This window comes from Lapillicoccus sp. (assembly GCF_046595215.1).
In the GTDB taxonomy this organism is placed as follows: Bacteria; Actinomycetota; Actinomycetes; order Actinomycetales; family Dermatophilaceae; genus Lapillicoccus.
Map to the genome: position 1 here is coordinate 1 of NZ_JBKJPP010000035.1, position 56,421 is coordinate 56,421.

The 56,421-nt window shown below is 71.5% G+C and carries 56 protein-coding genes and 3 pseudogenes (1 of these 59 only partly in view); 45 read left to right on the plus strand and 14 right to left on the minus strand.

Annotation, left to right across the window (positions count from 1 at the left end; genetic code table 11):
- Positions 1-211 precede the first annotated feature (211 nt).
- Entirely contained in the window at positions 212-451 is a 240-nt protein-coding gene (locus ACLL9L_RS03190) for a hypothetical protein (protein WP_411283204.1), read from the minus strand.
- 314 nt (positions 452-765) lie between these two features.
- On the opposite strand from ACLL9L_RS03190, the gene ACLL9L_RS03195 reads away from it, so the two are divergent.
- Positions 766-1,014, plus strand: coding sequence for a hypothetical protein (locus ACLL9L_RS03195; RefSeq protein WP_411283205.1), 249 nt, complete (start codon positions 766-768; stop codon positions 1,012-1,014).
- 257 nt (positions 1,015-1,271) lie between these two features.
- Entirely contained in the window at positions 1,272-2,252 is a 981-nt protein-coding gene (locus ACLL9L_RS03200; protein WP_411283206.1) for a DUF429 domain-containing protein, read from the plus strand.
- Between the two features lie 66 nt (positions 2,253-2,318).
- Here ACLL9L_RS03200 and ACLL9L_RS03205 read toward each other — a convergent pair whose 3' ends face one another.
- Positions 2,319-2,819 (minus strand): DUF3515 family protein, encoded by a 501-nt coding sequence (locus tag ACLL9L_RS03205; RefSeq protein WP_411283207.1) that lies wholly within the window; start codon positions 2,817-2,819, stop codon positions 2,319-2,321.
- A gap of 20 nt (positions 2,820-2,839) precedes the next feature.
- The gene (locus ACLL9L_RS03210; protein ID WP_411283258.1) at positions 2,840-3,073 is read right to left on the minus strand and encodes an Lrp/AsnC family transcriptional regulator; all 234 of its coding nucleotides are present in this window, start codon (positions 3,071-3,073) and stop codon (positions 2,840-2,842) included.
- A 156-nt stretch (positions 3,074-3,229) separates the two neighbouring features.
- Here ACLL9L_RS03210 and thiL point away from each other — a divergent pair, with 156 nt between their 5' ends.
- On the plus strand, positions 3,230-4,252 hold the full coding sequence (gene thiL / locus ACLL9L_RS03215) for a thiamine-phosphate kinase (protein ID WP_411283208.1): 1,023 nt from the start codon (positions 3,230-3,232) through the stop codon (positions 4,250-4,252).
- 101 nt (positions 4,253-4,353) lie between these two features.
- On the opposite strand, the gene rpmB is transcribed toward thiL, so the two are convergent.
- Complete coding sequence (gene rpmB, locus ACLL9L_RS03220; RefSeq protein ID WP_411283209.1) at positions 4,354-4,542, minus strand: 50S ribosomal protein L28; 189 nt, start codon at positions 4,540-4,542, stop codon at positions 4,354-4,356.
- 221 nt (positions 4,543-4,763) lie between these two features.
- Here rpmB and ACLL9L_RS03225 point away from each other — a divergent pair, with 221 nt between their 5' ends.
- From ACLL9L_RS03225 to coaD, 4 genes are read left to right on the plus strand one after another with little or no spacing between them, the layout of a single operon-like run.
- Entirely contained in the window at positions 4,764-6,449 is a 1,686-nt protein-coding gene (locus tag ACLL9L_RS03225; protein WP_411283210.1) for a DAK2 domain-containing protein, read from the plus strand.
- A gap of 2 nt (positions 6,450-6,451) precedes the next feature.
- Entirely contained in the window at positions 6,452-8,704 is a 2,253-nt protein-coding gene (locus ACLL9L_RS03230; protein WP_411283211.1) for an ATP-dependent DNA helicase RecG, read from the plus strand.
- Position 8,705: 1 nt separating this feature from the next.
- Positions 8,706-9,281, plus strand: coding sequence for a 16S rRNA (guanine(966)-N(2))-methyltransferase RsmD (gene rsmD / locus ACLL9L_RS03235; RefSeq protein WP_411283212.1), 576 nt, complete (start codon positions 8,706-8,708; stop codon positions 9,279-9,281).
- Between the two features lie 4 nt (positions 9,282-9,285).
- A complete protein-coding gene (coaD, locus tag ACLL9L_RS03240; RefSeq protein WP_411283213.1) occupies positions 9,286-9,780 on the plus strand; it encodes a pantetheine-phosphate adenylyltransferase in 495 nt (164 codons plus the stop codon).
- Here the strand turns inward: coaD and ACLL9L_RS03245 are convergent.
- The 3 genes from ACLL9L_RS03245 to ACLL9L_RS03255 are packed head-to-tail and all read right to left on the minus strand — an operon-like array spanning position 9,734 to position 11,578.
- Positions 9,734-10,261, minus strand: coding sequence for a hypothetical protein (locus ACLL9L_RS03245; protein ID WP_411283214.1), 528 nt, complete (start codon positions 10,259-10,261; stop codon positions 9,734-9,736). The two genes, coaD and ACLL9L_RS03245, sit on opposite strands and share 47 nt — an antisense overlap.
- A gap of 7 nt (positions 10,262-10,268) precedes the next feature.
- Positions 10,269-11,153, minus strand: a complete 885-nt coding sequence (locus tag ACLL9L_RS03250) for an SDR family oxidoreductase (RefSeq protein ID WP_411283215.1) — start codon at positions 11,151-11,153, stop codon at positions 10,269-10,271.
- Entirely contained in the window at positions 11,150-11,578 is a 429-nt protein-coding gene (locus ACLL9L_RS03255) for a nuclear transport factor 2 family protein (protein ID WP_411283259.1), read from the minus strand. The genes ACLL9L_RS03250 and ACLL9L_RS03255 overlap by 4 nt, the downstream gene beginning before the upstream one ends.
- Before the next feature lie 58 nt (positions 11,579-11,636).
- Between ACLL9L_RS03255 and ACLL9L_RS03260 the strand changes: the two genes are divergently transcribed.
- A complete protein-coding gene (locus ACLL9L_RS03260) occupies positions 11,637-12,281 on the plus strand; it encodes a TetR/AcrR family transcriptional regulator (RefSeq protein ID WP_411283216.1) in 645 nt (214 codons plus the stop codon).
- 52 nt (positions 12,282-12,333) lie between these two features.
- Here the strand turns inward: ACLL9L_RS03260 and ACLL9L_RS03265 are convergent, their stop codons facing one another.
- Positions 12,334-12,498 (minus strand): hypothetical protein, encoded by a 165-nt coding sequence (locus tag ACLL9L_RS03265; protein ID WP_411283261.1) that lies wholly within the window; start codon positions 12,496-12,498, stop codon positions 12,334-12,336.
- Between the two features lie 61 nt (positions 12,499-12,559).
- Positions 12,560-12,754, minus strand: a pseudogene (locus tag ACLL9L_RS03270) (hypothetical protein); the annotation flags it as partial.
- Positions 12,755-13,133: 379 nt separating this feature from the next.
- Here ACLL9L_RS03270 and ACLL9L_RS03275 point away from each other — a divergent pair.
- The 6 genes from ACLL9L_RS03275 to ACLL9L_RS03300 all read left to right on the plus strand — a co-directional run bounded on the left by ACLL9L_RS03275 (position 13,134) and on the right by ACLL9L_RS03300 (position 18,416).
- A complete protein-coding gene (locus ACLL9L_RS03275; protein ID WP_411283217.1) occupies positions 13,134-13,670 on the plus strand; it encodes a hypothetical protein in 537 nt (178 codons plus the stop codon).
- Between the two features lie 298 nt (positions 13,671-13,968).
- Positions 13,969-14,580, plus strand: a complete 612-nt coding sequence (locus ACLL9L_RS03280) for a YceD family protein (RefSeq protein WP_411283218.1) — start codon at positions 13,969-13,971, stop codon at positions 14,578-14,580.
- 1 nt (position 14,581) lies between these two features.
- Complete coding sequence (gene rpmF, locus ACLL9L_RS03285) at positions 14,582-14,776, plus strand: 50S ribosomal protein L32 (RefSeq protein WP_411283219.1); 195 nt, start codon at positions 14,582-14,584, stop codon at positions 14,774-14,776.
- 13 nt (positions 14,777-14,789) lie between these two features.
- A complete protein-coding gene (rnc, locus tag ACLL9L_RS03290; RefSeq protein ID WP_411283220.1) occupies positions 14,790-15,539 on the plus strand; it encodes a ribonuclease III in 750 nt (249 codons plus the stop codon).
- 40 nt (positions 15,540-15,579) lie between these two features.
- Positions 15,580-16,464: a bifunctional DNA-formamidopyrimidine glycosylase/DNA-(apurinic or apyrimidinic site) lyase gene (gene mutM / locus ACLL9L_RS03295; RefSeq protein ID WP_411283221.1), complete on the plus strand. Its 885-nt coding sequence runs from the start codon at positions 15,580-15,582 to the stop codon at positions 16,462-16,464.
- Positions 16,461-18,416: a M3 family metallopeptidase gene (locus tag ACLL9L_RS03300; protein ID WP_411283222.1), complete on the plus strand. Its 1,956-nt coding sequence runs from the start codon at positions 16,461-16,463 to the stop codon at positions 18,414-18,416. Before mutM ends, ACLL9L_RS03300 begins: the two co-directional genes overlap by 4 nt.
- Before the next feature lie 20 nt (positions 18,417-18,436).
- Here ACLL9L_RS03300 and ACLL9L_RS03305 read toward each other — a convergent pair whose 3' ends face one another.
- On the minus strand, positions 18,437-20,464 hold the full coding sequence (locus ACLL9L_RS03305; RefSeq protein ID WP_411283223.1) for an acyltransferase family protein: 2,028 nt from the start codon (positions 20,462-20,464) through the stop codon (positions 18,437-18,439).
- 171 nt (positions 20,465-20,635) lie between these two features.
- Here ACLL9L_RS03305 and ACLL9L_RS03310 point away from each other — a divergent pair, with 171 nt between their 5' ends.
- The 5 genes from ACLL9L_RS03310 (at position 20,636) to ftsY (ending at position 26,789) form a co-directional block, all read left to right on the plus strand.
- Positions 20,636-20,917, plus strand: coding sequence for an acylphosphatase (locus tag ACLL9L_RS03310; RefSeq protein WP_411283224.1), 282 nt, complete (start codon positions 20,636-20,638; stop codon positions 20,915-20,917).
- A gap of 127 nt (positions 20,918-21,044) precedes the next feature.
- A complete protein-coding gene (locus ACLL9L_RS03315; protein WP_411283225.1) occupies positions 21,045-21,341 on the plus strand; it encodes a chorismate mutase in 297 nt (98 codons plus the stop codon).
- A gap of 179 nt (positions 21,342-21,520) precedes the next feature.
- A complete protein-coding gene (gene smc / locus ACLL9L_RS03320; protein WP_411283226.1) occupies positions 21,521-25,123 on the plus strand; it encodes a chromosome segregation protein SMC in 3,603 nt (1,200 codons plus the stop codon).
- A gap of 87 nt (positions 25,124-25,210) precedes the next feature.
- Positions 25,211-25,483, plus strand: a complete 273-nt coding sequence (locus tag ACLL9L_RS03325; protein ID WP_411283227.1) for a hypothetical protein — start codon at positions 25,211-25,213, stop codon at positions 25,481-25,483.
- A 79-nt stretch (positions 25,484-25,562) separates the two neighbouring features.
- Positions 25,563-26,789, plus strand: coding sequence for a signal recognition particle-docking protein FtsY (gene ftsY, locus ACLL9L_RS03330; protein WP_411283228.1), 1,227 nt, complete (start codon positions 25,563-25,565; stop codon positions 26,787-26,789).
- Between the two features lie 51 nt (positions 26,790-26,840).
- Here ftsY and ACLL9L_RS03335 read toward each other — a convergent pair whose 3' ends face one another.
- Complete coding sequence (locus ACLL9L_RS03335; protein ID WP_411283229.1) at positions 26,841-27,740, minus strand: oxygenase MpaB family protein; 900 nt, start codon at positions 27,738-27,740, stop codon at positions 26,841-26,843.
- Positions 27,741-27,912: 172 nt separating this feature from the next.
- Between ACLL9L_RS03335 and ACLL9L_RS03340 the strand changes: the two genes are divergently transcribed.
- From ACLL9L_RS03340 to ACLL9L_RS03350, 3 genes are read left to right on the plus strand one after another with little or no spacing between them, the layout of a single operon-like run.
- On the plus strand, positions 27,913-29,427 hold the full coding sequence (locus tag ACLL9L_RS03340) for an ammonium transporter (protein WP_411283230.1): 1,515 nt from the start codon (positions 27,913-27,915) through the stop codon (positions 29,425-29,427).
- Positions 29,424-29,762 (plus strand): P-II family nitrogen regulator, encoded by a 339-nt coding sequence (locus tag ACLL9L_RS03345; RefSeq protein ID WP_411283231.1) that lies wholly within the window; start codon positions 29,424-29,426, stop codon positions 29,760-29,762. The genes ACLL9L_RS03340 and ACLL9L_RS03345 overlap by 4 nt, the downstream gene beginning before the upstream one ends.
- A 56-nt stretch (positions 29,763-29,818) precedes the next feature.
- Positions 29,819-32,179: a [protein-PII] uridylyltransferase gene (locus ACLL9L_RS03350; RefSeq protein ID WP_411283232.1), complete on the plus strand. Its 2,361-nt coding sequence runs from the start codon at positions 29,819-29,821 to the stop codon at positions 32,177-32,179.
- Between the two features lie 102 nt (positions 32,180-32,281).
- On the opposite strand, the gene ACLL9L_RS03355 is transcribed toward ACLL9L_RS03350, so the two are convergent.
- A complete protein-coding gene (locus tag ACLL9L_RS03355; RefSeq protein WP_411283233.1) occupies positions 32,282-32,470 on the minus strand; it encodes a hypothetical protein in 189 nt (62 codons plus the stop codon).
- A gap of 529 nt (positions 32,471-32,999) precedes the next feature.
- On the opposite strand from ACLL9L_RS03355, the gene ffh reads away from it, so the two are divergent.
- The 23 genes and pseudogenes from ffh (at position 33,000) to ACLL9L_RS03470 (ending at position 54,894) form a co-directional block, all read left to right on the plus strand.
- Complete coding sequence (gene ffh, locus ACLL9L_RS03360; protein ID WP_411283234.1) at positions 33,000-34,607, plus strand: signal recognition particle protein; 1,608 nt, start codon at positions 33,000-33,002, stop codon at positions 34,605-34,607.
- Positions 34,608-34,702: 95 nt separating this feature from the next.
- On the plus strand, positions 34,703-36,100 hold the full coding sequence (locus ACLL9L_RS03365) for a wax ester/triacylglycerol synthase domain-containing protein (RefSeq protein WP_411283235.1): 1,398 nt from the start codon (positions 34,703-34,705) through the stop codon (positions 36,098-36,100).
- A gap of 142 nt (positions 36,101-36,242) precedes the next feature.
- Positions 36,243-36,683, plus strand: a complete 441-nt coding sequence (locus tag ACLL9L_RS03370; RefSeq protein ID WP_411283236.1) for a hypothetical protein — start codon at positions 36,243-36,245, stop codon at positions 36,681-36,683.
- Positions 36,684-36,769: 86 nt separating this feature from the next.
- Entirely contained in the window at positions 36,770-37,858 is a 1,089-nt protein-coding gene (locus ACLL9L_RS03375) for an amidohydrolase family protein (RefSeq protein WP_411283237.1), read from the plus strand.
- 44 nt (positions 37,859-37,902) lie between these two features.
- Positions 37,903-39,006 (plus strand): GNAT family N-acetyltransferase, encoded by a 1,104-nt coding sequence (locus ACLL9L_RS03380; protein ID WP_411283238.1) that lies wholly within the window; start codon positions 37,903-37,905, stop codon positions 39,004-39,006.
- 152 nt (positions 39,007-39,158) lie between these two features.
- Positions 39,159-40,193 (plus strand): sulfate ABC transporter substrate-binding protein, encoded by a 1,035-nt coding sequence (locus ACLL9L_RS03385; protein WP_411283239.1) that lies wholly within the window; start codon positions 39,159-39,161, stop codon positions 40,191-40,193.
- Positions 40,194-40,196: 3 nt separating this feature from the next.
- On the plus strand, positions 40,197-41,099 hold the full coding sequence (gene cysT, locus ACLL9L_RS03390) for a sulfate ABC transporter permease subunit CysT (protein ID WP_411283240.1): 903 nt from the start codon (positions 40,197-40,199) through the stop codon (positions 41,097-41,099).
- Positions 41,096-41,902 carry a sulfate ABC transporter permease subunit CysW gene (gene cysW / locus ACLL9L_RS03395; RefSeq protein WP_411283241.1) on the plus strand — a complete coding sequence of 269 codons (807 nt, stop codon included), beginning with the start codon at positions 41,096-41,098 and terminating at the stop codon, positions 41,900-41,902. Before cysT ends, cysW begins: the two co-directional genes overlap by 4 nt.
- Complete coding sequence (locus tag ACLL9L_RS03400; RefSeq protein WP_411283242.1) at positions 41,899-42,891, plus strand: sulfate/molybdate ABC transporter ATP-binding protein; 993 nt, start codon at positions 41,899-41,901, stop codon at positions 42,889-42,891. Before cysW ends, ACLL9L_RS03400 begins: the two co-directional genes overlap by 4 nt.
- Positions 42,892-43,155: 264 nt before the next feature.
- Positions 43,156-43,683 (plus strand): annotated as a pseudogene (gene rpsP / locus ACLL9L_RS03405) (30S ribosomal protein S16); the annotation flags it as partial.
- A 197-nt stretch (positions 43,684-43,880) separates the two neighbouring features.
- Complete coding sequence (locus ACLL9L_RS03410) at positions 43,881-44,123, plus strand: RNA-binding protein (protein WP_411283243.1); 243 nt, start codon at positions 43,881-43,883, stop codon at positions 44,121-44,123.
- A 79-nt stretch (positions 44,124-44,202) separates the two neighbouring features.
- Positions 44,203-44,739, plus strand: coding sequence for a ribosome maturation factor RimM (gene rimM / locus ACLL9L_RS03415; protein ID WP_411283244.1), 537 nt, complete (start codon positions 44,203-44,205; stop codon positions 44,737-44,739).
- 10 nt (positions 44,740-44,749) lie between these two features.
- Positions 44,750-45,961, plus strand: coding sequence for a tRNA (guanosine(37)-N1)-methyltransferase TrmD (trmD, locus tag ACLL9L_RS03420; protein WP_411283245.1), 1,212 nt, complete (start codon positions 44,750-44,752; stop codon positions 45,959-45,961).
- A gap of 298 nt (positions 45,962-46,259) precedes the next feature.
- Positions 46,260-46,604 (plus strand): annotated as a pseudogene (rplS, locus tag ACLL9L_RS03425) (50S ribosomal protein L19); the annotation flags it as partial.
- 130 nt (positions 46,605-46,734) lie between these two features.
- Positions 46,735-47,430 carry a signal peptidase I gene (gene lepB / locus ACLL9L_RS03430; RefSeq protein ID WP_411283246.1) on the plus strand — a complete coding sequence of 232 codons (696 nt, stop codon included), beginning with the start codon at positions 46,735-46,737 and terminating at the stop codon, positions 47,428-47,430.
- Positions 47,431-47,432: 2 nt separating this feature from the next.
- Positions 47,433-48,329 carry a signal peptidase I gene (gene lepB / locus ACLL9L_RS03435; protein ID WP_411283247.1) on the plus strand — a complete coding sequence of 299 codons (897 nt, stop codon included), beginning with the start codon at positions 47,433-47,435 and terminating at the stop codon, positions 48,327-48,329.
- 11 nt (positions 48,330-48,340) lie between these two features.
- Positions 48,341-49,111, plus strand: coding sequence for a ribonuclease HII (locus ACLL9L_RS03440; RefSeq protein ID WP_411283248.1), 771 nt, complete (start codon positions 48,341-48,343; stop codon positions 49,109-49,111).
- Positions 49,108-49,413: a DUF2469 domain-containing protein gene (locus ACLL9L_RS03445; RefSeq protein WP_411283249.1), complete on the plus strand. Its 306-nt coding sequence runs from the start codon at positions 49,108-49,110 to the stop codon at positions 49,411-49,413. Before ACLL9L_RS03440 ends, ACLL9L_RS03445 begins: the two co-directional genes overlap by 4 nt.
- 99 nt (positions 49,414-49,512) lie before the next feature.
- Positions 49,513-49,914: a YraN family protein gene (locus tag ACLL9L_RS03450; RefSeq protein ID WP_411283250.1), complete on the plus strand. Its 402-nt coding sequence runs from the start codon at positions 49,513-49,515 to the stop codon at positions 49,912-49,914.
- Entirely contained in the window at positions 49,911-51,458 is a 1,548-nt protein-coding gene (locus ACLL9L_RS03455) for a YifB family Mg chelatase-like AAA ATPase (RefSeq protein WP_411283251.1), read from the plus strand. The genes ACLL9L_RS03450 and ACLL9L_RS03455 overlap by 4 nt, the downstream gene beginning before the upstream one ends.
- Before the next feature lie 83 nt (positions 51,459-51,541).
- Complete coding sequence (gene dprA / locus ACLL9L_RS03460; RefSeq protein ID WP_411283252.1) at positions 51,542-52,681, plus strand: DNA-processing protein DprA; 1,140 nt, start codon at positions 51,542-51,544, stop codon at positions 52,679-52,681.
- A gap of 92 nt (positions 52,682-52,773) precedes the next feature.
- Positions 52,774-53,754 (plus strand): tyrosine recombinase XerC, encoded by a 981-nt coding sequence (locus tag ACLL9L_RS03465; protein WP_411283253.1) that lies wholly within the window; start codon positions 52,774-52,776, stop codon positions 53,752-53,754.
- Positions 53,755-54,099: 345 nt separating this feature from the next.
- Positions 54,100-54,894: a DUF3152 domain-containing protein gene (locus tag ACLL9L_RS03470; RefSeq protein WP_411283254.1), complete on the plus strand. Its 795-nt coding sequence runs from the start codon at positions 54,100-54,102 to the stop codon at positions 54,892-54,894.
- An 18-nt stretch (positions 54,895-54,912) separates the two neighbouring features.
- Here ACLL9L_RS03470 and ACLL9L_RS03475 read toward each other — a convergent pair whose 3' ends face one another.
- Positions 54,913-55,512: a M23 family metallopeptidase gene (locus ACLL9L_RS03475; protein ID WP_411283255.1), complete on the minus strand. Its 600-nt coding sequence runs from the start codon at positions 55,510-55,512 to the stop codon at positions 54,913-54,915.
- Positions 55,513-55,632: 120 nt separating this feature from the next.
- Positions 55,633-56,421, minus strand: partial view of a pyridoxal phosphate-dependent aminotransferase gene (locus ACLL9L_RS03480; RefSeq protein WP_411283256.1) — the 3' portion only. Its footprint extends 378 nt past the window's final position; 789 of the gene's 1,167 nt are visible here — the last part of the coding sequence; its start codon lies beyond the right edge, outside the window; it ends in the stop codon at positions 55,633-55,635.

Genomic DNA, 56,421 nt, shown 5'->3' on the forward strand with positions numbered 1-56,421 from the left:
GGGCGGCTCGGCAGGCAACGGTTCCTCGTACGCCGAGCGGCGGTCCGACCACAGGGTCCACGCCAACACGCCGCCGAGGACCCCCAGAACCAGGCAGACCACGAGCGAGGTGAGGTCTAAGAGCCAAAGGGGCTGTAGCTACGGGCGGCGGTCGGGTCCCGACGCAACTGGACGTATCCCACTGCGACGGTGATGGGCCCTGCCAGCTCCATCAGGCTGAACAGGGCGGTCGCGCAGAACGCTCCCAGGTGAAGCCGCGGGGAACGGGCCGATCCAGCATTCGGCTCAGCGCGACCAGGGCGAAGGCGCCCAGCGCCGCCAGGGTGGCCACGCTGGACAAGGCGCCGGGGCCGGTGCCGACCCACCACGTCGCGCGGTCCACGAACGGCAGGTCGGGCGGCGGGGGCAGGCTCGGATCGCCGTACGGGCCGTTGCCCCCGAAGAACACCACGAGAGCGGCCTGGATGGCGCGATGACGAGGGCCATGCTGGAGCTGCTTCGGGCGGTGATCGCCAACAACCGCGCAGGTGGCTGGCGCAAGATCCAGTCTGCTGACTAACCGCCTCACCCCACAGCGGTGAACTCCGCCGAATGCCGCTGGCCCCCTTACGGGTGCCGCTCCTTGGCCCGTGGCAGGCCCCCGCCGCAGCGAGGCACCGATCTCTGCCGCGGCGGATGGCGCGGAGCGACCGCCCTGGCGGTGTAGCGGTCATTGCGATGCGCGGACGCTCGACTGGTCGTCAGGCTTCCTGCGACGATGTGTCCATGTCCATGGAGGTGTGGTGGCCCAGGTTGCGACATGAGACCCGAGACTGGCTTATCGCCAACAACGGCGACGCCCTGCCGGTTTCGGTCGTTGCTGAGATCACGCGGGCCGGCGGCTTGGTGGGGACCGACGCGTGGTGGGTCGGCCAGAACGGGCCCACCGGCTTCTACCTGTCCGACGCAGCGGTCGACTGGATCGAGGAGGTGGCGAACGGAGAGACACCCGCGGCCGGTACAACGGCTGATTGACGTGGCTACGCTCGCCCGACTCGGCCGCTATCGGGGCGGCTACGCTCGCCCGACTCTGCCGCGAAGCGGAGGTCGAGCTCGCCGAGACTAGCGCGTTCCTCACGGTGTGGAGCGAGTGCGTCCGGACCTTCTGAATCCAAGACGCCGATCCTTCGCTGCCCCCGCATCCGTGGTCAGCCCTACGCTGAGCCTCGGACCCAACATCCGACGGCGCCCGCTGCGACTGCCAGCTCGCCCTCGCGCCGAGAAGAGGAAACATGAGCGACACCATGGGCATGGTCACATGGGGCATTGACCTGTCTACCAAGCCCAAGAAGTGCGCCGCCGTGGCGATCCGTTGGGATGCGGGGCTCCCCGAGGTGGTTGACGTCAGGACTCCATTGGCGCCTGAGGCGATTGTCAGCCTCATCGCCTCCGAGGATGCGCAGTTCGCGGTTGACGTCCCCTTCGGATGGCCAGAGGCCTTCGTCGAGTTCATTGCGGCGCATCGAGACCATGGTCGAGTGCCGCCGAGGGACCGGGAGCGTTGGCGCAAGGAGACACTCGCTCGCCGCGCGGGCGACCAACGGCTCCAGGAATACGGGGCCCTGCCACTGCCGGCCTCCTTCGACAGGCTCGGCAAGACCGCCGTGATGTGGTCAGCGATCGAATACGACCTGCGTAAGCGCGGCCTCGACGTCGACCGTTCAGGTGTGACCGGTCGCGTCTGCGAGACCTATCCGACCGCAGCGCTGGTCGCGTGGTCCCTGCCCAAGAGGAAGCCGACGCTGGCGCTCATCGAGCAGGCCTTTCCTTTCCTTACCATCGGGCAGGACTGGCGAAAGCCCCTGTCGACGGACGACGCCTGTGACGCCCTGGTCTGTGCGCTGACAGCCCGAGCTAAGGTCTTGGGACTCACGGTGGTGCCCGACGATGTTGACCAGGCCAGGCGGGAGGGCTGGATCCACATCACGGACCAGGACCCACGGGCTCTGCTGGATCCGGAGAAGGCGATGGCGTGGCTTTCGGTGCCGCTCTACGTTCCGTCCCTCGAGGACCTCAGCGAAGACGGGCCCAAGCAGACCTTCGACTTCTGGCGGGAGGACGGCACGCAGGTCGACACCCTCAAGGACTATGCCGGGGGAGGTGCACTCGACCAGGCAGCCGCAGAGATCATTCGCTACTCCTATCCGGGCGCCGTCCCGGCGACACTTTCCCGCGAGGCCTGGTCCCTCCTGGCCGAGAGTCCCTCCCGCTGAAAAGGCACGTCGGAAGATCTCACTTGCCGCGAGCGTCCCACGTCCTCTACCCGCGGTGAATGTGGGTCAAGGGGGGCCGGTGCAGTGGTTGCCGGTCGTCGGGAGCCGGGTTGCGGCCTCCGTGAAGACCGGGAGCAGCGCCCCCTCGGGCGCATAACGTCGGGGGACCAGCACCTCGATGGCGGGCACGCGACCGTAGGTGACGAACTTCGAGCCGTCGGTGAGCTCCGTGAGCACCCAGTCGATCCCGTTGACGCTCAGGCAGCTGTCCGTCGTGGGCCCGGGCGTGGCGACACCGCACCGAGCCACGATCGCCGGGTCGCCCCAGGCGCGGACTGCGGGGGACTGCGGTGATACATCCACGGGGCTCAGGCCCGACACGGTGGTCGGCCAGGCGCCGGACGCAGCGGTGCACGACGCGTCGGAGGCGAGCTGGGGCACGGTCACCTCGACGCTGCGGGAGCAGCCGGCGAGACCGACCAGACCCAGCAGGACCGGCACAACCACCCGGTATGCCGAGCGGCCGGCCGAACGATGTGGCCGCAGCGAACGGGTCGCTGCGGCCACCGTGATGTTCGAGAAGGTGCTCAGATGTGGACCACCGTGCACGTCAGTGTGCGGGTGATGCCCGGCACGTCCTGGATCTTGGCGATCACCAGCTTGCCGAGCTCGTCGACCGTGTTGGCCTCGACGCGGGCGATGACGTCGTAGGGGCCGGTGACGTCCTCGGCCAACGCCACTCCCGAGATCCCGGCAATCGCCTCGGCCACCGATGCAGCCTTGCCGACCTCGGTCTGAATCAGGATGTAGGCCTGAACCACCACGACACACCTCGTTTCTCTGGTTGGCCGGGGCCTCGGTGCCCCGCGGAACCACGCGAGCGCAAGCGCCCTCAGCGCAGACGCTACCGTGCGCGTGACGGTTTCGTCCCGGGAGGTCCGCATCGCGAGGGCCCTCGTCTGTGCAGAGGAGTCGACGTGGGACAGGAGGACGTGGAGCAGGAGGACGCGGGGCCGCAGGACGTGGCGCACGAGCAAGGTCGGGGGCGCACGCTCGCGGAGCTGAGCGAGGAGGCGTTGCTCGATGAGATCTTCCCCCTCCTGGCGGGCGGCCCGGAAGTCGTCGTCGGCCCGGGAGATGACACGGCCGTCCTCGCCACCCCGAGCGGGTCGGTCATCGCGACGACCGACGCCATGGTCCGCGGTCGCGACTGGCGCGACGACTGGTCGAGCGGGCACGACGTCGGGGCCAAGGTCGTGGCGCAGAACCTCGCCGACGTCGCTGCCATGGGCGGGCGACCGACCGGCCTGCTGATCACCCTCGTCGCGGACGTCGCGACGCCGGTGGCGTGGGTCCTCGACCTGGCCCGCGGCGTCGGCGAGGCCGCGCGGGCCGCCGGGTGCACGGTGTTGGGGGGCGACCTGTCGTCAGCGCAACCGGGCACGCTGGTGGTCTCGGTCACCGCGCTGGGGTCGCTGGACGGGCGTTCGCCCGTGCTTCGCTCCGGTGCCCACCCGGGAGACGTCATCGCGGTCGCGGGGACGCTCGGTCTCGCCGCGGCCGGGTGGAGGCTGCTCGAGAGAGGACGGGCGGAGGCGGACCCGGAGGCGGTGGCTCTGCAACGTCGGCCCAGTCCACCGCTCGCCCAGGGCCGGATCGCCGCCGAGGGCGGTGCGACGGCGATGCTCGACCTGTCCGACGGGCTGCTGCGTGACGCCGCGCGCGTCGCGCGGGCGAGCGCGGTGTGCCTGCACCTCGACAGCGCGGCTCTCGCCGCCGACATTGCGCGACTCGAGCCCTCAATGGGCCCGGCGCTGGCCCGCGAGTGCGTGCTGGCGGGGGGCGAGGAGCACTCGCTGCTCGCCACCTTCCCACCGGACCGGGTGCTGCCGGCGGGCTGGCGGGCGGTGGGAGTCGTCGGCGACGGCGCGGGGGTCACCCTCGACGGTCATCCCGAACGGGCCCGCGGCTGGGACCACTTCGCGCCGGCCACCGACTGATCCGGGGGAAGCAGGCGACTGGTCAGGGTAAGCGGATTGAGCCGGGCAGGCAGAAGGCCGGCCACCCGGATGGGTGCCGGCCCGTGCCGAAGGTCAGACGCTCAGCGGGTGACCTTGCCCGCCTTGAGGCAGGACGTGCAGACGTTCTGGCGCTTGGGGGTCACGCCACCGACAATGGTCCGGACGCGCTGGATGTTGGGGTTCCAACGGCGCTTGGTGCGTCGGTGCGAGTGCGAGATGCTGTGACCGAAGCTCGGTCCCTTGCCGCAGACATCACAGTTGGCAGCCACGGTGGATCTCCTGAAAACTCGAATGTGTGAATCGGGGAAACGTATCGGCGCCAGGCGCAGTCGTGCAGGCGCCACTGGCGGGAACCGGTCAAGAGTAGCCGACGGGGGGCGGGCGGACCAAAACGGAAGGCGCGGGCCGATGCCGTCTCCGTCGTCGTCGCCCACGAGTAGCCTGCATCGATGCACCGACCACGCCAGGTCGGGGAACGGGGAGGCACCACGTGACGCGAGAGACGGCCGACGACCCGGCGATCCTCACCCGGCTCGACGCCGTCGCGGCCAGGCGGTGGGCAGTCGTGACCCGGGCAGCCTTTGCCAGCCGCCGCGCCGAGATCGACGCGCTCAACGTCTTCCCCGTGCCCGACGGCGACACGGGCACCAACCTCTACCTCACCTTCGACGCTGCCCTCGACGCGGCCCGCACCGACTACGAGGCGAGGTCGGGTGCCGGGACGCCCGACCCCGTGTTGGCGCTCGTCCGCGAGTCGGAGGTCTTCGCCAAGGCGCTCCTGCTCACGGCACGCGGCAACTCGGGTGTCATCCTCAGCCAGATCTTCCGGGGCTTCGCCGACGAGGTCGCGGCCGGAGGGGGTCAGCCCCTCGACGGCGCCGGGCTCGCCGCGGCCCTCGCCCGGGCGGACACCCTGGCCTGGGCGAGCGTCACGAGGCCGGTCGAGGGCACCATCCTGTCGGTCTCCCGGGCTGCGGCCAGGGTCGCGGCCACAGCCGGCCCGACGGTGTATGCCGTGACGCTGGCGGCGCTCGCCGCGGCGCGGGACGCGCTGGCCGCCACCCCGGGTCAGCTCCCCGCGCTGGCTCGTGCCGGGGTGGTCGACGCCGGCGGCGCCGGCTACGTCCTGCTGCTCGAGGCGCTCGAACGTGTCGTCACGGGCGACCTCGGGACCGAGCCGCTCCCGGGGGAGGACCCCCTCAAGCGACGGCCCGGCTGGGCCCAGCACATCGCCGTCCCGAGCAGGGCGGGACGTGACCTCGATCCCGGCGGCCCGGCATACGAGGTGATGTACCTGCTCGGCGACACTGGTGACACGGCGGTCGCCGCCCTGCGGGCCCGCCTGGACGGGCTCGGCGACTCGCTGCTGGTCGTCGGCTCGGGGGACCTGTGGAACGTCCACGTCCACGTCGACGACGTCGGCGCAGCCATCGAGGCGGGCATCGAGGCGGGCCGGCCGCACCGGATCCGGGTGACCCACTTCCACGACCAGACCCAGCCCCACCCCGAGGCCCTGGCCCAGGCCGTCGTCGCGTGCGCCGCCGGCGAGGGACTCGCGGGCGTGTTCCGTGCAGCCGGGGCACGGGTCGTCATGAGCGGACCGCGGCGGCGCGCCTCAGCGGGCCAGCTGCTCGAGGCGGCTCGGGCCACCGGGGCCGGCTCGGTCCTGCTCCTGCCCAACGACGCCGACACGGTCCTGGCGGCGGGTGCGGCGGCCAGGGTCGCCACCGAGGAGGGCCTCGACATCCGGGTCGTCCCCGCCCGCACAGCCGTCCAGGGGATCGCGGCCCTGGCGGTCTTCGCGCCCGACCAGAGTCTGTCCGACAACGCGCTGGCGATGACCAGCGCCGCCGCGGCCACCCGCAACGGCGCCGTCACCACCGCCACCAAGGAGGCGTTGACCTCCGCCGGGTGGTGCCACGTCGGCGACGTGCTCGGCATCGTGGACGGCGACGTCGCCGTCATCGGCAGCGACCTGCACCAGGTCGGCGGCGAGGTGGTCGAGCTGCTGCTGTCGAGCGGTGGCGAGCTGCTCACCGTGGTCAGCGGCGAGGACGCACCCCCCAAGCTCGGCGAGGACGTCGCCACCAGTGCCAGGATCCGCCGGCGGGAGCTCGAGGTGACCCAGCTCTACGGCGGTCAGCCCGTCTATCCGCTGATGCTGGGGGTGGAGTAGGCATGCTGCTCACCGAGGACTCGGCGATCGCCAAGGTCTCCGGGGCCAAGGCCGCGCCCCTGCTCGAGAAGAACAAGGGGATCCGCACCGTCGGCGACCTCCTCGAGTTCGTCCCCCGCAAGTACCTTCGGCCCAACGAGCTGAGCGACCTGTCCGGGCTCTCGGAGGGTGATCCCGTCGTGGTCGTGGCCCGGGTCGAGCAGGCAACCACCAGGCCGATGCGCAACCGGCCCCGGCAGGAGATGCTCACGGCTGTCATCACCGACGGGACCCACCAGCTGGACCTCACCTTCTTCAAGGCCTGGGGGCACAAGGGCAAGCTCGTCCCGGGCCGGGTGGGCATGTTCATCGGGACGGTGGGTCGCTACGGCGGGCGCTGGCAGCTGACCCACCCGGAGTACGAGCTGCTCGGCGACGGCTTCGACAAGGTCGACGCCTACCTCGAGCACCTCGTCCCGATCTACTCGTCCACGGGCAAGGTTCAGTCCTTCCACATTCGCGGGATGGTCAAGCACGCCCTCGACTCGATCAGCGAGATCCGCGAGCCGCTGCCCGAGGAGCTGCTCGTCAAGCGCGGCCTCCTCGGCCGGAGCGCGGCCCTCGAGCTGATCCACCGGCCTCGTCTCGACGATGACCCGGGCCTGGGGCTGAACCGGCTCCGTTACGACGAGGCGTTCGTCCTCCAGACGATCCTCGCGCAGCGGCGCAAGGCCGTGGAGTCGCTGGAGGCCACCGCGCGACTGCCCCGTCCCGGCGGGCTGCTCGAGGCGTTCGACGCCCGGCTGCCCTTCGAGCTGACGACGGGTCAGCGCGAGATCGGCGCCCTCCTGGAGTCCGAGCTGGCCCGCAGCCGGCCGATGCACCGCCTCCTGCAGGGCGAGGTCGGCTCGGGCAAGACCGTCGTCGCCCTGCGCGCGATGCTTGCCGTCGTGGATGCCGGGGGGCAGGCCGCCCTCCTCGCTCCCACGGAGGTCCTCGCCATGCAGCACCACCGTTCGATCACGGCGATGCTCGGCGACCTGGCGATGGGCGGGATGCTCGGCGGCAGCGACCTCGGCACCACCGTCGCACTGCTCACCGGCGGTCAGTCGGCGGCGGCCCGACGATCGAGCCTCAACGACGCGGTCACCGGCGACGCCGGCATCGTCATCGGGACCCACGCCCTGATCCAGAAGCACGTCGCCTTCCTCGACCTCGCCCTGGTCGTCGTCGACGAGCAGCACCGCTTCGGTGTGGAACAGCGAGATGCGTTGCGCGAGAAGGGAAGGACGCCGCCCCACCTGCTCGTCATGACGGCCACCCCCATCCCCCGCACCGTCGCGATGACCGTGTTCGGCGACATGGAGACCTCAACCCTGCGCGAGCTGCCGAAGGGCCGCTCGCCCATCGAGACGCACATCGTCGAGGTCGGCAGGCCGGCCTGGGTGCAGCGGACCTGGCAGCGGATCGCCGAGGAGGTGGGCCAGGGCCACCAGGCCTACGTCGTCTGTCCGAAGATCGGCGAGCCCGAGCCCGAGCCTGGGCTCGAGGCCGGTGCCGGCGGGGCGACCGGGACGACACCCGTGGATCCGGCACCGGGTGATGACAACGACATCGAGTGGGCCGACGAAGCGGAGGACGGCGCGCCTGCCAAGGAGCTGACCGGCGTCTACGTCATGCTCGACGAGCTCGCGCAGAACCCGGCGATGGCTGGGCTGCGGCTCGAGGTCCTCCACGGCCGGCTCGATGCCGACACCAAGGACAGGGCGATGCAGGCTTTCGCGGCGGGCGACATCGACGTCCTCGTCTCGACGACGGTCATCGAGGTGGGGGTCGATGTGGCCAACGCCTCGGTGATGGTCGTCATGGACGCCGACCGCTTTGGGATCTCCCAGCTGCACCAGCTGCGCGGCCGGGTCGGCCGTGGTGGCGTCCAGGGACTGTGCCTGCTCATGACCGACGCCGAGCCAGGCACTGACGCGCGCGAGCGGCTCGAGGCGGTCGAGGCGACGACGGATGGTTTCGAGCTCGCCCGCCGCGACCTCCAGCTGCGCCGCGAGGGCAACGTCCTCGGCGCCCGACAGAGCGGGCGCTCGACATCGATCCGGTTCCTGCGGATGGGCAACCGCGACGACGAGGAGCTCATCGCGCTCGCCCGCGAGGACGCCAGTGCGCTCATCGAGCAGGACCCCACGCTCGCGGCGCATCCCCAGCTGGCAGCGCGGGTGGCCATCCGCCTCGACGAGGAGCAAGCGGCATACCTGGAACGCGGTTGAGGTGACCCGCATCATCAGCGGCTCGGCGGGCGGTCGCCGGCTGCAGACCCCGCCGGGAGTCGGCACCCGTCCGACCTCCGACCGGGTCCGGGAGGCGCTCTTCTCCCGGCTCGAGCACCTCGACGTGCTGACGGGCGCGCGGGTCCTCGACCTGTATGCCGGGTCGGGGGCGCTTGGTCTCGAGGCCGCGAGCCGGGGGGCGGCATCGGTCCTGCTGGTCGAGTCCAACCGGGCCGCCGCGGCGGTCGCGCGCGCCAACGCTGACGTCATCGGACGGCCGGGTCTGCGGGTCCGGGCCGAGACCGTCGAGCGTGTCCTCGCCGTCGCCCCGGTCAGCGGGGACCGGGTGGACCTCGCGCTGCTCGACCCGCCCTACGACGTCGATGAGGAGGCCCTGGCTGCGGTGCTCGCCCTGCTCGTGACCGGGCAGTGGCTGGCGCCTCATGCGATCGTCGTCGTCGAGCGCTCGTCGCGCAGTCCGGAGCCGCGCTGGCTCGCCCCGCTGACCCCGATGGGTCAACGACGTTACGGCGAGACGACGATCTGGTTCGCCGACGTCCCCGGCCCGGTAGCGTGATCGCGTGACGAGCAGCAGCCAACGACGACGATGCGTGTGCCCGGGTTCCTACGACCCGGTGACCAACGGCCACGTCGACGTCGTGCGAAGGGCGGCCGCGCTCTTCGACGAGGTCGTGGTGGTCGTGCTGCACAACCCGGCCAAGGAGGGGACCTTCTCCATCGACGAGCGGATGAGCCTGCTCGCCGCCTCCCTGGCCGGGGTGGACAACATCCGGTTCGAGGCCGTCGCGGACCGGCTCCTCGTCGACGTCTGCACCGAGCTCGACGCCCACGCCATCGTCAAGGGACTGCGCGGGGGGACCGACTTCGCCTATGAGCTGCCGATGGCGTTGATGAACAAGCACCTCACCGGCGTCGAGACGATCTTCATGCCGGGCGACCCGCGCTTCGAGCACGTCTCGAGCTCACTGGTCAAGGAGGTCGTCAGGTATGGCGGCGACGTCACGGGACTCATCCCGGACGCCGTCCTGACGGCGCTGAAGTCGAAGTTCGCCTAGCTCGAGGGCGCCCGGGCGCGGTGATTGCGGCGAGCACGCCTTGGTATGCCGTCTCTGTCTCGCCGAAGCGGGTGTGGACGACGGTTGCTCGTGGACGCTCGGCCAGCACCGCCAGAAGACGGTCGTACATCCGCGCGAGCCCCTTCGACCCGGCGACCATCTGCACGGCCTCTCGGTGGTGAACGGCCAGGACGACCGCCTCTCCCCTCGCCTGAAACCGGGCGACGGCATTCGCCTTGCTGTCCATCAGAACGACCTCGCAGACCGTTGGCCCCCGTTGAATGTGGCCGCCGAGGAGGTGCACTCTTGCCATCTCCAGCGCCATCGTGCGGGCGAGCAGACCCGACTCCGTTTCATGACTGTCCCAGCGGCCGATCAAACGTCGGACCCCGTCGAGATCCAGGCAGAGGGCCAGCGGACGGTCCCGGACATAACGGCGCAAGCGTCGACTTGCCGATGCCGGGATGTCGAGCACGATCACCGCAACATCATTCTGGTATGACGATGCGACGCGCGACCACCTGGGACACCGGCGTGCATGGCAGGTCGGGGAACTCGCGGCGCAGGGCGGCGTCATGACTGGTCGGCAGCGTGTCCATTGCCAGCGCTGCGCGGGACTGCCGGCCAAGTTCCGGCTTGATCCGACCGACGGTGTTCGCCATGAGATGGAGCATGGAGCGCGGCACGTTCTTGGGTGTGCCCGTCCAGCCGTGGTGAGCCATGACCATCTCGGCGAGCCGAGTCAGAGTCTCCGGTTCGGGGCCGCAGAGTTCGAGGACTCGGCCGCGCAGGCTGTTGTCGACGACTGCGCGTTCGACGACCGCCGCCACGTCCTCGACACTCACCCACGAGATGGGGTTGTCCCCCCGACCGAAGACTCGTGGTTTTCCGGACCTGCCGGCAGTCTGCTCCAGAAGGCCAATCCAGGTCTCGGCGTAGGCATCCGATCGCAAGATCGTCCACTGGCAGCTGCCCGATCGAAGTCGCTGCTCGGCGGCGAACTTCATCCGCATCAGCTCCATCCCGCTGCCGGCCGAGGCGCCGATCACGGACAGCATCACCATGTCCGCGCCGGCCCGTTCTGCAGCGTCGATGAGGTGGATGTTGCCGTCCCGGTCCACGGACTGCGGTGTGACGCCTCCCCGTCCGGCGAATCCCTGGATCGCCGAGACGACGACGTCCACTCCCTCCATCGGCGCGACGAGGCTCGCGGGATCGCGAACGTCTCCCTGGACGACCTCAACCCCGCCGTCCAGCGTCCCGGGGTTGGCCGCGAGACCACGGCTCAGCACGCAGACCGCGAGTCCGCGGCGGTGCAGACGGTTCGCCACGCTGCTACCGAGGCGCCCGGAGCCACCCACGACCAGGATCATGAACGAGGGAGGTTCAGCAGCTGCTGAACGGCACGGTCTGCATCCACTCCGCCGCGGTTGACGGGCTCGAGATAGAAGCGCACGGCGCTGGCGCGCTCGCCGTCGACCGTGAACACCATGACTCCGCGCATGAGGTGCTCGCCTCCGTCGAGCCGTGTCCCCCTCATTTCCCACTCCGACCAGACGGTGTCACCGACCTGGTCGCTGCGGACCACCTGCGCCACGATGTCCGGGACAGCGGCGAAGATCCGTGTCCAGTTCCGTCTGACCTGCTCGAGGCCCCGAAAGTCGCGTTCGGGGTGGACGGGGGTCTCGTTGACGTAGTCCGGGGTGAAGCAGTCGACCAGTCGCTCGATGTGGTGGGAGTTGGTCGCCGCACAGAGGTGGTCTGCGAAGTTGCGACGTCGCTCGGCTGTCCGGTCCATCACGAAGACCTCCTCGAATTCGATACAGTTAGCTGTATTCAATAGGAGTGTGAACCTGATGACCCATCACGTCAAGAGTCGACGACGCTACGACTCCGCCAAACGGCGGACCGATGCTCGCGCCCGGCGGGAGGCCGTCCTCACGGCGGCGCGCCATCTCTTCCTGGATGACGGCTTCGCGCCCACCACGGTGTCGGCAGTGGCCAGCCGAGCCGGCGTCTCTGAGGAGATGGTCTACAAGAACTTCGGAGGCAAGACGGGCCTGGTCCGGGCTCTGCACGACGAGGCCCTGCTCGGTGACGGCCCCGTCCCCGCGGAGCGCCGGTCGGACAGCCTCCGGGAATCCGCGGACGCCCGCGAGGTCGTCCGCGGATGGTCGATCCTCTCGATGGAGGTCGCGTCGAGGGTGTCTCCCATTGCGCTCCTGGTGCGGGACGCCGCACTGGTCGACCCCAGGATGGGCGGACTGCTCGCTGAGCTGGACGATCGCCGCCACCGCAGAATGGCTGACAACGCACAGTTTCTTCACTCCGCCGGTCATCTGAGACCCGAGGTGACCGAAGAGGAGGCAACAGACCTCATGTGGTCGGTGACCTCCCCCGAGATGTTCGAGCTGCTCGTCCGGCGTCGCGGCTGGTCGCTCGAGCGGTACGCCGGCTTCGTCTACCGCACCATCGCCTACGGGCTGCTGGCTATCGTCTGAGCACGTCTCGAAGGCCGGCCCTCTTGCAGGGGCAGTGGGGATGCCCCGAGGCTTATCGCCCGTTCTCCCACAGGCCGACTGTGTTGTCCTCGATGTCGGCGAAGTACGCGGCGAATCCCGCGCTGCCGACGGGCATCCGTCCGCGGACCATGTGACCGCCGAGGTCTGCTACCGCCGGAAGCACCCGGCCGATGTCGTCGACCTCGATCGTTACCACGGGCGGTCGATGGTCCAGTGGTCGATGGCTCAGTCGTCGAGGGCAGAATATTCACCAAGGTGTATCCCCCGCCGGGGACACTGTTGACCTGCCAGCCGAACCCGTCGCGGTAGACCTTTTCGGCACGCGACAGGGCGTCGGCCGGCAACTCAACGTCCACGACACGTCCGCTCACGCCCAGCCTCGATCCAACGAGTTGACCGTCAAACTTACGTTGTCCGACAACGACTGGCCATCGGCGCGAAGGACGCCGCATTTGGTCGTCTCCGAACGTCGCTTCTTGCCATGCCTCCCACCTCAAACGGACAAGGCGCGAAGTCGCCCCGCGATGAGTGCCACGTTCACAACCATCGGACCCTGACCCAGCCCAAGGGCCGAGACCGTCACCTGATGCTGCAGCCAACTGCCCCCAATAGCAACGATGTTCCGCGACCGTAGGCGATCAGCCCAGAGGCGCAGAAACCATTTTCCGCCATTTCGTGGATGTCTTGTAGGCCCAGCGGGTTGGGAGTAGCGTCTGGCCTGCGGCACGCCCAGGGCTTCCCTAGGTGAGCATTCGCCCCCCCGCTCCGAGCGACCGTACTGGAGCGGTTATGACGCGAAGGAATGTGTGGGTCACACTGGCAGCGGGGGCTGTGGCGGCGATGAGCGCATTGGGGCTCGCGACCCCCAGCCAAGCGTCTGGCGGCGGGCACGACGGGCAAGAGATCACGATCCTCGATGACTGCCACGCGGCGTCGTTCAACGCAATTTTTCCTGGCGTCTGCGTCGGTGAGGGTGAGACCACCTTCAGTGCCTTCATCGCCGAGCTGACGGCCACCAGGAAGGCGGCTGAGTGGAGGTTCGACCCGTCGAAGCTGACCATCCGCGGGGGACGGCCAGTGATCCTGGAGAACGACGGCGGCGAGACGCACACCTTCACCATGGTCAAAGCCTTTGGCGGTGGCTTCATCGCGCCGTTGAACCAGCTTTCGGGCAACCCGGTCCCGGCAGGAGAGTGCGCGTCCACGCTGCCCAGCGGCGAACTGGCGCCCATGCCTCCGTCGCCGGTCAACGTGTTCGTCGCCGCAGACAAGGAAGCCTCGTTCCAGACCGCGGGGCTGAAGCCAGGAACCTACATGTTCGAATGCTGCATCCACCCGTGGATGCGAGTCGTCCTGACCGTCAGGTAGCTCCCCAGGACTGGCAGCCGCTCTGGTGCAGCCGTCGGTCATCCCTCGGCGGCGTCGGCTGGTTGAGGAGGGTCTGGCGCCTGCGCGCGGGCGGTCGCGAGAGGCGCTTCGCGACGGGTTGATGATCTCGGGGCACGCCGTCCGGGGTGAGGGCCGGGACCGTCCGGACCCCGAGGAAGTCATGAGGCACGCACCCGGCATACGGTGATTTGGGGCAGAAGCGCTCGCTCGGGTAATGTGGCCCGTCGGTCTCCGTCCGTCCTGGGCGTGGGCCGCACCTTCGACACATGTGGACGTCATGACTCGCCTCGACCCTCGCAAGCCCTTGGTCTTCGACGCCAGGGAGCTTCAGCGGCAGCCGGGGTCCATGCACGAGATGTCACGCGTCGTCGAGGCACCCGAGGAGTTCGGCACCGACATCTTCGCCGTCCCGGTGGGCGCGCCCATCGAGGTCGAGCTACGCCTGGAGTCGGTCGTCGAGGGTGTCCTTGTGACCGGTTCGGCCCGTGCCACGGCGACCGGGGCGTGCGTGCGGTGCCTGGAGCCCGCCACCAAGCTGGTGGCGGTCACCTTCCAAGAGCTGTTCGCCTACGCAGACCGGGCGGCGCACCACCACGAGGTGGACATCGACTCGGACGACGACGACGTCTACGAGCTCGTGGGCGACCTGATCGACCTCGAGACCGTGCTGCGGGACGCCGTGGTGCCCGCACTGCCGTTCCAGCCGGTATGCCGTGCCAGCTGCCCCGGGCTGTGCTCCGAGTGCGGAGCGCTCCTCGCTGAGGACCCCGACCACCACCATGACCTGCTCGACCCGAGGTGGGCCGCGCTCAACGGCCTGCTCGCCGGCACCACCCCTGACTCACCGGGATCATCCGACCCTGCTGTAACCGAAGAGAAGAGGAACTGACGTGGCCGTCCCGAAGCGGAAGACGTCGCGATCCAATACCCGTTCGCGGCGCGCGAACTGGAAGGCGACCGCTGCCACGCTCACCACGTGCCCGCAGTGTGGTGCGAACATGCAGCCGCACATCGCGTGCCCGTCGTGCGGCACCTACAAGGGCCGTCACTACGCGACCGCCGAGCGCACCGAGCACCAGGCCTGAACGACGGCCACCCATGACGTCGGTGTCCGAGCCCCCGCGGCCGGTCGACGCGCTGGCCGACTACCTCCTCGAGGTGGTCGGTGAGCGGGTCGACGAGCCGCTACTGGGGCGTGCCCTGACGCACCGCTCGTACGCCTACGAGAACGGCGGCCTACCCAACAACGAGCGCCTCGAGTTCCTCGGTGACTCGGTGTTGGGGCTCATCGTGACCGACACCCTCTACCGGGCCCACCCCGACCTGCCCGAGGGACAGCTCGCCAAGCTGCGCGCGGCCGTGGTCAACATGCGGGCGCTCGCCGACGTGGCCCGCACCATCGACCTCGGCAGCTATCTGTTGCTCGGCCGCGGTGAGGAGTCCACCGGTGGGCGGGACAAGGCCTCGATCCTCGCCGACACCATGGAGGCCCTCATCGGCACCGTCTTCGTCTCCCTGGGCCTGCCGGCGGCCGGCGCCTTCATCCACCACCTCTTCGACCCCCTGATGGCCTCGTCGGCGACCCTCGGCGCCGCCCTCGACTGGAAGACCAGCCTCCAGGAGATCGCGGCCGCGACGTCGCTCGGCTCGCCCGAATACCGTGTGGAGGAGTCCGGGCCGGACCACGAGAAGACCTTCGTCGCCCGGGCGGTCGTTGGGGCCGAGGTGCTCGGGGAGGGCGCCGGCCGGAGCAAGAAGGAGGCCGAGCAGCGTGCCGCCGAGCAGGCCTGGTCCGCGCTCGACAGCCGACGCACCCTGGCCGCCAAGCTGGGCGTCCACCCCGCCTGAGGCACCCACCCGAGATGCCCACCTGAGATGCCCACCTGAGATGCCTGAGCTGCCCGAGGTCGAGGTCGTGCGACGTGGTCTGGCCGAGCACGTCGTCGGCCGACGGATCGAGCACGTCGAGTTCCGCGGGGCCCGCGTCGTGCGCCGGCACGTCCCCGGCGCGGCCGACCTCGCGGACCGGGTCGCGGGCGCCGACGTGGAGAGCGCGCGACGGCGCGGCAAGTACCTCTGGCTCGTCCTGCGGGCCCCAGACGGCCACAAGCAGGCCCTGCTGATGCATCTCGGGATGAGCGGCCAGCTCCTCGTCGAGCCGGCCGACGCCCCCGACGAGAAGCACCTGCACGCCCGGTTCACCTTCGCCGACGACGGCCCCGAGCTGAGGTTCGTCGACCAGCGCACCTTCGGCGGAATGTCACTGGCGGAGCTGCGCGAGGACGGCATACCGGAGACGGTGGGGCACATCGCGCCTGACCCGCTCGAGCAGGCTTGGGACGAGGCGGCCGTCGTCGCCCGGATGAGGGGCCGTGACAGCGCCGTCAAGCGGGCCCTGCTCGACCAGTCGCTGGTCTCCGGCGTCGGGAACATCTATGCCGACGAGGCACTGTGGCGCGCGGCGATCCACGGCGAGCGGCTCGCCTCCAGCCTGACGAAGCCCGCGCTGGCTCGGCTGCTGCGACACGCGCGCGACGTCATGCTCGAAGCCCTGGACCAGGGGGGGACGAGCTTCGACGCGCTCTACGTCAACGTCAACGGGGCCTCGGGCTACTTCGACCGGTCGCTCGACGCCTACGGACAGGAGGGCCGACCCTGCCGGCGGTGCGGGGCGCCGATCCGGCGCGAGGCGTTCATGAACCGCTCCTCCTACTCGTGCCCCCGGTGCCAGCCGCGACCGAGGCCGAGGCCGCCGGTTAGGATCCCTCGGTGAGCACCTCGCCCCTCTCGACCACGCCCCTCTCACCGTTACCGCTTCCCACCAACGACGAGGCGCAGGCCTGGCTCGACGAGCGGTGCCGGGTCAACCTCGGCGAGGCCCGCCGACTCGTCGACGAGATCAAGGGTGACCGGCCCACGGACGCGCTCGAGCTGCTGCGCCGGTGGAACCACGTGAGCACCGCCATCAGCAACGTCGCGTCCTGCTCCTCGCTCTTCAGCGAGGTCCACCCCGTCGAGGCCGTCCGCACCCGCGCCGAGGGGGCCATGCAGGAGGTCCAGAAGCTCGACACCGACCTCAGCCTCGACAAGGACCTCTACGAGGTGTTCGCCGCCGTCGACCCGTCCGGGCTCGATGAGCTCGCCGCCCGGGTCCTCGACAAGACCCTGCTGGACTTCCGTCGTGGAGGCGTCGACCGGGACGACGCGACCCGTGCGCGCGTGACGGAGCTCTCGGAACGGGCGATCGTCGTCGGGCAGGAGTTCAGCAAGAACATCCGTGACGACGTGCGCATCGTCCGGGTCACCCCCGACAAGCTCGACGGGCTGCCCCAGGACTGGATCGACGCGCACCCGGTGGGTGAGGACGGGCTCGTCACGCTGACCACCGACTATCCCGACGTCATCCCCTTCTCGACCTTCGGCAAGGACGCGGCGACGCGGCGCGACCTGCGGGTCACCTTCCTCAACCGGGCCTACCCCGCCAACGACGTCCTGCTCAAGGAGCTCTTCGAGATCCGTCGCGAGCACGCGAGCATCCTCGGCTACGCCAACTGGGCCGACTACGACGCCGAGGTCAAGATGATCAAGGACGGTGACGCGATCCCGACCTTCATCGACAAGATCGCGGCGGCGGCGCTGGAGTCCGGACAGCGCGACCGGGACGTCGTGCTCGCGCGGCTGCGGCAGGACGTGCCCGGAGCATCGACCATCGACGGCGCCGACCTGATGTTCTACGCCGAGGCGGTCCGCCGGGAGAACTTCGAGGTCGACGCCCAGACGGTGCGCACCTACTTCGACTTCGCACGGGTCCGCCAGGGCCTGCTCGACGTCACCGGCCGACTCTTCGGACTGACCTACCGCCCTGCGGAGGACGCCGTGCTCTGGGACGGCGACGTCGCGGCATACGACGTCTTCCTCGCCGGCACGCCCGAGGCGGAGGGTGAGGCGCTGGGCCGGATCTACCTTGACCTCCACCCGCGTGAGGGCAAGTACAAGCACGCCGCCCAGTTCGACCTCGTGCGGGGCGTCGCCGGGCGGCAGCTCGCCGAGGGCGTGCTCGTCTGCAACTTCCCCCGGGGGCTGATGGAGCACGACGACGTGGTGACGCTGTTCCACGAGTTCGGACACCTCGTGCACCACGTGCTCGCCGGGAGGGGGGAGTGGGTGCGCTTCTCCGGGGTGGCGACGGAGTGGGACTTCGTCGAGGCGCCGAGCCAGATGCTCGAGGAGTGGGCCTGGGACGCCGACATCCTGCGGACCTTCGCGGTCGACGCGTCCGGCAACCGGATCCCGGCCGAGCTGGTCGCGAAGATGCGCCGGGCGGATGACTTCGGCAAGGGCTACGACGCCCGGACCCAGATGTTCTACGCCTCGATGTCCTACTGGTTCCACGTCGAGACCCCCGCCGACCTCACCGAGCGCACCCGCGAGCTGCAGGCGAAGTACAGCCTCTTCCCCTACATCGAGGGCACCCACATGCCGGCGAGCTTCGGCCACCTGGAGGGCTACGGCTCGGGCTACTACACCTACATGTGGTCGATGGTCATCGCCAAGGACATGTTCAGCGCCTTCGACAAGGCCGACATGTTCGACCCCGAGGTCGCCGGGCGCTACCGGGACCGGGTGCTGGCCCGGGGCGGTCAGCAGGACGCAGCCGACCTCGTCGCCGGTTTCCTCGACCGGCCCTACACCTTCGACTCGTATGCCGCGTGGCTGGCTGAGTGACGGCCCACCAGTCGGTCGTGTCAGTAGGCGGGGAGGTCCTTCAGCGCGACCGTGACGCCGGTCTGGCGCTCGCTGAGCGCGGCCATGGCAGCGCGGACCGTCTTGGAGAACAGGTGCGCCCCGGTGATCCCGGGGTGGATGCCGTCGGACTGCAGGAGGTTTGGCTGAGCCCGGATCGCGGTGTTCCAGTCGGCGACGATGACGTTGGGCCGGGTCGCGGCAGCCCGGGCGACGGCGGCGTTGGCCTCGTCGATCCATGACGCCTTGCCGTAGATGTTGACGAGCACCACCATCCGGTCGGGGCCGAGCGCGTCGAGGACCTGACCGAGGACCGCCTCGTCGACGCCGGCGTTGGTGCCGAAGGCGAGGACGACCCCACGTCGCACGTCGGCGCCCCGCCCGGAGACCGCGGCGAGTCCGTCGCTCCAGCGCCGGTTGGACTTGCCGTCCATTCGCATGCCGGGGAAGTAGTACTCGAGAGCGTTCACGCTCGCGACCATCATCGAGTCGCCGAAGCCGTCGATCTGCGGCCCGGTGGGCATCGTCCAGACTCCGGCTGGCGGCACCGGACGGGTCGGCGCGGGCGCGGTGGTGCCCGGCGTCGGCGTGGAAGGCACCGGCGTGGGCGGCGCCGCAGCGGGTGTGGGCCCGGCGGTCGTCGGCCCGGATGGTGCGGGGAGGACCGCCCCGCCGCCGGGTGCGGCCGGCGAGCCCCCGGCATACGCAGAGTTGTCGTCGAGCAGACGCTGGGTCTCGCTGCGGTCGGGCGCCGTGAGGACGAGCACGGTGGTGACCACGAGCATCAGCGCGACGCTGCCGGCAACGACGCGGGGGACCTTCGTGAAGGGTGAGGCCATGCCCCGCCCGATCATCCGCGCGACCTCGCGGAAACCCCAGGCGCGGACGGGGGCCTCGACGAAGCGGTAGGACAGGTCGGCGAGCGCGAGGGTGACCAGGACGCACCACAGGCGGCTCGCGAGGTGGCCCGGGGTGCCGGGAGCGGTGCGGATGTCCTCCCCGACGATGACGATCACGGGCCAGTGCCAGAGGTAGATGCCGTAGGAGCGCCGGCCGACCCACCCGAGCACGGGGGCCCCCATGAGCCGGCGCCAGCGGGACGTCTCCTCGCCCACCGGCAGCAGCCCCGCGACGAGGACCGCGGTGGCCACCGAGGCGAGGGCGATGCCGCCGCGGAAGGTCAGCGGTGTCTCCTCCGTCAACGTCATGGCGAGGACCGCGAGGATCGCGAGGGACCCGGCGATGGCCGGTCGCCGCCAGCGCTGCCAGGCGTCCGTGCCGAGCCAGGCCCGGCGCGGCGAGGCCCAGGCGAAGGCCAGGGCAGCCCCGAGCATCAGGCCCATGAGGTGGGTGTCGGTGCCGTAGTAGACCCGGGTCGCGTCCCGGCCCGGGACGAACCACGCGGCCATCAGCGCCGTCGACACCGCCGCCGCAGCGAGGGTGAGGCCGAGGCGGACCCGCAGGGCCACGGCGGAGGCGACGAGCCCGGCGACGGCCAGCGGCCACAGCGCGTAGAACTGCTCCTCGACGGCCAGCGACCAGAAGTTCATGAACAGCTGCGGCGAGGTCTGGTCGAAATAGCTGCTCCCCGCGCCGATCTCGACCCAGTTCGTCGAGAAGGTCAGGGCGCCGGCGACCTGTCGGGGCAGGTGGACGAGCAGGTCGCGGTGGACCAGTCGGGCGACGAGGATGCTCACCGTCACGCACACGGCGAGCGCCGGCAGCAGCCGTCGCGCGCGCCGGACCCAGAAGCGCGTGAGGTCGATGGTCCCGCGGGTCGAGGCCTCGCGTTGCAGCAGCGAGGTGATGAGGAAGCCGGACACCACGAAGAACACGTCGACGCCGAGGAAGCCGCCGGGCAGCCACGCGGGGTCGAGGTGGTAGGCGACGACGGCGATGATGGCCAGGGCCCGCAGCCCGTCGAGCCCGTCCAGGTGGCTCATCGCACTGGTCGCGCGGGCGCGTGAGGTCGCCCCGCCATCGGCCGACACCGTTGCTCCCTGAGTGACCGTCCGCTCCAGCGTGGACACCAGCACCGTCCTCGTCCGTGGGTCCGCGGCGGCCAGCTGCCCGTGGTCGCCTCTTTTCGGAGCATAAGGAACCAGACCGGGTATGCCGTGCAGGCGCGCGGGGCGGTGGGCGGACGCCATGATCGACTCACTCGCTCGGCATCCTCCACGCCGCTGCGTATGGTCCACACCATGGAGCGCGCCACGATCTTCGTCCGCGGGCAGGTCCAGGGGGTCGGCTTCCGGTGGTGGACCCGGGCGCGTGCCCTGGAGCTCGGCCTCGTCGGCCATGCCCGGAACATGCCAGACGGACGGGTCGAGGTCGTCGCCCAAGGGGAGGGGGCGGCCATCGGCGGGCTCGTGGACCTGATCGGAGAACGGCCGAGCCGCACCGGGCGCCCGGGTGACGTCGCCGCAGTCGTCACCCAGTGGTCCGGGGCGCGCGGGGGCGTGACCCAGTTCGTCGCGAAGTAGCCGGGCCACGTCGGGCCGACCGGACGAGACGCAGTCCGGCGAGAAGGAGGAGGCATAGAACACTGCGTCAACCACGACGTGAGACGTGCCGACCAGCATCCGGGCGGCCCGGCATACCCTGTTGGCCGTGAGTGACGTCCCCCCGGAGCTGGCCAGGCTGCGCAGCAGCATCGACAACATCGACGCTGCCCTGATCCACCTGCTCGCCGAGCGCTTCAAGGCGACCCAGCAGGTCGGGGTGCTCAAGGCGGAGCGCTCGATGCCCCCGGCGGACCCGGGCCGGGAGGAGCAGCAGATCGCCCGCCTCCGCCAGCTCGCGCAGGAGGCGGGCCTCGACCCGATCTTTGCGGAGAAGTTCCTCGGCTTTGTCGTGGCCGAGGTCATCCGTCATCACGAGGACATCGCCGACCGGGTCCGGCCCTGACCCGCTCATGACGCGGCCGCCACCGACTTCACATCAGTCCCAGCAGCCCCTCCCGACCCTCGAACCACCGGGCCGTCCGGTTGCCGGGCCGGGCGCGATCTCGCCGGTAGGGTGAGCGGGATCGAAGCCGGCCGGACGCCCGTCCGTGCGGGCGCCGCCGCCGAGAGGGCCCTCCGCTCGTGTACGTCAAGAGCCTGACGCTCAAGGGCTTCAAGTCCTTCGCCTCCGCGACCAACCTGCGGCTCGAGCCGGGGATCACCTGCATCGTCGGCCCGAACGGCTCCGGCAAGTCCAACGTCGTCGACGCCCTCGCCTGGGTCATGGGCGAGCAGGGCGCGAAGTCGCTGCGCGGCGGCAAGATGGAGGACGTCATCTTCGCCGGCACGGCCGGTCGGGCCCCCCTCGGGCGGGCCGAGGTCACGCTGACGATCGACAACAGCGACGGCGCCCTCCCGATCGACTACACCGAGGTGACGCTCTCGCGCACGATGTTCCGCAACGGCGGCTCGGAGTACGCCATCAACGGGACGGCGTCCCGGCTGCTGGACATCCAGGAACTGTTGTCCGACAGCGGGATCGGCCGCGAGATGCACGTCATCGTCGGTCAGGGCCAGCTCGACGCGGTGCTGCGGGCGACTCCCGAGGAGCGGCGCGGCTTCATCGAGGAGGCCGCCGGTGTCCTCAAGCACCGCAAGCGCAAGGAACGTGCGCTGCGCAAGCTCGAGGCGATGGACCTCAACCTCACCCGCATCAACGACCTCACCGGCGAGATCCGGCGCCAGCTCGGCCCGCTCGGTCGCCAGGCGGAGACGGCCCGGCGGGCCGCGGTGATCCAGGCCGACGAACGCGACGCCCGGCTGCGGCTGCTCGCCGACGACCTCATCCAGCTCAGCTCGACGCTCGAGCAGGAGGTCGCCGACGAGACGGCGCTCATCGCCCGGCGGAGCGAGGTGGAGCAGGGTCTGACCGGCCTCGGCGCCCGGTTGGCCGCGCTCGATAGCGACGCCGAGCAGGCGCGCCCTGAGCTGACCCGGGCCCAGGAGCGCTGGTATGCCCTGGCCCGCCTGACCGAGCGGCTCGCCGCCACCGGCTCGCTCGCCGCCGAACGAGTCCGCCTCCTGTCCGAGGACGACCCTGCCGAGGAGGGCGCCGGGACATCCACCCGGGACCCCGAGCGGCTCCGGGCCCAGGCCGTCGAGGTCCGCAGCCAGCACGAAGCCCTGGCAGCCGAGATCGTCCGCGCGACGGAGGACCTCGAGGTTGCCGTCGTCGCCCGCGGCGAGGCCGAGCAGCTGTATGCCGCGGAGCAGCAACGCCTCTCGCGCGCCGCCCGGGCGGCGGCGGACCGTCGCGAGGGGCTGGCCCGCCTGGCCGGGCAGGTCGGCGCCAAGGCCTCGAGGATCGAGGCCGGCGAGGCCGAGATCGGTCGGTTGCGCACCAACGTCGAGCAGTCGCAGGCCCGGGCCGCCCGGGCAGAGCGGGAGTTCGCCACTCTCGAGGCGTCCATCGCCGTCGAGGAGGAGGGCGAGGAGGGGCTCGACACGACCTACGAGCAGACGGCGGCCGAGCTCGAGCGGCTCGAGGCCGGGCTCGAGGCGCTGCGCGAGAGCGAGCGCACGGCCGAGCGTGACCGTCAGTCCGGCGCCGCCCGGGCCGAGGCCCTGGAGCTCAGCCTGAGCCGAAAGGACGGTGCTGCCGCCCTGCTCGCCGCCGAGGACCAGGCCCACCGGATCACCGGGTCGGTCGCGTCGCTCCTGCAGGTCGAGTCCGGCCACGAGACGGCGATCGCGGCCGCTCTCGGCTGGGCCTCCGACGCCCTGGCCGTCGGCACGGTGGACGGCGCCCAGCGGGCGCTCGCCACCTTGCGGGCGCAGGATGCCGGGCGCGCCGGTATGCTTGTCGGCGAGTCCGCGAGGCCCACAGACCCCGCCTCGTGGCCGGCACTGCCCCCCCGGGCGCGCTGGGCCCGTGAGGTGATCTCCTGTCCCGCCGAGCTCCGACCGGCGGTGGAGCAGCTGCTCGACCGGGTCGCGCTCGTCGCCGACGTCGACGCCGCAGCTGCCCTCGCTCGCAGCGATGACGCCATCACCGCGGTCACCCCGGACGGCGACGTCGTCGCGCCCGGCTGGGTCCGGGGCGGCAGCTCCGCGGCGCCGAGCCTCATCGAGATCCAGGCCGCCGTCGACGAGGCGCGCGACCGGGTGGCCGAGGCGACCCGCCGCGGTGAGCAGGCGCGCTTCTCGATGGCGACCGTGCAGGCCGCGGTCACCGACGCCAATGACGCCGTCGAGGTGGCGCTGGATCGGCTCCACGACTCGGACGCGAAGATGTCGGCGGTCGCCGAGAAGCTGGGCGCTTTGGGGGTCGCCGTCCGCACGGCCCGCGCCGAGTCCGAGCGCACCACCCGCGCCATCGCGACCGCAGAGGGCGCCGTCGAGGCCGACCGCCACGAGCACGCCGCCCTCGCCGAACGGCTCGCCGCCGCGAGCGCCCCCACCGAGGACAGTGCCGAGGATGCCTCTCCCGCGGAGCGCGACCGCCTCGACGCCGCAGCGACGGCCGCTCGCACGCACGAGACGGAGCTGCGGCTGTCCCTGCGCACGCAGGAGGAGCGGGCCCGTGCCCTGCGCGACCGGGCAGGCTCGCTCGACGCCGCAGCCACGGCAGAGCTGCGTGCCCGCGAGCGCAGCGCCGCGCGTCGGCAACGTCGCCAGCGGGAGGCGACGGTGGCCGAAGCGGTGCGGGTCGGCGCGGCATACGCGACGAGGCTGCTGACGGTGGCCGCTGCACGGGCCGACACCCTGCGCCAGCATGCGGTGGCCGCGCGCACGGAGCTGGAGGCCGAGCTGGTGGTCCTGCGCAAGGAGATGGCGCTCCTGCAGGAGGAGCTGCGCCAGCTGACCGACTCCGTCCACCGCGACGAGGTGGCGCGCACGCAGCAGCGGCTGCGGATCGAACAGCTCGAGGCCAGGGCCGTCGAGGAGCACGGGATCGCGCCGGAGACGCTCATCGAGGAGTTCGGCCCGCACCAGCTGATCCCTGCCGTGCCCGACCCCGGCGCCACGGCGCAGGAACAGGCCACGGCTGCGGCCGGCGAGCCCCAGCCCTTCGTCCGGGAGGTCCAGGAGAAGCGGTTGCGTGTCGCCGAGCGCAGGCTCGGGGCGCTGGGACGGGTCAACCCGCTCGCGCTGGAGGAGTATGCCGCGCTCGAGGAGCGCCACACGTTCCTGACCACCCAGCTCGAGGACCTCAAGAACTCCAAGCGCGACCTGCTCGACATCGTCCGGGAGGTCGACGAGCGGGTCGAGAAGGTCTTCACCGAGGCCTTCCACGACACGGCCGCCCAGTTCGAGCGCGTCTTCGAGCGGCTCTTCCCCGGTGGTGAGGGGCGACTGGTCCTGACCGATCCGGACAACATGCTGACCACCGGCCTCGAGGTCGAGGCCCGGCCCCCGGGCAAGAAGATCAAGCGGCTGTCGCTGCTCTCCGGTGGTGAGCGCGCGCTCGTCGCGGTGGCCCTGCTGGTCGCGATCTTCAAGGCCCGGCCGTCGCCGTTCTACATCATGGACGAGGTCGAGGCCGCCCTCGACGACGCCAACCTCGGCCGGCTCCTCACCCTCTTCGAGGAGCTGCGCGACTCGAGCCAGCTCATCGTCATCACCCACCAGAAGAAGACGATGGAGATCGCCGACGCGCTCTACGGCGTGACGATGCGCGGTGACGGCGTGACCACCGTCGTGTCGCAGCGCATGCGGGACGTGGCGCGGGCCGAGTCGGCCTGAGGCGGTTGGCCCAGCCACGTCGTTGCCGGTCCGTCGGCCCGGGCGTGTCGATTTGGCGTCAACCCGAGGATGCGCGACCCTTAACGCATGATTGCGCTGGTTTTCGCCATGATCGTCTGCCTCGTGCTCGGCCTCGCGGTGGTCGCGGTTGTCGCCATCCCCGCGCGACGGGAGGGTCGTGACGTCCTCACAGCCCGTGGGGAGGACGTCGTCACCCGGGTCAGGGAGCGCACCGAGTCCGTGACGTCGGCGGCCCGGGAGAAGACCGGCGACCTCGTCGGCTCCACGCGCCCGAAGGCCCCCGATGCCGAGGCGCCGCAGGCAACGGGCCCCGAGGCAGAGAGCCGCCAGCAGGACTGACCCCAGCGCCCGCCCGCCCCAGAAGGCCGCCCCGCACCCCGCGGATGGCGGCCGTCTGCGTCCCCGGGCGCGTGCGAGGATGGGCCACGTGCTGGATCAACTCTGGGAAGTCATCGCCCTGCTCGTCGGGGTCGCCGTCGTCGCCGGCGCGGTCGTCGTCGGGTTCGTCCGCGGGCGCGGCGGTCGCGTCAAGGAGTCCGAGGCGCCGCTCACCGCGCAGCCGCGGGCGCCGGGTGTCACGCTGCCGCCGTCGGCCACCTTCGAGGGCAGTGACGTCGACGGCTCCGTCGCCACCAGACCGGATCCGGGTGCCGCCGCCGCTGCTCAGAGCGACGACAGCACGGTCCTCGAGGAGCCGCCCACCACGACCGTCGAGCGGCCCGAGTCGGCCCGCGGTCGACTGGCCCGCCTGCGGGCCCGGCTGGCGCGCAGCAACACGGCGATCGGCAACGCTCTGCTCGGGCTGCTCTCGCGCGGCGGCCTCGACGAGGCCGCCTGGGAGGACGTCGAGGACACCCTCATCGGCTCCGACCTCGGCGTCGAAGCCTCCGGCGAACTGGTCGCGCGCCTGCGCACCAAGGTCAAGATCGACGGGGCCACCGACGAGGCCACCGTCCGCGGCTGGCTCAAGGAGGACCTGCTCGACCTCGTCGACCCCACGATGGACCGCCGGATCGCGTCGTCGCGCGTTGACGGGCGACCGGCCGTGATCCTCGTCGTGGGCGTCAACGGCACCGGCAAGACGACCACCGTCGGCAAGCTGGCCCGGGTGCTCGTCGCGGAGGACCGTGACGTCGTGCTCGGCGCGGCGGACACCTTCCGTGCCGCAGCCGCCGACCAGCTCGAGACGTGGGGTGCGCGGGTGGGCGTGCCGACGATCCGCTCGGACCGCGACGGGGCCGACCCGGCGGCCGTCGCCTTCGACGCGGTCAGGGCGGCGACCGAGATCGAGGCCGACGTCGTCATCATCGACACCGCTGGTCGCCTGCACAACAAGGTCGGCCTGATGGACGAGCTGGGCAAGATCAAGCGGGTCATCGAGAAGCAGAGCCCGATCGACGAGGTGCTGCTCGTCCTCGACGCGACGACGGGGCAGAACGGCCTGCGCCAGGCCGAGGTCTTTGCCGACGCGGTCCACGTGACCGGCATCGTCCTGACCAAGCTCGACGGCACCGCCAAGGGCGGCATCGTCGTCGCCGTCCAGCGCAAGCTGGGCGTGCCGGTCAAGCTCATCGGCCTGGGCGAGGGACCGGACGACCTCGCGCCCTTCGACGCCGAGGCCTTCGTCGACGCCATCGTCGGCTGAGGACACGTCGTCGTCAAGGACGGCCCCGCCGGTTGACGCTGGCGCCCGGGGTCAGGCAGTGCGGGCGTTGCGGGGGTCCCTCGGGTCCGAGAGCGCCCACCTGACCGTGCGCACGGCCAGCCCCGCCAGCGGCGCCCCGACGACGCGCTCGGTGATCGGCAGCACCGGCAGGCGCAGCATCTCCTTGGCCCACATCGGCAGGAGCGCGACCGCGCCTCCGGCGAGGGCGGTGTAGCCGGCCCGGTTGGTCCAGGCGAGCGGCGGGTGGAGCAGGAGGAAACGGGCCGCCTCGAAGGCCTGGGGTGTGCTGACGAGCTCGGGGCGGTAGTCGTCCAGGACCCGTTGCAGGCCGGCCACGCTCGACGGTGGGTCGACGACGCCGAGGCGCCCGGCGACGATGCCGGACTGGGCGACGAAGCGGTCGGCCTCCTCCGGGGTGAGGGGCTCGCGGCCGTGCCGTTGGTGCGCCGCGAGGAAGCTGTCCGCCTCGGCCGCGTGGACCCAGCCGAGCAGGTGGGGGTCGGACGCGGCGTACGAGCGGCCGTCGGGGGCCTTGCCGCGCACCCGCTCGTGGATGCCCCTCACCATGGCGATCGCCCCCTCGGCGTCCGCGACGGTGCCGAAGGTCGTCGTGGCGAGGAAGGTCGACGTGCGCTGCAGCCGGCCCCAGGGGTCGGACTTGTAGCCGGAGTGGCCGGCCACCCCGGCCATGGCCAGCGGGTGCAGGGACTGCAGGAGCAGCGCCCGGATCCCGCCGACGAACATGGACGCGTCGGCATGGACCCGCCAGACGGGGTCGGTCTCGTCGAACCAGCGCTCACCCTCGGCCAGCCAGATCGCCTTGGCGCGTTCCTCGGCGTCGCTGCCCGCGACCTTGTCGCGAAGGGCGGTGGCCAGCCGGCGGCGGGCCTGCCGGGCGACCTGGTCGACGACGTCCGTGGGGGTGCTCATGTGGCTATCATGCCTCCCCCCTTCCCGCGTCCGGGGACCGGGACGGCATACCGCGCATTGCTGGACACTCCGCGTCGACGAAACCTGTTCCTAACAGACGGGGGGCTTTGCTTACACGCCCGTAACACGAGCCACGAGCAGCAGAAACGCGACCTCGCCAGAGTTGCCCGCCATGAGCACCCTTACCCTCGTCACGGCCGACACGCCGTTCATCGACAGCGGGAACACCGCCTGGGTCCTGGCAGCGGCAGCCCTCGTGCTGTTCATGACACCCGGCCTGGCCCTCTTCTACGGCGGCATGGTCCGCACCAAGAGCGTCCTCAACATGATGATGATGAGCTTCATCACCATGGGCACGGTCGGCACCGTCTGGATCCTGTGGGGATACAGCGAGAGCTTCGGCCCCGACATCGGCGGCGGCCTCCTCGGCAACCCGTTCGCCCACTTCGGCCTGAACGGCGTCCTCAACGCGATCTACGGCTACGTCCCGGCGAACGCGGCCGCCGGGACCGCCGCCGCGGGCGGGATCCCCGGCCCGGCCTTCGTGGCCTTCCAGGTGGTCTTCGCCATCATCGCTGTCGCCCTGGTCTCGGGTGCGGTCGCCGACCGGGTGAAGTTCACGACGTGGACGATCTTCACCGTCCTGTGGTCGTCCCTGGTCTACTTCCCTGCCGCCCACTGGGTGTTCGCCTTCAGCGGCTTCGCCGAAGAGAAGGGCGGATGGATCGCCAACAAGGCCGACGGGATGCTGTTCGGGGGCGTCGGTGCCTACGACTTCGCCGGTGGGACGGCCATCCACATCAACGCGGGCGTCGCCGGTCTCGCGCTGGCCATCCTCCTGCGCAAGCGGGTCGGCTGGCCCCGGGAGCCGATGCGCCCGCACAACCTCACCCTCGTCATGCTCGGTGCCGGCATCCTCTGGTTCGGCTGGTTCGGCTTCAACGCCGGCTCCGCCCTCAGCGCCGGCGCGCTGGCCTCCGGCGTCTGGGTCAACACCCTGGGGGCGACCTGCACCGCGATGCTCGGCTGGCTGCTGGTGGAGAAGGTCCGCGACGGCCACTACACCTCGCTCGGTGCCGCCTCCGGCGTGGTGGCCGGCCTGGTCGCCATCACCCCCGCCTGTGCGACCGTCTCCCCGATCGGGGCGCTCGTCGTCGGTCTCCTCGCCGGCGTCGGGTGCGCCCTCGCGGTGGGCCTGAAGTTCCGCTTCGGCTTCGACGACAGCCTCGACGTCGTCGGGGTCCACCTCGTCGGCGGACTCATCGGCACCCTCGCCATCGGCTTCCTCGCCACCGCCGAGGGCAGCCCGACGGGCGCCGCGGGCCTGACCATGAACGACGGCCTCTTCTACGGCGGCGGCGGCGCCCAGCTGTGGGCCCAGGCGCAAGGGGCGCTCGCCGTGCTCCTCTACTCCTTCGTCGTCACCTTCCTCATCGGGCTGTTGCTGCACAAGACCATCGGGTTCACGGTCACCGAGGACGACGAGGTCAGCGGCATCGACCTGGTCGAGCACGCGGAGACGGCCTACGACCTCGGCGGGTTCACCGGTGGCCGCGGCGGCGGCACCGGAGCCTTCGCCCAGGCCGGGATCACGCCCCGGCCCGCGCCAGTCGTGCCAGCGGCACCATCCGCGCCAGTCGTGCCACCCGAGAACGCCACGGACCGCAAGGAAGGAGCGTCGGCATGAAGCTCATCACGGCCATCATCAAGCCGCACCAGCTCGACGAGGTCAAGGAGGCCCTGGAGGCCTACGGCATCTCGGGAATGACCATCAGCGAGGCCAGCGGCTACGGACGACAGCGCGGGCACAGCGAGGTCTACCGCGGTGCGGAGTACACCGTCGACTTCGTGCCGAAGGTGCGCCTCGAGGTCCTCGTCGACGACCTCGACACCGGCAGCGTCATCGACGTCATCCTCAAGTCGGCCCAGACGGGTCGGATCGGGGACGGCAAGATCTGGTCGACGCCGGTCGACGACGTGGTCCGGGTCCGGACGGGTGAGCGCGGCCACGACGCGCTCTAGGCGACCGGCGACCGCCAGCACCGCCAGCACCGCAGACGAAGGACAGGACGACGATCATGACCGACGTCACCACCCGGCGACTGGACCTGGCCGGCACCCGGGGCTTCGCAGCCCCCGGTGCCGGCCCGGCCCGTCGGGCCGCCCTCGCCGACTTCGGCTTCCAGTGGCTCGGTGAGCTCTGGGGCGCGGCCAGCGAGGGCCGGCGCCTGCCCGGCGTCGCCCTCGCCGCCGTCGGGAGCCTGGCCCGTCGCGACGGGGGACCGCTCAGCGACTACGACCTCGTCCTGCTGCACCAGACCCGCGCCCTGGCCGGGAACGACCTGAACGCCCTCGCTGACCGGCTCTGGTATCCCATCTGGGACGAGGGCGTCAAGCTCGACCACAGCGTCCGCACCGTCAACCAGTGCCGCACCGTCGCCGGCGCCGACCTCTCGGCGGCCGTGGGCCTGCTCGACATCACCTTCGTGGCCGGCGACGAGGAGGTCGTCAACGCGGCCCGCTCCACCGTGGCCCATGACTGGCGAGCCAACGCCCGCACACGGCTGCCCCAGCTGCACGAGAGCATCATGTCGAGGCACGCCCGCCAGGGGGACCTCGCCCACCTGCTGGAGCCGGATCTCAAGGAGGCCCGCGGCGGGCTGCGCGACATGGCCGTCCTGCGGGCCCTGACCGCGGCCTGGCTCGCCGACCGACCCCACGGAGCGGTCGACGCGGCATACCAGCAGCTGCTGGACGTGCGCGATGCCGTGCACGTCGTGACCGGGCGCGGACGTGACCGCCTCGGTCGGGAGGACCACGACGCCGCCGCGGCCCTCCTCGGCTACACCGACTCCGACCTGCTGCTCACCGACGTCTCGAGCGCGGCCCGGGTCATCGGCTACTCCCTCGACGGGACCCTGCGTCGTGCCGCCCAGGCCCAGCGGGCCCGCACCCTGCGCGTCGGTCCACGGCGACCGCGCCTGACCCCCCTCGGCTACGGCCTCTTCCTGCACGACGGCGAGGCCGTGCTCGGCCCCGGCGTCGATGCCGGGCAGGACCCCCACCTGGTGCTGCGGGCCGCCCTGGTCGCAGCCCGCAACGGGGTCACCATCGCGCCGACGACCCTGGCGAACCTTGCCGCGAACTGCCCGCCGATGCCGCAGCCCTGGCCCGCCACCGCCCTCGCCGCGCTCGGCGACCTGCTCGCCACGGGTCCCGGCCTGGTGGCGGTCTGGGAGGGCCTGGACCTCGCCGGCGTCATCGAGCGGTGGATCCCCGAGTGGGCGCAGGTGCGCAGCCGCCCGCAGCGCAACGCCGTCCACCGGCACACGGTCGACCGACACCTCATCGAGACCGTCGTGCGCGCCAGCGGCCTCCTGCGCGAGGTCGCCCGCCCGGACATCCTCCTGCTCGCCGCCCTGCTCCACGACATCGGCAAGACCCCTGGAGCCCGCGACCACTCCGAGGTCGGCGCCCCGATCGCCGACGCGGTGCTGCGCCGGCTCGGCGTCGAGGACGGGGACCGCGAGCTGGTCGTGCGCCTCGTGCGCGAGCACCTGACCCTGATCGACCTCGCCACCCGACGGGACTGCGACGACCCGCAGACCATCGCCGCCGTCTCCGAGGCCGTCGGCGGGAGCCTGGCCACCCTGGACCTCCTCCGGGCGCTGACTGAGGCCGACGCCAGCGCTGCCGGGCCCGCGGCCTGGACCGACTGGAGGGCCAACTTGCTGGACAAGCTCGTCACCTCCGCGCGGACCGCCCTCGCCGAGGGCGCTGCACCCATGGAGTCCTTCAAGGAGGCCGAACCGGTGTCGGAGGAGATCCAGAACAGGATCGTCATCGGCCAGGCCCACGTGGTCGTCACCCCGCTCGGGGGGGCCCACCGCGTCGACGTCCACGACCGCGACAGGTTGGGCCTCTTCGCTGACACCGCCGGGCTCCTCGCGGCCCAGGGGCACATCGTGCGGTCCGCCGTCGTGCGTACCGTGGACGGCATCGCCGCCAACGAGTGGCACGTCGAGACGCCCGGCAACGACGCTCCCGACGAGGCCGCGATCACCAGGGGGCTGATGCGCCTGTCCGAGGGGGACCGGGAGCCGCTGGCGATCCTCAACCGACGGCAGCGGGCGTCCGCGTCCGACAGCTCCCGGGCCTCGTCCGGTGCCCCCGGCCAGACCCGTGCGATGGTCATCTCGCACGCCTCCGACACGGCCACGGTCATCGAGGTGCGGGCCGCCGACCGCCCGGGGCTGCTCCATGACATCGGGATCACCCTCGCCCGGGCGAGCCTCAGCGTGCGGAGCGCACACATCGCGACGTATGCCGGGCAGGCACTGGACACGTTCTATGTCACCGAGTTCGGGGGACGCCCGCTGCCACCCGCCCGCGTCGCGCAGGCCGTCTCGATGATCATCGACACCTGCGACGGTGAGTGACCCACGACGGTGCGGATCCCGCATACCCCGGCCTGCGTCCGAGGAGGTGGTTCCCACCACGCGCAAGGCTCGGCCGCGAGGGGTCTGGGCGGTCTGACCCGGTTACTCGGGCGGTACCGCGAACTCGCAGCGAGTCCTGGTGGCGCGGGTCAGTCTGGCGTCGAGAGTGGCCAGTCTCGCTCCCAGGGTTTCGGCCAGCGCGACGTACCACGCGAGGTGGGCGGTGATGGTCGATCGCAGCTCCCACACCCGGGCTGCACACAGGCTGTAGGGGAGGAGCTCGAGCCGCAACGACCGAAGATCCTCGTGCGCCAGCGTCGCAGCATCGGCAGAAGTCTCGCCCGCCAGCGCTGCGCGTCGCAGGACGTTGGTGACCTCGACGGCATGAGGTGCGGAGCGGCGTGGCGGCCGGAGGCCAGCAGTGCCTCCGGCCAGGACCCGACGGGGCCTCGGTCGAGGAGCGCGGCAACCACCACGGATGAGTCGACGACAGCGTCGGTCACGCGCGGCCGGCCTCGCGATGGGCGAGGATCCGGTCGGCGCTCATCGAACTGCTGGTAGCGACCATTCGGGCTCGGACCCTGGCGACCCTCACCTCGCCATCGGGCGCGCTGGCGAGCCCGACCAGCCGCGCACGAAAGGGACTCCTGGAGGGAGCGACCGGTCGCCCCCGCGCGGGCAGCCCGCACGACCACTGACATTCTGCGTCCGGCCGTCTTGCGTCCGGCGTCGAGGTGCCCCGAGCGACCGTGGTGCCGGACGCGACGCGAGGAACCCGGTGGATGCCGGGGCCACCTCCGCGGGAAGTTAAGGTTCACTGGTGTTCAACTCACTCTCCGACCGGCTGACCGCCACCTTCGCCGGGCTGCGCGGCAAGGGCAGGCTGTCCGAGTCCGACGTCAACCGGGCACTGCGCGACATCCGGCTCGCCCTGCTCGATGCGGACGTGGCCCTGCCGGTCGTCAAGGCCTTCGTCGGCGCGGTCCGGGAGCGGGCGCTCGGGGCCGAGGTCAGCGGGGCGCTCAACCCGGCCCAACAGGTTGTCAAGATCGTCAACGAGGAGCTCATCGGCATCCTCGGCGGTGAGACGCGCACCATCCGCTATGCCAAGAACCCGCCCACCGTCATCATGCTCGCGGGCCTGCAGGGCTCGGGCAAGACGACCCTCGCCGGCAAGCTCGGTCGGTGGCTGAAGGACCAGGGGCACACGCCGCTGCTCGTCGCCGCCGACCTCCAACGGCCCAATGCCGTGACCCAGCTCCAGGTGGTCGGGGAGCGTGCTGGCGTCCCCGTCTTTGCCCCCGAGCGCGGCAACGTCGGCGGCCACGACGCCGTCACCGATTCGCGCCTGGGCACCCGCTCCTTCGGTGACCCCGTGTCCGTCTCGCGAGCGGGGATCGAGCAGGCCCGGGCAAAGCAGCACGACGTCGTCATCGTCGACACGGCCGGCCGGCTCGCCGTCGACGCCGACCTCATGCAGCAGGCCGCCGACATCCGCGCCGCGATCGAGCCCGACGAGGTCCTCTTCGTCATCGACGCGATGATCGGCCAGGCCGCCGTCGAGACGGCGCTCGCCTTCCAGGAGGGCGTCGACTTCACCGGTGTCGTGCTGTCGAAGCTCGACGGCGACGCCCGCGGTGGCGCGGCCCTGTCGGTCGCGACGGTGACCGGCCGGCCGATCATGTTCTCCTCGATCGGGGAGGGCGCCAAGGACTTCGAGGTCTTCCACCCCGACCGGATGGCCAGCCGGATCCTCGACATGGGCGACGTCCTCACCCTCATCGAGCAGGCCGAGAAGGCGTTCGACTCGGGCGAAGCCGACGAGATGGCCCGCAAGTTCCTCGCCGAGGAGGACTTCACCTTCGACGACTTCCTCCAGCAGATGTCAGCCATCAAGAAGATGGGCTCGCTCAAGTCGATGCTCAAGATGATGCCGGGCATGCAGGGGATGCGTGACCAGCTCGACTCGCTCGACGAGCGCGAGTTCGATCGGGTCGAGGCGATGGTCCGCTCGATGACGCCGTTCGAGCGCACCCACCCCAAGCAGATCGACGGCTCCCGCCGCTCGCGGATCGCCAAGGGCTCAGGGGTCTCGGTGTCCGAGGTCAACCAGCTCCTCGAGCGGTTCCGCGAGGCCCAGAAGATGATGAAGAGCCTCGCCCGGGGTGGCGGCGGTGGCCTGCCGGGGATGCCCGGCATCCCCGGGTCGCGCAAGGGCAAGCAGGCCTCCCCCCCGCGCAAGAAGTCCAAGAGCGGCAACCCGGCCAAGCGCGCCGCCGACGAGCGGGCCGCAGCCGACAAGGCTGCGGGCGCCCGCACCACGGCCGCGCAGAGTGCCTTCGGTATGCCGGGTGGGGCCGGCGCGGCAACGCCGGAGCTCGACCCGGCAAACCTCCCCAAGGGCTTCGAGAAGTTCCTCAACCGCTGAGGGCTCGAGCCGAACCGGGGCCAGGCCCCGGTGTGGGCACGGCGCGGGACCTTCGCCCCGGACGGGAGGACGTTCCTGCGGCTTACGGTGCGGGTGTGACCATCGATCGTGCGACTGGGAACGACGTCGTCCAGCTCGGGGCCGACCGGGGGTCGGTCCCGGCGAACATCGGGGTCATCCTCGTCTTCGACCCGGTGACCGCTCCGCCGATCGGTCACCTGAGCGACGTGCTCGACGGCAGGGTCCGCACCGTGCCGAGGTTGGTCCGCCGACTCGTCGCCACGCCGTGGGGATGCGGGCGGCCGGTCTGGGTGGCCGACCCGGGCTTCCGGCTCGGGCGTCACCTCGACGTTGCCGGTGGCCCCGGGACGGCTGACGACGTGGGTGACCGGGCGGGCGTGGGGCGCACGGAGGGACCCCGCTACCACGAGGCCGCCATGCGCCTGATCCTGCAGCGGCTGCCGCGAGACCGACCGCTCTGGAGGGCACGGGCATACACCGACGAGCAGGGCCGCGTCTCGGCGCTGGTCCTGGTGATGCACCACGCGCTCGCCGACGGGGTCAGCGGGCTGGCCGTCCTGCGTGCGCTTGCCGACCATCCGGGTCAGGACGAGCCTCCGCCCGCGGTGGCGAGCGCTCCCGCGTCGGCGATGACCCTTGCCCGGGACGCGTGGGCCGGACGGGCGCGGGCGCTCGCCCGAGCGCCCCATACGTGGCGCAGCGCTGCTGCAGGGGTGAGGGAGCTCGGTCTCGGCCACCCCTCGTCGGCCCGCCCCCGGACGGCAGGTCGCTGCAGCCTCCTGACGCCGACCAGCGCGCACCGTCGGGCCGACGTCATCGACCTTGACCTCGCCGCCGTGAACCGCGCGGCCCGGGCAGCGGGGGTCACCCTCAACGACCTCGTCCTCGTGGCCGTGTCCGGCGCCCTCGGCGCACTGCTGCGCGAGCGCGGCGAACACCTCGACTCGGTCATGGTCTCGGTCCCGGTGTCCAGTCGCGCGACGACGTCCGCAGGCCACCTCGGCAACGAGGTCGGAGCGCTGCTCGTGTCCGTCCCGCTCGCTGGGGATCAGGCGAGCCGGCTGCGAGCCATCACCGCGCAGACCTCGCGGCTCGGCCGGACGTCGGCGCGGGGAGGGTCTGCCGGGCTGCTCGCCCCGGCCTTCCGGCTGCTCGCTGTGACCGGGTTGTTTCAGTGGTTCACGCGACACCAATGGTTCGTCCACACCTTCGAGACCAACCTGAAAGGTCCCGCTGCTGCGCTCAGCGTGGCTGGAGGCCGGGTCTCGGCGATCGTCCCCGTGGCCGTCACCCCGGGCAACGTGACGGTCTCCTTTGACGTCCTCTCCTATGCGGGTCGGCTGGTGGTGACCGTGGTCTGCGACCCCGACCATGTCCCCGAACACGCCCTGGTCGCCGCCGTGCTCCGGCAGGAGGTGGAGGCGGCGGGCGCCGGCACCCTCCCCGCGCCCCCGATGTTGTCCGAACGGTGACCTCCCGGCGCGTTGGCTGCGTTAGGTTTTCCCCCATCGGAGATCGGCTCCGGCGGATTCCTTGGAGGACGCGATGACCCAGCCAAACCAGGATGCTATCGAGTGCCCGCCCGCGGCCCACGGCGTCCCTCGGCGCAGGCCCATGAGACCTCTGGTGCTCGCGGTCCCTGTTGCCCTGCTCTCCCTCGTCGGCGCCTGTGGCAGCAGCTCCACCCCGGCGAACGGACCGGCGGCCGCGGCGTCCAGCGCCCCGTCCAGCGCCCCGTCCTCCTCCTCCTCCTCGGGCGGCGGGGCCGCCGCGGGGGTCCTGACCGGCAGCGTCGGCGAGGGTGACGCCTACGTGATCACGCTCATGGACAGCACCGGTGCACCGGTGACCAGCCTCAAGGCGGGCAGCTACACGGTGAAGGTCAAGGACGCGTCGAAGATCCACGACTTCCACCTCAGCGGCCCGGGAGTGGATCAGAAGACCACCGTCCCGGAGGTCACCGAGGCGAGCTGGACCGTGACGCTGCAGGCCGGCACCTACACCTACAAGTGCGACCCGCACCCCAAGATGACGGGGTCGTTCACCGTCACCTGACCGGCAACCCCCATCTCGAGGGGGGAGCGGCGCGGCGTGAGCAGGCACCTCTGTTCACCAGCCGCTGTTCCCGTATCTTGCTGCTCATGAGCCATGACGTGCTGCACATCGAGGGCGAGATCCTCGTCGGTCCGGACGACACCCGGCCCGACGTCTGGGTCGTCGACGGCCGGATCTCGTATGCCGCGCCCGGTGCGGGCGCCGACGTCCAGACCGTGCGGGGCTGGGTCCTGCCCGGTCTCGTGGACGCCCACTGCCACGTCGGGCTCGACGCCCACGGTGCGGTGGACGCCGAGACCGCGCAGGCGCAGGCGCTGCGGGATCGGGCCGCGGGCACCCTGCTCATCCGAGATGCGGGCTCGCCCAGCGACACCCGCTGGGTCGACGAGCGCGACGACTTGCCCCGGATCATCCGCGCCGGGCGCCACATCGCCCGGACCCGGCGCTACATCCGCAACTTCGCCCACGAGGTCGAGCCCGACGAGGTGGTCGCCCACGTGCGTGCCCAGGCACGCCTCGGAGACGGCTGGGTCAAGCTCGTCGGCGACTGGATCGACCGGGACCACGGGGACCTCTCGCCCTCGTTCCCCCGGGAGACGGTCGTTGCGGCCGTGGCTGCCGCCCACGAGGAGGGCGCCCGGGTCACGGCGCACTGCTTCGGTGAGGAGTCGCTGCAGGACTTCGCGGCGGCGGGCACGGACTGCATCGAGCACGCCACCGGGCTGGAACCGGAGACGATCAACGCCTTTGCGGCGCAAGGGATCGCGATCGTCCCGACCCTGATCAACATCGCGACCTTCCCGGAGCTGGCGGCTCCGGCCCAGGAGCGTTTTCCCCGCTACCACGAGCACATGCTCGACCTGCACCGCCGCCGCTACGACACCGTCGCCTCCGCCCACGACGCCGGGGTGCCGATCTACCTCGGGACCGATGCCGGCGGGTCGCTCTCGCACGGCCTGGTGGCGCAGGAGGCGCTGGAGCTCGGTCGGGTCGGCATGAGCGCCCGCGACGTCCTCTCGTCGACCACCTGGGGCGCGCGCCAGTGGCTTGGCCGCCCCGGTCTCGAGGACGGAGCACCAGCGGATTGTGTTGTCTACGAGGAGGATCCGCGCGAAGACCTGCGGGTGCTCGGCTCTCCCAGCGTCATCGTGCTACGGGGAGCGATGGTCGGGTGAGTCCCGGGATGCACCCACTGCGTGCCGACGGGGAGCGCGTGTGGGTGGCCTCAGCCACGGCCGACGACGCCCCGGCATACGCCCGGGCGGTCCGTGGCTCCCGCGGCCGCATCGCGGTCTGGAACCCCGTCGACGACGCGCTCGAGCCGCTCCTGCGAGCCCAGTCGCCCTCTGTGCGCACGCTGCTCGTCCACGCACGCACCCCCGTCGGCGACCACGACCTCGTCGGCAAGGTGACCCTCTCCGACATCGTGCTGCGCCGCTTCCGCAGTGCGGCGCTCGGCTATGACGCCTATGACCCCTATGCCGGGAGGGGACTCTTCGCCGAGGGGCTAGGGCTCGTCCTCGACCTCGCCCTCGGCCCCGAGCCCGCGGGTCTCGGGCTGCACCGGGTCGAGGCCAGCGTCCAGCCCGGCAACGTCCGCTCGGCCGGTCTGCTGCGCCGGCTCGGCTTCACGCACGAGGGGTTCTCACCGGGCATGCTCTACCTCCCCGACGCCAGGGGGGAGGAGCGCTGGCGAGACCAGGACCGGTATGCCGTGCTGTCCAGTCAGTGGCCCGCGGCGCCCTTCCGTCGGACCGGTCTGCGGCGGATCGTGGCCCTGGTCAACGGAGTTCCCGGATCGGGCAAGACGAGCCTGGCGCGGGCGCTCGCGGCAGAGCTGGGACTGCCCCTCTACAGCAAGGACGTCGTCAAGGAGGGGGTGGCTGACGCCCTGCCGGCGGACGTCGTCGCCGAGCACGGGAGCGGGCGGTCGGCCCTGGGGGCTGGTGCGAGCATGGCGATGTGGGCGATGCTGCGCGAGTCGCCCGGGGGAGGGATCGTCGAGTCGTGGTTCTGGCCCGATGACGCCGATCTGGTCCGGGCCGGTGTCGCAGTCGCAGGAATCGACGTCGAGGCGGTGCCCGAGGTGTTCTGCGAGGTGCCGGTGAGCATCGCGCGCGAGCGGGACCGCACCCGCCGCGAGGCGCGGCAACGGCATCCGGTGCACGGCGCCCAACCCCCCTCCGACGAGTGGTGGGACCGGATCGGCCAGTCGGCGCGGCCACTGGGACTGGGGCCCGTGATCACCATCGACACCTCGCGACCCGTGCCCGCGGGAGTTGTCGCCGACCTCGCCCTGCGCATCCGTGCCGCGGCCGGCTGAGGACGGTCACCGGGTCTGCCTCGTCCCTCATCCACCATCCGAGACATAACCAACACTTATTTGACCGATAACTCCACGGCATACAAAGTTCTCCTCATCAAGCGGTGTCGGCGACCCGGCCGACCCAGCCGACCGGCACCCGAGGAGTCCCGTTGTCCCTGCGCAGAGTCACCGCCACCCTCACTGCCCTCGCGGCAGCGGTGGTCCTGACCGGCTGCGCCGGCGGGGCGAGTGACAGCGTGGCCCTGGTGGGCGGCCCGAGGACCGCCGACGGTTCCGGCGGCACGATCAACCTCTACGCGTATGCCGTGGCCAAGGTCGGCCTCGACGCGGTCATCCCGGCCTTCAACGCCACCGCGGCCGGCAAGGGCGTCAGTGTCCAGCAGTCCTACGGCCCGTCGGGGGAGCAGTCCCGCAAGGTCGCGGCGGGGGCGGCGGCCGACTTCGTGGCCCTCTCCGTCGGGCCCGACGTCACCCGGCTCGTTGGAGCGGGCCTCGTCGCCCCGGACTGGAACGCCGGCCCCCACCAGGGTGTCCCGTTCGGCTCAGTCGTCACCATCGTCGTGCGCAAGGGCAACCCGAAGGCCATCACGGACTGGGACGACCTGCTCAAGCCGGGGGTCGAGGTCGTCACGCCGAACCCGTTCAGCTCGGGATCGGCCAAGTGGAACCTCCTGGCGCCCTACGCGGCCAAGAGTGAGGGGGGCACGAACCCCGCAGCCGGGCTCGCCTACATCCGTTCGCTGGTGAGCGACCACGTCCGCATCCAGCCGAAGTCCGGCCGCGAGGCGAGCGAGGCCTTCCTCCAGGGGACCGGCGACGCGCTGCTCAGCTACGAGAACGAGGCGCTGTTCCTCGAGCGGGACGGCGACCCGGTGCAGCACGTCACCCCGCCCACCACGTTCAAGATCGAGAACCCGGTGGCCGTGGTGAGGACGAGCAGGCACCTCTCGGCGGCCACGGCCTTCGACGACTACCTCTACACGCCCGAGGCGCAGAGGCTGTTGGCCGGGGCCGGGTTCCGGGTCGTGGACGCTGGCGTGGCAACCGAGTTCGCGGCCAGCTTCCCGGCGCCGCCGAAGCTCTGGTCGATCGCCGACCTCGGCGGCTGGAAGAGCGTGGACCGCGCCCTGTTCACCCCGGAGGTCGGCGCCATCGCCGTCATCTACGACAAGGCGACGACGTAGCCCATGAGGACCTCCGTCTTTGACAGGGCGCCCACGCCCGAGGGGAGCCTGCCCTCGGGAGTGCTCACGTCACCGCCCGTGCCACGGCCCCCGCGTCGCCGGCTGCTCGCCGTGAGCGGCTCGGTGGGGCCGCTCGGCATCGGCGTCTCCGTGCTGTGGCTCAGCGTCATCGTCCTGCTGCCGCTCGCGGCCCTGACCGTGACGTCGTTCGAGAACGGCGTCGGCGGCTTCTGGGACGCGGTTACCGCGCCCGTCGCCGTCTCGGCGCTGAGGGTCACCGTCCTCGTCTCGGTGGTCGTCGCCGTGGTCAACGTCGTCATGGGCACCCTCATCGCGTGGGTGCTCGTGCGGGACGACTTCCCGGGCAAGCGCGTCGTCAACGGCCTCATCGACCTGCCCTTTGCCCTGCCGACGATCGTCGCGAGCATCGTCCTGCTGGCGCTCTACGGTCCGAACAGCCCCGTCGGCATCCACCTCAACGCGACCCAGCCCGGTCTCGTCGTGGCCCTGGCCTTTGTCACGCTGCCCTTCGTCGTACGCTCGGTCCAGCCGGTCCTCATCGAGGCCGATCGCGAGGTCGAGGAGGCTGCCGCCTCACTGGGAGCGAGCAACTGGACGATCTTTCGACGCGTCGTGCTGCCCGCGGTCGCGCCGTCGATCATCGGTGGTGGGGGACTGGCCTTCGCCCGCGCCATCGGTGAGTACGGCTCCGTCGTGCTCATCGGTGGCAACATCCCGCACCAGACGCAGATGACCTCGCAGTACATCCAGCAGCAGATCGAGATCGACCGACCGGTCAACGCGGCGGCCGTCTCGGTCGTCCTGCTCGCGGTCGCCTTCCTGTCGCTCCTGACCCTGCGCCTGCTCTCCGGCGCGGGCCGGCGGCGGCGGGAGCGCTCGCGATGAGGCTCTCCACCCGGTCGCGCCTCACCGTGCGGGTCATCGCCCTCGCCTACCTCGGGGTCCTGCTCGTCCTGCCGATCGTCGTCATCCTGGTGCGCACCTTCGGCGAGGGCATCGGAGCGTTCGTCGCCTCGATCAGCACGCCCGCGGCCATCTCTGCCCTCAACCTGTCACTGCTCATCGTCGCCATCGTCGTGCCGCTCAACGTCGTCTTCGGGGTGACCATCGCGCTCGCCTTGGTGCGCGGTCGGTTTGCCGGCCGAGGCCTGGTGCAGGCCGTGGTCGACCTGCCGTTCGCCGTCTCCCCGATCGTGGTCGGCGTGTCGCTGATCCTGCTGTGGGGGGTCAACGGCTGGTTCGGCGGCTTCGAGTCGCTGGGCCTGCGGGTCATCTTCGGTCTGCCCGGGATGGTCATCGCGACGATCTTCGTCACGCTCCCGTTCGTCGTCCGCGAGGTGGAGCCCGTCCTCCACGAGATCGGCGACGAGCAGGAGCAGGCGGCCGCCACCCTCGGCGCCTCAGGGTGGCAGACCTTCTGGCGGATCACCCTGCCGGCCATCCGGTGGGGCCTGACCTACGGCGTCGTCCTCACCGTCGCGCGGGCGCTGGGGGAGTTCGGTGCGGTGATCATGGTCTCGTCCGGCTTTCCCGGGATCTCCCAGACGCTCACGCTGCTCGTGCATGCGCGCTACATCGACGGCCACAACACGTTCGGCGCCTATTCGGCGGCGACCCTGCTCATGGGGATCGCCCTCGTCACCTTGTTGCTGATGACCCTGCTCGACCGGAAGAGGACCGCGCGATGATCACCGTGACCCATGCCCACCGCACGTTCGGCACCTTCGCTGCACTCGACGACGTCTCCCTCGAGATCCCGTCGGGGTCGCTCACCGCGCTGCTCGGGCCGAGCGGTTCGGGTAAGTCGACCCTGCTGCGCGCGATCTCCGGGCTCGACGACCTCGACTCGGGGACGATCACCATCGCCGGCCAGGACGTCACCGGGGTCTCGCCGCAGCAGCGGGGCATCGGTTTCGTCTTCCAGCACTACGCAGCCTTCACCCACATGACGGTGCGTGACAACGTCGCCTTCGGCCTGACGATCCGCAAGCGTCCCAAGGGCGAGATCGCGCGCAAGGTCGACGACCTGCTCGAGATCGTCGGGCTCGACGGCTTCCAGCACCGCTACCCCGCGCAGCTCTCCGGAGGCCAGCGCCAGCGGATGGCCCTGGCCCGGGCGCTTGCCGTCGACCCGAAGGTCCTGCTGCTCGACGAGCCGTTCGGCGCCCTCGACGCCAAGGTCCGTGCCGACCTGCGCACGTGGTTGCGCCGGCTGCACCACGAGGTCCATGTGACGACCGTGCTCGTCACCCACGACCAGGACGAGGCCCTCGACGTCGCGGACCGGATTGCCGTGCTCAACAAGGGCCGGATCGAGCAGGTCGGGTCGCCGGAGGACCTCTACGACCGGCCGGACAACACCTTCGTGATGTCGTTCCTCGGGTCGGTCTCGCGCCTCGGCGGCCACCTCGTGCGCCCGCACGACATCGTCCTCGAGCGCCAGCCGCCGCGGGAGTGGGCCGGCGGCGCCGTGCGAGCCACGGTCGAGCGCATCGTCCGGCTGGGTTTCGAGGTGCGGGTCGAGCTGAGCGAGCACGAGACCGCCGAGCACTTCGCCGCCCAGCTGACCCGGGGGGACATCGACGCCCTCGCACTCCGGGAGGGCGACACCGTCTGGGCCCGGGCGACGCGCACCCCCGCGCTCGACGCCGCCGATGCCGCACCCGTCCTCGTCTAGTCACCGGTCGATGCGCCACGGCTACCATCGGATGCGCCAGAGGTGACCCCGGCGGGGCGGGGCGTGCGGGGGGACGGTGGACAACCGGCATCCCGGGTCCGTGGTTTGGGGAAGGCGAACGCGATCTGGCACAATGATCGGCTGTACCCGTCTGGCTGGGCCCCTCTTGCCCGGTCGTCACGCCTACAGCGAGCGTCGGCACCCCGTGTGTTCCCCACCCGGTCTTGCCGCGCTCATCAACAAGAAACAGGAGACACCACAACTGTGGCCGTCAAGATCCGTTTGAAGCGCATGGGCAAGATCCGTGCACCGTTCTACCGTGTCGTCGTGATGGACTCGCGCGTCAAGCGCGACGGCCGGGCGATCGAGGAGATCGGCAAGTACCACCCCACCGAGGAGCCATCGCTCATCGACATCAACTCGGAGCGGGCGCTGCACTGGCTCGGCCGGGGCGCGCAGCCGACCGAGGCCGTCGAGGCGCTGCTCAAGGTCACCGGCGACTGGCAGAAGTTCAAGGGCATCGACGGCACTGAGGGCACCCTCAGGGTCAAGGCGCCGAGGACGAGCAAGAAGGAGCTGTACGAAGCCGCCATGGCTGCGACCGGCTCCACGCTCGAGGCCAAGGACGGCGCCACCACCCCCAAGAAGCGCGCGGTCAGGGCCGAGCCCAAGAAGGCCGAACCCACGAAGGACGAGGCTCCGGCCGCGGAGTCGGCCCCCCCCGCGCCAGCCGCCCCCGCGCCAGCCGCCCCCGCGCCCGCGGAGGCGAAGGCTGACGAGTCGAAGGCTGACGGCGGCTACGGCGACGACTCGGCCCCCGCGACCGAGGACGGCGCTGCCCCCGAAGGCTTCGACGTCAAGGGCAACAAGGACTCGATGAAGTTCCACGAGCCGGACGGCCAGTGGTACGGCGCAACCGTCGCCGAGGTCTGGTTCAGGACCGCTGAGGCCGCCGAGAAGGCCGGCTTCGTCAAGGCCGGATCCTGACCGTGCTGGAGGAGGCTCTCGAGCACCTCGTCAAGGGCATCGTCGACCACGCGGACGAGGTCGTCGTCCGTCGTAAGGAGATGCGCCGCGGCGACCTCCTCGAGGTCAGCGTGCACCCCGAGGACCTCGGGCGCGTCATCGGCCGTTCCGGCCGGACGGCCAGCGCCCTGCGGACCGTCGTCGGCGCACTCGCCGGCGGGGGCGCCGTGCGGGTCGACATCGTCGACACCGACCGGACGCGCTGACCTGCACGACTCCAACAGGGGGCCCGGGACCGTCGCGGTCCCGGGCCCCCTGTCGTCGCCCGCCTGAGAGGATCGAGCCATGGACATCATGGTGGCCCGGATCGGCAAGCCGCACAGCCTCAAGGGCGAGGTGACCGTGCAGCTGCACACCGACGAGCCGTTGACCCGTTTCGTGCCCGGCGCGACCTTCGCGACCCAGGCCGAGCCCGGCACCGGCGTCCCGCGAACCCTGACGCTGACGACTGCCCGGCTGCACAACGGGACCTGGCTGCTCGGCTTCGTGGAGATCCCCGACCGCACCGGCGCCGAGTCCCTGCGCGGGACCCGCCTGCTCGTCGACCACGCTGGCGAGGCCGAGGCCGAGCCGACCGAGCCCGGTGATGCCTGGTACGAGGACGAGCTCACCGGCCTCTCGGTCGTGCGGCGGGACGGGACCCGCGTCGGCGTGGTCAGCGGCCTCGACCTCGGGCCCAGCCAGGACCTGCTCGTCGTCGCCCTGGACGGGGGCGGCACGGCATACCTTCCCTTCGTCGGCGCCATCGTCCCGGAGGTCGACATCGAGGGCGGCAGGGTCGTCATCGACCCGCCCGAGGGGTTGCTGGAGCTCAACACGTGAGGCCTCGCTCATGAGGATCGACGTCGTGTCGATCTTCCCGGACTACCTCGCGCCGCTGGGTCTGTCACTCATCGGCAAGGCCCGGGACGAGGGCCTGCTGGACGTCAGGGTCCACGACCTGCGCGAGCACGCCCACGACCGACACCGCAGCGTCGACGACACCCCGTACGGCGGCGGCGCCGGTATGGTCATGAAGCCCGAACCGTGGGGGGCGGCCCTCGACGAGGTCCTGGCCGGCGCAGACGGCGCTGCGCTGCCGCACCTGATCGTCCCGGGCCCGGGGGGTATGCCGTTCACGCAGGCCCGGGCGCGCGAGCTCGCCACCGAGGAGTGGCTCGTCTTTGCCTGCGGCCGTTACGAGGGGATCGACGAGCGGGTGCAGCTTGACGCCGCCACGCGGATGCGGGTCTCGGTCATCTCGCTCGGGGACTACGTCCTCAACGGCGGGGAGGTGGCCGTCCTCGCGATCGTCGAGGCCGTGGCCCGGTTGCTGCCGGGGGTCATCGGCAACGCGGGGTCGCTCGTCGAGGAGTCCCACGAGGACGGCCTGCTGGAATATCCCGTCTACACGAAGCCGGCGCTCTGGCGCGGCCTGAAGGTGCCGCCGGTCCTGCTGTCCGGCGACCACGGCGCGATCCGTGACTGGCGGCACGAGCAGCGGCTGCACCGCACGGCCACCCGCCGCCCGGACCTGCTGCACGCCTCGGCAGCCCTGCGGGTCACTGCGGGCGAGTCACTCGCGGGCGCCGTCGGGCTCGAGCTGGTCACGGCGGCCTCGGCGGACGCTCCCGAGCTGCTGGTGCTTCAGCGTGCATGCTGGGTGCCGGAGGCCCGGGCGAACGCCTCGACCGACCTGCCGCCCCTGACCGAGACGCTCGACGAGGTCCGCGCGTCGTTCGAGCAGTGGCGCACTTGGCTCGTCCGTGGTGGTGGCCGGCTCGTGGGCTCGGTGCGAGGTCGGGTGTCCCCGCTCGACCCCACCGTGTGGGAGTCCGGGAGGCTGATGGTTGCCCCCGACCTGCAGGGCCGGGGCCTGGGCCGGGCCCTGCTCGCGCACGCCGAGGCCGCCGCCCCGTCCGGGTGCGCCACCTGGTGGATCAACACCGGTGCGCGCAGTGTCCACAACATCCGGATGTCCAAGCGGGCGGGCTACCGGCAGGTGCCCGGGCCGGGCCGGTTCCCCGGGACCGTCGACCTGACCAAACGCCGACCCCGAGGTTGACGCAGCGTCAACGGGGTTGACGCACCCTGCAGGGGGCGTCAACCCTGTTGACGCCGCGTCAACCCGGATGAACCCGGACCTGCCGCTGCGTCAACCTGAGGGATTTCGTCTCGATGCCGTCCTCTGGCACACTTGGCGCTTGCGTCCGGCACCAGACGTGCCCCTGCCACAGGGGGGAGTGCGAGCAGCAGGTGAGTGCTCGCACGAGGCCGGCCGGACGGCATACCCACGTTGGTGCCTCGTCCTGAGGCACCGGACCCCATGGTGACCGGTGGCACCACGAGAAAGCGAAGCAGTCATGCACAAGCTCGATGCAGTCGACCAGGCCTCCCTGCGCGACGACATCCCGGACTTCCGCGCCGGTGACACCCTCAAGGTGCACGTCAAGGTCGTCGAAGGCACCCGCTCCCGGGTCCAGGTCTTCCAGGGCGTCGTTATCCGCCGCCACGGTGGCGGCATCGGTGAGACCTTTACCGTCCGCAAGGTCTCCTTCGGTGTCGGTGTGGAGCGGACCTTCCCGCTGCACACCCCGATCATCGACAAGATCGAGGTCGTGACCCGCGGTGACGTTCGCCGCGCGAAGCTGTACTACCTCCGCGACCTGCGCGGCAAGGCCGCCAAGATCAAGGAGAAGCGCGGCACCATCCCGGTCAAGGGCGCCAAGGGCCCCCAGGGTGCGAAGCCGGCCGCCGCCCAGTCCGCGCCCGCCCAGCCCGTCGCCCCTCAGGACGCGCCCGCGTCGTGAGCCTCCGCGGTCGCCGGGCCTCGCAGGCATGAACCCGGGCGGAGCGGCGTCGGCCGTCCCCGACGCATCGACGCGGCGGGTCCGGCACCGGGTCTGGTTCGTGCTGCTCGCGCTCGCCCTCATGCTCCTGCTGCGGGCGTTGGTCGTGCAGTCCTTCGTCGTGCCCTCGGGCTCGATGCAGCCGACGATCGAGCCGGGGGACCGGCTGCTGGCGAACCGGCTGGTGCGCGGCGACTCGGTGCGCCGGGGGGACATCGTCGTCTTCGACGGAGCCCGTGCCTTCGGCCCGGACCAGCCGTCGGACGGTGGCGCGGACCAGGTCCGACGCATCCTCGGCTCGATCCTCTCGATCGACGCCGGCACCGACTACGTCAAGCGCGTCGTCGGCGCTCCGGGTGACCATGTCGTGTGCTGTGACCCGTCCGGCCGGCTCGTCGTGAACGGCGTCGCCGTCGACGAGATGTACCTGTATCCCGGTGACCGCCCGAGCGAGCTGACCTTCGACGTCACCGTGCCGACGGGCCGGATCTGGGTGATGGGCGATCACCGGAGCGACTCCAGCGACTCCCGGGCCTACCTCGGCCACGCCGGTGGGGGCATGGTGCGTCTGGATGACGTGATCGGGCAGGCGTCGGTGCGATACTGGCCGCTCGGTGGCCTGGGCACGCTCGGGGACGCCGGAGCCCTGTCCACCGTTGCCTCGATGCCCGGAGCTGGTCACTGACAATGTCCGACGAGACCCACGACCCCAGGATCACCCGGCGTTCGCGCGTTGCCGGGGACCCCGACAGCGACGACGGCCGCACCCGCGCCGGGTCGGGCGACGACGACGGCGACGAAGGCGGCGGGGACGACGCCGGAGACGACCGTGGTCAGGGGTTCATGGCGAACCTGTGGGGCGGGATCAAGGAGATCGTCATCATCGCCGTCATGGCCATGGTGCTCTCCTTCGTCGTCAAGACGTGGCTCATCCAGGCGTTCTACATCCCCTCGGGGTCGATGGAGGACACCCTCGTCAAGGACGACCGGGTCATCGTGAGCAAGCTCACGCCCGGACCGTTCGACCTGGCCCGGGGCGACGTCGTCGTCTTCCAGGACCCGGACCACTGGCTCGGCGACATCGGCCCCGCCGCTACGCAGCCGGGCGTGCGCGGCGCGGTCCACAAGGGCCTGCAGTTCGTCGGTCTGCTGCCCGACGACTCCGACGACCACCTGATCAAGCGCGTCATCGGTATGCCCGGTGACCACGTCGTGTGCTGCGACAAGGCCGGCGCCCTGACGATCAACGGGGTGGCCGTGACCGAGAGCTACGTCAAGAAGGGCGACACGCCCAGCGGTGGTCGACCCGCGTTCGACATCGTCGTCCCTGCCGGACGGGTGTGGGTCATGGGCGACCACCGCAGCGACTCGTCCGACTCGCGGTTCCACGACGACGGGACCGGCGCGACGGGTTCGGTGCCGATCAACGACATCACCGGCCGGGCCGTGACCATCGTCTGGCCCGTCGACAACGTCAGGTGGCTGTCGGTGCCCAGCCGGATCTTCGAGTCCGTCCCGGCCCCGGCCGGCGCCACGAAGCCTGCGGTCACCCCGTCCGACGGCGCGACGACCGGGGCCGGCTGAGCCGAGCACTGATGGTCGTCTCCCGCTCCACGAAACCGTCGCTGCGCGTCGAACGCGCCCTCCAGCGCGAGGGCCACCGCGTCCTGGCCGGCATGGACGAGGTGGGCCGCGGCGCACTCGCCGGTCCCGTGTCCGTCGGGGTGGTCGTCATCGACGAGACCTGCCGCACGGCGCCTCCGGGCGTGAAGGACTCGAAGCTGCTCACGGCCCGCCACCGCGAGCGGATGGTGCGCCCGATCCGTCGGTGGGCCCTCGCCTGCGCGGTCGGCCACGCCTCGCCCGCCGAGATCGACGAGATCGGGATCATGGGTGGCCTGCGGCTCGCCGGCACCCGGGCCCTGACCACCATCGCCGCAACGGGCATCGTCGCGGACCTCGTCATCCTCGACGGCAACCACGACTGGCTCACGCCACCCGGGCAGGTCGGGCTGCTCGCCCTCGCCGACCAGTCGGGCGCGAGCTTCCCGCCGGTGACGACCAAGGTCAAGGCCGACGTGAGGTGCTCGTCGGTGGCAGCGGCGTCGGTGCTGGCGAAGGTGGAGCGCGACGGCCTCATGGTCGGGCTGGATCCGCGCCACCCGGCATACGGGTGGGCCGTCAACAAGGGCTACGCCGCGCCGGAGCACCTGCGTGCCCTCGAGGCGCACGGCCCCTGCGAGGAGCATCGACGGTCGTGGCGCCTGCCCGGGGTGATAGAACTTGCCCGGACCGCACCCGTGGCTGCGCAGGCCATGATCGCACCGAACATCACGACACCGGAGTGGACGATGAGCGCCCGATGAGTTCCGAGGACCTCGAGAAGTACGAGACCGAGATGGAGCTGCAGCTCTATCGGGAGTACCGCGACGTCGTCTCGCTCTTCTCCCACGTCGTCGAGACCGAACGCCGGTTCTACCTCTGCAACTCCGTGGACATGAAGGTGCGCAACGACGGCGGCGAGGTGTTCTTCGACGTGACGATGAGCGATGCGTGGGTATGGGACATCTACCGGCCGGCGCGGTTCGTCAAGACGGTGCGGGTGGTGACGTTCAAGGACGTCAACATCGAGGAGCTGCCCAAGTCCGACCTCGAGCCGCCGGCCTGACGGGTCTGCTCGTCCACACCCCCTGCGCCGCTCGTCCCACGATCCACAGGCGGCTGGCGGGGACTGGAGCCGCCGTCGGTGGGCCGCGATGGTTGCGGCATGGAGCAGACACACGGTATGCCGGGCGGGCGCGGGATGCCGCACACGACGGCGAAGGCGCTCGGCAGCTATGGCGAGCGGATGGCCGCGCGCTACCTGCGTGACCGGGGGCTGGAGATCCTCGCCTGCAACTGGCGGTGTGCCGTCGGCGAAGTCGACATCGTGGCCCGCGACGGGGACTGCCTCGTCGTCTGCGAGGTCAAGACGCGCCGGTCGACCACCTTCGGGTCCCCGATCGAGGCGGTGACCCGCCAGAAGCTGGCGCGGTTGCGGCGCCTCGCCGCGGTGTGGCTCGCGGATCACGAGGGCCACTACGCCGACGTGCGGGTCGACGTCATCGGCGTGCTGCGTCCTCGGCGGGGTGCCTGCCAGATCGAGCACCTCGTGGCGGTGGCGTCGTGACACTGGGACGCACCCGGGCGGTGGGCCTTCAGGGACTGGTCGGCTTCCTCGTCCACGTCGAGGTGGACGTCTCGAGCGGGCTGCCGGCGTTCACGATCAGCGGTCGGGCCGACCCGGCCTGCGCTCAGGCGCCCGACCGGGTCAAGGCGGCGGCGTCCAACTCGGGCCACCCCATCCTGTCGCGCCGGGTGACGGTGAACCTCTCTCCGGCGTCGGTGCCCAAGGTCGGCTCGGGCTTCGACCTGGGGATCTGCGTCGCGGCGCTGGTGGCCTCCGGCGAGATCCCGCCGCGGGTGGCGGACGAGGTCGTGCACATCGGTGAGCTGGGGCTGGACGGCACCGTGCGCCCAGTGCGCGGGGTGCTCCCGCTGGTCCTGGCCGCGGCACGGGCGGGGGTGCGTCACGTCGTCGTCCCGGTGGCCAACGCGGCCGAGGCTCGGTTGATCCGGGACGTGCAGGTCCACCCGGTGCTGCACATGGGCGAGCTGGTCCGACGGTATGAGCTCCTGGCGCAGGGGCTGGCGCCGGATCCGGTGCCCGAGCCGGTGACGACGGCCACCCCGGCCACGGCCGGGACGAGGGTCCCCGACCTGCTGGACATCGTCGGGCAGGACGAACCGCGCCGGGCGCTGGAGACCGCGGCGGCCGGAGGCCACCACCTCTATCTCGTCGGCCCCCCGGGGGCGGGCAAGACGATGCTGGCCGAGCGCCTGCCCGGGATGCTGCCGCCGCTGGACGAGGACCAGGCAATGGAGGTCACGGCGATCTCTTCGGTCCTGGGCATCCTCGGTGCGCAGGGAGCACTGGAACGCCGGCCGCCGTTCGTGGCCCCGCACCACGGTGCGTCGATGGCCGCCGTCATCGGGGGCGGGAGCAGCGTCGTCCAGCCGGGCGCCGCGACCCAGGCCCACCACGGTGTCCTCTTCCTCGACGAGGCCCCGGAGTTCGGCCGCTCGGTGATCCAGGCCCTGCGTCAGCCGATGGAGTCGGGTGAGGTGGTCGTGGGGCGGGCCACGGGCAGGTTCCGGTTCCCCTGCCGGTTCCAGCTGGTCCTGGCCGCCAACCCGTGCCCGTGCGGGATGGGCTTCGGCAAGGGGCTGCGCTGCACGTGCTCGCCGCTACGTCGGCGCACCTACCTCGACCGGCTCAGGGGACCGGTGCTCGACCGGATCGACATCCAGGTCTTCGTCCCCGCGCCATCTCGCGCGACCCTGGTGATGCAACCCGGCGAGACGACGGCAGCGGTCGCGGCCCGGGTGCATGCCGCCCGTCAGCGCCAGGCCGCCCGCTGGGCCGGCACCGGCTACCGTCTCAACGCCCACGTCCCCGGCCCCGTCTTCCGCGCCGGACTGATGCGCTTGCCCCGAGGGGTGACGGCCTTCCTCGACGCCGCCCTCGACCGGGGCGGGTTCTCGATGCGCGCCTACGACCGGTGTCTCAAGCTCGCGTGGACCCTCACCGACCTGCGCGGGGACGAGCGGCCCACCGCGGACGACATCGGACTGGCCCTCAGCATGCGACAGCAGGAGGCGGTGGTGGCATGAGCCGGAGCGAGCGCGATGGGGCGGACCCGACCCGACGAGCGGGCCAGACGGACGCGACGGACAGCACAGAGAGGGCGGGTGGGGTGGACGCAAGGGGCGGCTCGGGGAGCGGGACGAGTGACGAGGACCGGTGGGCCCGGGCGGCGTGGAGCCGGTTGGCCGAGCCGGGAGACGAACGGGCGGTGGAGCTGATCGCCGACCATGGAGCAGCCGGGGCGCTGGCGCTGGTCCTCGACGGGTCGCCTGAGGCGCACGAGACGTTCGTCCGGCGAGCCGAACGCCTCGACGTCGATCGGGATCTGGAGATCGCCGAACGGGTCGGCGCCCGCCTCGTGTGTCCCGACGACGAGGACTGGCCGAGCGGGGTGGACGACCTCGACACGCCGCCGATCTGTCTGTGGGTCCGGGGTCCGGCCGACCTGTCGGCGCTCGCCCGGCGGTCCGTCGCCGTGGTCGGGGCCCGGAGCTGCACCTCCTACGGCGACCTGGTGGCGGCTGACTTCGGAGCCGGCCTCGCGGACCGCGGGTTCGCCGTCGTCTCCGGCGCCGCGTTCGGCATCGACGCGGCGGCCCACCGGGGCGCACTGGCGGTGGATGGGGTCACCATCGCGGTGCTCGCCGGGGGCGTCGACCGGGCCTACCCCGTCGCCCACGAGACGCTGATCCACCGGATCGCAGACACGGGCGCCGTGATCTCCGAGGTGGCACCCGGTTCGGCGCCGACCAGGCCGCGGTTCCTGTTGAGAAACAGACTCATCGCGACGATGACCACGGGCACCGTCGTCGTGGAGGCCGGGCTGAGGTCCGGCTCGCTCAACACCGCTCGGACAGCTGCCGGGCATTTCCGTCCCGTGGGGGTCGTCCCGGGGCCGGTCACCTCGATGGTATCGGCCGGATGCCATCAGGCACGCCGCGACGGGTTCGCCGAGATCGTCACGGACGTCGCCGAGGTCATCGACCTCGTCGGTGCCATCGGCCGCGACGCGGCCCCCCGTCCGAGCGCCCCCGTCCGCAACGACGACGGGCTCGACCCGGCCGACGCGGCGGCGCTGGCCAGCGTCCCGGTCCGCAAGGCGGCGAGCGTGCTGAGCATTGCCGTCGCCGCGGGACTGGTCCCAAGCTCGGTCCTCGCGAGCCTGGCCCGACTCGAGCTCCTGCAGCTCGTCGTCAGGGAGGGGGAGGGATGGCGCAAGAGACCACCAGAGCGGGCCGGCACCGCGTGATGGCAGCAGCTGGAGCAAGGACCTGCGGACCGGTGACCCAACGCGCCGCGCCGGTCCTTGCTCCGGCTCGATGTGTTTGTCACGGTGACGGGGTGGGTCACCAGGACGAAGAGGACGGGGCAACCGAGCCCCCAACCGGGCCGGCAACCGGGCCCCCAACCGGGCCGGGAGCCGGGCCGGGAGTCGTCGACGCCTTCTCGCGTCACCTCGTCTCCGAGCGCGGGCACTCAGAGCACACCCGGCGGGCCTACGTCTCGGACGTCGAGAACCTGCTGGACTTCATCGGGGCCGAGCGCGGTGTGGGCGACATCGAGGGCCTCCGGCTCGCTGACCTGCGGGCCTGGCTCGCCCAGCTCTCGCGCTCGGGCAGTGCGCGGTCGACAATCGCCCGGCGCGCTGCAGCAGCGCGGACCTTCCTGCGATGGGCGGTGCGCACCGGGCGGATCACCCACGATCCCTCCCTGCGGCTCGTCGCCCCGCGCCGGTCGGCGACGTTGCCCGGAGTGCTCCGCCAGCGCGAGGCGGCCGACCTCCTGGAGGTGGCAGCGACTGCGGCTGACGACGACGACCCGATCCACGTCCGCAACCGCGCCCTGCTGGAGCTGCTCTATGCCAGCGGCATCAGGGTGGGGGAGCTCGTGTCCCTCGACATCGACGACGTGGACCTGAGGAGCGACCTCGTGCGGGTGATGGGCAAGGGCGCCAAGGAGCGGACCGTCCCCTTCGGCGTCCCGGCCCGCCATGCCCTCGAGGCCTGGCTGGCCAATCGGGGTCAGGTCGCGACTGCCGGGAGTGGACCGGCCCTTTTCCTCGGCCGGCGTGGTCGACGCGTCGACCCCCGCCAGGTGCGCGAGGTCGTCCACCTCCTGCTGGCCCACGTCGCCGACGCACCCGACCTCGGGCCGCACGGGCTGCGACACAGCGCGGCGACCCACCTCCTCGAGGGCGGCGCCGACCTACGGATCGTCCAGGAGCTGCTCGGGCACGCAAGCCTCGCGACGACCCAGCTCTACACCCACGTCTCGGTGGACCGGCTCAGAAGGTCCTACGAGCAGGCCCATCCGCGAGCGTGAGCGCCGACCCGCCCGTGGGCCAGGGACGCGTGCGCCTTCGGGACAGCCTCGGGGAGCACCGCCGGCGCTCCGAACACGCCCCGGAACCCCGGGTGACCCGCCCTGTGCCGAGGTGGCCCCAGAATGGGTCACGGTCCGCACTGCTGACCCCAACAGCTGAACGAGGGACCGGCTGGCCGACTGACCGGCTGACTGCCGACCCACTGACCGACTGGCCGACTGACCGACCAACCAGGACTGGAGCAGATGCCACTCACCGACCCCATGGCAGCTCAACGAGGGGGCGATCTGCTTCCCGGCCATGAGCTCGGGTCCCGGCGCGCCGCCGCGGCGAGGCGTCGTCGGATGCGGCTGCGGCGGAGCCTGGCCGGGCTCGCGACGCTGATGCTCCTCGCCACCGTGGTCGCGCGTTGGCCGCACGACCCCGGTGACGACCTGGGGACGGGCATCCCGGTTCCGGTCGCCATCATGCCGGTCGCCGACCCCGAGGCGGACACCGCCACCCCGCACGCGGACGACGAGGCAGAGGCCGACCTGTCGCCGACAGCGGTGACCGCTGAGTCGACGCCGGCCGTCCCGGCAGCGGGGGCGGGCACCGTGACCGCCGTGGCGATACCCCAGGGCAGCGAGAAGCAGAGCGCCCAGCAGAAGACGGGTCGCGTGGTGAGGTACTCCATCGAGGTGGAAGACGGACTGACGGTCGATACGAGGGAGGTCGCCGTGACGGTCGCGGCGGTGCTCAGCGACGATCGCGGCTGGCAGGAGGTGGACGGGGTGCGCTTCGTGGCGGTTGCCCCGACCGACGTGTCGGGGGGCGCGCCCGTCGACATCCGCGTGACGCTGGCCAGTCCCGCCCTCACGGCCCGGCTCTGCGCGCCGCTCAACGTCAGCGCCCAGCAGGTGTCCTGCTGGAACGGCGGCCGGTCGGTGCTCAACCTCACCCGGTGGGTGCTCGGGTCGCGGACCTATGGCGCGGACCTCGCTGCCTACCGGACCTACCTCGTCAACCACGAGGTCGGTCACGGCCTCGGTCACCAGCACCGAGGCTGCCCGGGCCCGGGCAAGCCTGCGCCGGTGATGGTCCAGCAGACCAAGAGCCTCGAGGGCTGCACGCCCTGGCCATACCCCGACCCCTCCTGACGTCCGGCTCTGGCAGGGTCAGGCCATCGGGAGCAGGACCACCCGCAGGACACCGACGAGCCCCAGCGGGTTGAGGTAGGTCTCGCCCCGGAGCACGCCCCAGTGCAGGCAGGTCGCCGGCGCGCAGTGACCGATCGTCGCCGACACGGTGGCCACCACGTGGCCACGCCCCACCGCAGCCCCCGTCGGGAGGGCTCCCTCGACGGGCTCGAAGGTGCTCCGCAGCCCCCCGGGATGGGCGAGCACGACGACCCCCCGGCCGGCGATGACGCCGCTGAAGGTCACGACGCCGGCCTCGGGCGCACGGACCGGCTGCCCAACGATGGCGTCCAGATCGACGCCACGGTGTCCCGCAGACCGCGGGTGCGGGGGCGGTGCGAAGCGCTCGACCAGGCGGGGATCGGGCGCCAACGGCCAGGCCCAGCGACCCGGGCGGCCCTCGACCGACCTCGACCGGGCCGCGAGGACCGGACCACCCCCGCCCTGAGGGTCAGGCGCCACCGCCGCGTCCGCGGACGCCGGCATCCCCAACCCCACTCCCACGACGAGGCCGACGACCTGCGCCAGGGCCGCGGCCCGGATGAGCACCGATGTCGAGGGCGGACGGGAGGGGCGCATGCGACCACTCTCGTGCCGCGGCACCTCGGGCGCGACGGCCCACCGCTCGCCTGTGGATCCTGGGGCGAGCGAGCCGCACCCTGTGGACGCCGAAAGCCGGTCCGCAGATCTCGGTGACGCTCAACGGACACCACGCAGAGCGGCCAACCGGAGGACGGCCTCCTCGAGCACCTCGTCCCGTTTGCAGAACGCGAACCTCACGAGGGTCCTGGCCGCATCGACGTCGTCGTGGAACACCGACACCGGCACGGCGACCACGCCACACCGCGGCGGCAGCTCCCGGCAGAACTCCAGGGCGTCGCTCGCCCCCAGCGGCGCGGCGTCGGCGATGACGAAGTAGGTCCCTGCGGGTCGAGACACGCTCAGTCCCGCCTCCGTCAGCCCCCTGCAGAGCAGGTCCCGCTTGCCCTGGAGGGAGGCGGCCAACCCGGCATATACCTCGTCGCCGAGGCCGAGGGCGATGGCGACAGCGGGTTGGAAGGGGCCCGACGCGACATAGGTGAGGAACTGCTTGACCGTCCGCGCCGCCGCGACCGCCTCGGCCGGCCCGCAGACCCAGCCGACCTTCCAGCCCGTCGCCGAGAACGTCTTGCCAGCCGAGGAGATGGTCAGGGTCCGGTCGGCCATGCCGGGTAGGGTCGCCACCGGGATGTGCGAACGTCCGTCGAACACCAGGTGCTCGTAGACCTCGTCGGTGACGACCCACGCGTCGTGCTCGCGGGCGAGGTCGCAGACGAGGTCGAGCTCGGCCCGGGTGAAGACCTTGCCGGTCGGGTTGTGCGGGCTGTTGAGCAGGACGAGCCGGGTCCGTGCGGAGAACGCCGCCCGCAGCGAGGCCTCGTCGACGGCGAAGTCGGGGAAGCGCAGCACCGACGTGCGGCGGGCCGCGCCGGCGAGGGCGATCGTCGC

Excerpts from the sequence above, each read along its gene's own strand:
- ACLL9L_RS03195 (WP_411283205.1), top strand. The coding sequence starts at position 766 with ATGTCCATGGAGGTGTGGTGGCCCAGGTTGCGACATGAGACCCGAGAC.
- ACLL9L_RS03200 (WP_411283206.1), top strand. The coding sequence starts at position 1,272 with ATGAGCGACACCATGGGCATGGTCACATGGGGCATTGACCTGTCTACC.
- ACLL9L_RS03230 (WP_411283211.1), top strand. The coding sequence starts at position 6,452 with ATGCTGCTCACCGAGGACTCGGCGATCGCCAAGGTCTCCGGGGCCAAG.
- ACLL9L_RS03250 (WP_411283215.1), bottom strand. The coding sequence starts at position 11,153 with ATGATCCTGGTCGTGGGTGGCTCCGGGCGCCTCGGTAGCAGCGTGGCG.
- ACLL9L_RS03255 (WP_411283259.1), bottom strand. The coding sequence starts at position 11,578 with ATGGACCGGACAGCCGAGCGACGTCGCAACTTCGCAGACCACCTCTGT.
- ACLL9L_RS03260 (WP_411283216.1), top strand. The coding sequence starts at position 11,637 with ATGACCCATCACGTCAAGAGTCGACGACGCTACGACTCCGCCAAACGG.
- ACLL9L_RS03280 (WP_411283218.1), top strand. The coding sequence starts at position 13,969 with ATGACTCGCCTCGACCCTCGCAAGCCCTTGGTCTTCGACGCCAGGGAG.
- rnc (WP_411283220.1), top strand. The coding sequence starts at position 14,790 with ATGACGTCGGTGTCCGAGCCCCCGCGGCCGGTCGACGCGCTGGCCGAC.
- mutM (WP_411283221.1), top strand. The coding sequence starts at position 15,580 with ATGCCTGAGCTGCCCGAGGTCGAGGTCGTGCGACGTGGTCTGGCCGAG.
- ACLL9L_RS03310 (WP_411283224.1), top strand. The coding sequence starts at position 20,636 with ATGGAGCGCGCCACGATCTTCGTCCGCGGGCAGGTCCAGGGGGTCGGC.
- ACLL9L_RS03325 (WP_411283227.1), top strand. The coding sequence starts at position 25,211 with ATGATTGCGCTGGTTTTCGCCATGATCGTCTGCCTCGTGCTCGGCCTC.
- ftsY (WP_411283228.1), top strand. The coding sequence starts at position 25,563 with ATGGGCCACGTGCTGGATCAACTCTGGGAAGTCATCGCCCTGCTCGTC.
- ACLL9L_RS03335 (WP_411283229.1), bottom strand. The coding sequence starts at position 27,740 with ATGAGCACCCCCACGGACGTCGTCGACCAGGTCGCCCGGCAGGCCCGC.
- ACLL9L_RS03340 (WP_411283230.1), top strand. The coding sequence starts at position 27,913 with ATGAGCACCCTTACCCTCGTCACGGCCGACACGCCGTTCATCGACAGC.
- ACLL9L_RS03345 (WP_411283231.1), top strand. The coding sequence starts at position 29,424 with ATGAAGCTCATCACGGCCATCATCAAGCCGCACCAGCTCGACGAGGTC.
- ACLL9L_RS03350 (WP_411283232.1), top strand. The coding sequence starts at position 29,819 with ATGACCGACGTCACCACCCGGCGACTGGACCTGGCCGGCACCCGGGGC.
- ACLL9L_RS03370 (WP_411283236.1), top strand. The coding sequence starts at position 36,243 with ATGAGACCTCTGGTGCTCGCGGTCCCTGTTGCCCTGCTCTCCCTCGTC.
- ACLL9L_RS03375 (WP_411283237.1), top strand. The coding sequence starts at position 36,770 with ATGAGCCATGACGTGCTGCACATCGAGGGCGAGATCCTCGTCGGTCCG.
- cysT (WP_411283240.1), top strand. The coding sequence starts at position 40,197 with ATGAGGACCTCCGTCTTTGACAGGGCGCCCACGCCCGAGGGGAGCCTG.
- cysW (WP_411283241.1), top strand. The coding sequence starts at position 41,096 with ATGAGGCTCTCCACCCGGTCGCGCCTCACCGTGCGGGTCATCGCCCTC.
- ACLL9L_RS03400 (WP_411283242.1), top strand. The coding sequence starts at position 41,899 with ATGATCACCGTGACCCATGCCCACCGCACGTTCGGCACCTTCGCTGCA.
- rimM (WP_411283244.1), top strand. The coding sequence starts at position 44,203 with ATGGACATCATGGTGGCCCGGATCGGCAAGCCGCACAGCCTCAAGGGC.
- trmD (WP_411283245.1), top strand. The coding sequence starts at position 44,750 with ATGAGGATCGACGTCGTGTCGATCTTCCCGGACTACCTCGCGCCGCTG.
- lepB (WP_411283246.1), top strand. The coding sequence starts at position 46,735 with ATGAACCCGGGCGGAGCGGCGTCGGCCGTCCCCGACGCATCGACGCGG.
- lepB (WP_411283247.1), top strand. The coding sequence starts at position 47,433 with ATGTCCGACGAGACCCACGACCCCAGGATCACCCGGCGTTCGCGCGTT.
- ACLL9L_RS03440 (WP_411283248.1), top strand. The coding sequence starts at position 48,341 with ATGGTCGTCTCCCGCTCCACGAAACCGTCGCTGCGCGTCGAACGCGCC.
- ACLL9L_RS03445 (WP_411283249.1), top strand. The coding sequence starts at position 49,108 with ATGAGTTCCGAGGACCTCGAGAAGTACGAGACCGAGATGGAGCTGCAG.
- ACLL9L_RS03450 (WP_411283250.1), top strand. The coding sequence starts at position 49,513 with ATGGAGCAGACACACGGTATGCCGGGCGGGCGCGGGATGCCGCACACG.
- ACLL9L_RS03470 (WP_411283254.1), top strand. The coding sequence starts at position 54,100 with ATGCGGCTGCGGCGGAGCCTGGCCGGGCTCGCGACGCTGATGCTCCTC.
- ACLL9L_RS03475 (WP_411283255.1), bottom strand. The coding sequence starts at position 55,512 with ATGCGCCCCTCCCGTCCGCCCTCGACATCGGTGCTCATCCGGGCCGCG.